This window comes from Paenibacillus violae, assembly GCF_032461945.1.
Classification (GTDB): Bacteria; Bacillota; Bacilli; order Paenibacillales; family NBRC-103111; genus Paenibacillus_E; species Paenibacillus_E violae.
The window spans coordinates 288,357-346,027 of the sequence record NZ_JAWCUD010000005.1; the positions used below are offsets into that span (position 1 = coordinate 288,357).

Here is a 57,671-nt window from a genome sequence, read left to right on the forward strand (position 1 = left end):
CAAGGCCAGGAGCTGCTCGGACATGAGCTAACGCATGTTATTCAACAGCGAGGCGGCAAATAAAAGGGTCTCGTATAAGCAACAGGGATAACGATGTAGCCTGTTGCTTTTTCGCGTGTGGGAGCGAGTGTATCCCCTTCATGTTTGCACAGAAGCTATGGGAAGAAGTATATTTGCACTTGAGAAAGTTAAGAATGAGCAGATTATAGGGTAAGCAGATGAATGAATTTGAATGCATTTGAATGGATTAAGCAGCCTAGTTAAAGCATTGGGCATAAGAAAGTAGGAGGGCGGACACATATGCTGCCAGATCATGTACACGCGCGTCATTTCGCGCAGTTAGGGCTTTTAAAAGAGATTTTGGATGAGACAGGCCTTGCCACCAATTTGTTGGAGAAATCAGACGCGATTCCGCTTCACGTGCTGATGGCTGGTTTTCAAGAGGATAAAAAAGGGCGGGAACGTTTTCTGCATTTTAGCTATTTACCTTTGAACGACGAAGAGATCGCTGCGATCCAGCTGCTGCAAATATACAGTACGCTTCCTTTTCACCTTGAAGAAGGGAAGCGCGATGAGGTTGCCGCCGTGCTGCTCGAGATTAACACGCGGTTGCCGATTGGCCATTTTGGCATTAATGAGCATAATGAGCTGCATTACCGCTATGTGTACAGCATCTCGGCTGCGCGTTCTTTTGACAGTGAGGAAGTGCTGGAGATTTTAAGCTTGTTCGTTTATATGTGTGATATGTTTGCCGATCACGTGGAGCTGGTGGCCGGCGGTGAAGCGGATGCCGAGCAGGTTGTTCAGGCACTCAGAGGTTAAACATCAACGCTGAAAAGGGCTGTCCCGGATGTAGAGAAATCTACCGACGGGAAGCCCTTTTTTCGTTCGGGTTAACCTTACTTTCGATAAATTAACGGGCTATACAAGCCCAAATAACGTCATTTTCTTTGCGGTTTCCAATGTTGCTGCCACGATGGCTATGGCCTGACTGAGCAAGCAGCCTGCTTACGCGCTAACGGACTCAGGTGCCGCTATTCGATGAAATAGAGCCCTTTTCAAAATCTAACGGACACAGCAGCCGTTATTTACCTCTGTGGCAGTGTTTTTCGCTGCTTTGAGGTGCAATAACGCTTCTGGGGTCCGTTAGCTCAAAAATCAGGCTATTTTATTGGAAATAGCGTGGGGTCCGTTACAATTGACTGTTGGCAGCACTAGGCAAAGTCCAGCTCATTATTCGCGTACACGAACAGACTGTCCGCGCTATACACCAAATTCCGCAGCCTGAAGTTCCTCTAAAGATGAGATCCCTGCTTTATTTCACTCTCTCCTGCAAAAGCTCCACAAGCTGTTTGCCCGGATCCTTCATCATTTGCCCGCCATTGCCTCCGGCAGGACGATTGCCGCCTGTTTTGCCGCCGTTCTCGCGAGGCTGTTTCCCAGCGTCCGTGCCGTTTGAACCGGCTGCTGCATTCGGTGAAGACGAAGAGGAAGGTGCGCCTGAGGCATCCGGTTTCGAGCCTTTTTGCCCATTGAAGTTGCCACGCGTGCCATCACCTTGGTTCCCGCCGCCATTCCCGCGATTGGCCATCTTGCTCGCTGCGTCATCGATGAATTTCTTCTGCGCGTCCGTCAGCTTCTCGAGCAGCTTCGTTTTGTTCTCGTCGCTGAGCTCAGCTTTGGTTTCAATGTCCTGCGCAACGGGCAGCATGACTTGGGCCTGCTCCTTCGTGATGGCAAGTCCTTCCGCTTTGTCCATCATGAGAAGCGTTTGGAAGGTGCTGAACAATTGTCTCTGCGCCTGACTCATAACGGGACGATTCTGCCCCTGCTGCTTCGCATCTGGCGAAGCTTGCGCACTCGCTTGAGGCTGTGCTGTGCTTGCCGCTGCTTGCTGAGGGGAAGCTTGGTTACCGCAACCGCTGAGCAAAGCGGGAATAAGAATGCATAAGCCGGCTATTTGTTTCATTTTAATTTTCATATGTCTATGTACCACTCCTATCATTGATCTTCCATTTCAGTTTCATTGTACGGCGTAATTATGAAAAAAAAGAGAAGGGAAGCTGAATAGGAGATAAATGTTAGCTTAAAAATGGCTGAGCGTGTAAAAGAGCATGCAAAAAAGAAGCTGCACAGGCAGCTCCTCCATTAAACTTGTTTGGCTCGATTCACAGTTAGATTAGGTCTATCGCTTTTCAGAGCGTATTTTCTATTCAATAGAAAACCAAATAATGACGCCAGCGATTGCTGGAACAGCATCCCGAGCACAACTGGAATGGCCACCGGAGGCGGAAAGTACGCTACAGCAAGCACGGCGCCGGCGCTAATATTCCGCATCCCGCTGTTAAACGTAAGCGCCACAACGACGTCCTGCTCCCACTTCATCAGCTTGGCGACGATCCATCCCAGGATGTAGCCGAGAGAAGCGAGGGCTAGTACAAAACCGGCCAAACCAAGCAGTTTGGCATTAAAATCACGCAAGTATGGCGCAATAACGGAGCTGTTAATCGCGACAACGATGCCCATGCATATTTTCGAAAAAGGACCTAGACGGCCGCTCCATTGCTCTTTGATTTTGCCTTTCGTCCATTGATTAAGCAGCATGCCCAGTAAGGACGGGACGACGATCATGAAGAATAGACCTTGCATCATGGCAAAAGTGTCCATCTGGACTTTCGTACCGACCAGTGCAGAGAGTGTATAAGGAACAACAAACGGTGAAAGAACGGTATCCATGAGAATAATGGATAGGGTCAGCACGATGTTCCCACGATAAATGGCGACCCACACGAAGCTTGTAATTCCTGTTGGAATGGCTGCGGCCAGAATGAGTCCAGTGATGGTTAACGGCTCAGAGCTGTAAACTGCGTGACCGAGTCCAAGCGCGAGCAGCGGCATACCGACATGTAGAATCAGCAGCGTAGCGATAAGAGGGAAGGGCTGGACGATAACTTTAATAAATTCCTTGAAGCTGGAGCTGATGCTGCCCGAGAACGTCATAAAGGCAAACAGCCAAGGCGATAAGAAGGTAAAGCCGGATAAATGACTGCCGAGCAGAACGCCGATAAGCACGCTGACAGGGGTGATGAGCGGCAAAATTTTTTCCAGTTGGCGATTCAATTGAGATAGCATCTGGGTGTTCATCCTTCCTGACAATGGATAATAAAGGCCGAGGGTTGCGTTCTCCCTATTATAAGAGCATTAGCTTCGGGTGACTAGGATAAGATGGGTTGGAAATTTTTATTTCCATCGACTGGATACCGTGTTATGATAATGAACAAATGAATACGAATGTATCCCTAGGGGCGCCGCAAGGCTGAGACAGAGCAATCTGAACCCTTTGAACCTGAACTGGGTCATACCAGCGGAGGAAAGTGGAAACCGGACTTTGGCGCCTCATTTTTGCATGTTTATTATGCGGGCAACCTACAACCACTTTTCTTAGGAAAAGTGGTTTTTTTGCGTCTTGATTGCCGCTCCAGGCTGCATTGCCTATCGATACATCGGTTCAAAAAGTGAGGAGGCGGACTTCCATGTCCGAGCGCGAGCTGCATGTGATATCGAATGGCAAGTTGGCATGGAAGGAGATGGCTGCCATTGCAATCCAGATCCATCCTTATGTCACAGCCATTCATATCCGCGAGAAAAATAAGCCGATGGATGAAGTTTTTATGGGCGTACAGTATTTGTTGGAACAAGGTATACCTGCGCAAACCCTCTGCATCAACGGCTACCCCTGGATGGCAACTGCTGCAGGGCTTGGCGGTTTGCACCTTCCCGAAAGCTTTCCGCAGCTGCTGACGATAAAGGAGAGCTACCAAAGTGCGCATCGCACAGGAGTCTCCGTACATAGCACGGAGGAAGCTGTAAAACGTGAGAGCGAAGGGGCGGATTATGTCTTGTATGGGCATATTTTTGCAACGGGTTCAAAGCTGGGGGTTGAGCCAAGAGGGCTAGAACAACTGGGGAATGTTTCCCGGCAGGTCACGATTCCAGTCATCGCTATCGGTGGCATAACACCTGCAAGAGTAAGGTCTGTGCTGGTTGCAGGAGCTTCCGGCATCGCAGTGATGAGCGGCATCTGGGAGGCGGATGACCCCGTGGAAAGCGTAAAAGCGTACATCCGAGAGTTGCAGCAAGAAAAAACAAGAGGTGAGAGACTTGAAGCATACGAGTGACGTTATCATCGTTGGCGGAGGCGTGATAGGCGCATCGATCGCCTATCACTTGGCGAAGCGAGGCCAGTCCGTCACGCTGCTGGAGCGCAGCAGGCTTGGGACGGAGGCCTCGGCGGCCGCAGCCGGCATGCTCGGAGCGCAGTCCGAGATGGAGGACACCGGGCCCCTGTTCCAGTGGGCCCGGCAAAGCAGAGCAATGTTCCCCGAACTGAGCGGGGAACTGAGGAGCCTCACGGGCATCGACATCGGTCTCGTCCGTGAAGGGCTCTTGAACGTCGCGCTCAGCGACGCTCAAGAACAAGAACTGCGCGCGAGGGAGAAGCTCCAGCGCGCAGCGGGTGAAAGAGCGGAGTGGCTGAGCGCAGCCGCAGCCGCAGCACTCGAACCCGCGCTGAGCAAGGCGACGCGCGGAGCTCTGTACCTGCCCGAGGATGGGCAGGTCGAGGCGCCGCAGCTAGCGGCGGCATTCGCGCAGGCGGCGCGGGTGCTCGGGGCGAAGCTGCAGGAATTCGCCCACGTGCAAGGGCTGCTGACGGAGCGCGATCGCGTCGTCGGCGTAATGACGAGCGAGGGGCCGCTGTATAGCGAGCACGTTGTTGTGGCGGCCGGGACGTGGAGCGGCCAGTTCCTCGCCGGCAGCGGGATCGACCTGCCGGTGTATCCCGTGAAGGGGGAGTGCTTCTCAGTACTCACGGAGAAGCGCGAGCTGCAGAAGACCCTGTTCACGCCAGGGTGCTATATTGTCCCCAAAGCGGGAGGACGGCTGCTCGTCGGCGCGACGGTTGTGCCGAACAGCTATGACCGCAAGGTGTCACTGACAGGGCTCGCAGAGCTGATGGAGAGAGCGAAGCAATTAATGCCCGCAATCGGCGATGCCGAGTGGGAAAAAGCGTGGTCAGGCCTGCGTCCGCAGACGCTAGACGGCATGCCGTACATCGGCAAAGTCCCGATGTATGAGGGCTTATTTGCGGCCTGCGGGCATTACCGCAACGGGATTTTACTCAGCCCGATCACAGGGAAGATCATCGCTCAGCTCGTATCAGGCGAGGACGCGGGCAGTTTGCAGCTCAATTTGGACGCATTCTGCCCTGATCTGTCGGGAACGTCCAAGCGGATGGAAGGCGGGCGACAACAAGGAGAGGAGCTGCAAAGCATTGAAGCTGCACATTAACGGCCAAAGCGTCGAGGTTCCGGATGCGATTCGTACGATTGAAGAGCTGCTAGCCCATTTTGAGCTGCAGGAGAAAATGCTCGTTGTCGAGCATAATCAGAACATTTTACAAAAAGAAGATCATGTGAAAACGGAGTTATCGGAAGGACATAAAATCGAAATCGTTCATTTTGTTGGAGGGGGATAATTAACCATGTTAAAAATCGGTCCATATGAATTTCGTTCAAGATTATTGTTAGGCACAGGCAAATTCCCGAATTTCGATATTCAAAAGCAGGCTGTGGATGTGAGCGAATCGCAGATTTTGACGTTTGCGGTGCGGCGGATGAACATTTTTGAGGCGAGCCAGCCGAATTTCTTATCCATGCTGGATGTGTCGAACTTCACGCTGCTCCCGAACACGGCAGGGGCCAAAACAGCGGAAGAAGCGGTGCGCATCGCCAAATTGGCGAAGGCGTCCGGTCTTTGCGACATGATTAAGGTAGAAGTGATTGGCGATGAGATGACGCTGCTGCCAGACCCCGTCGAAACATTAAAGGCGTCGGAGATGCTGCTGGAAGAGGGCTTCATCGTACTGCCGTATACGTCGGATGACGTGTTGTTGGCTAAACGCCTTCAAGCGCTTGGGGTGCATGCCATCATGCCGGGAGCTTCACCAATTGGCACAGGGCAAGGCATTATCAATCCCCTCAACCTGAGCTTCATTATTGAGCAAGCAACGGTGCCGGTCATCGTCGATGCCGGTATAGGCGCTCCTTCGGACGCAGCGCTGGCGATGGAGATGGGCGCAGATGGTGTGCTGCTGAACACAGCGGTTTCGGGTGCCAAGGATCCGGTCAAAATGGCGTATGCCATGAAGCTCGCTATTGAAGCGGGACGCGCCGGCTTCGAAGCAGGTCGAATTCCGAAGAAACGTTATGCTTCGGCGAGCAGCCCGATGGATGGTTTTAGCCGGGTTTAGGAGGGGCTGATTGTAACTAATTCTGAAAGGGGGAGCCCAGATGGCCATATATAAAGCTCTGACAATCGCCGGTTCCGATAGCGGAGGGGGAGCAGGAATCCAGGCCGATTTAAAGACGTTCCAAGAGCTGGGCGTCTACGGTATGTCGGTGATTACGGCCGTGACCGCGCAGAACACGTTAGGCGTTCAAGGCGTGTTTCCAATGAGCGCTCAGGCAGTGGAACAGCAGCTAGCGTCCATCGGAGCCGATTTGCGACCGGATGCACTCAAAACCGGGATGTTATTCTCGTCTGAAATCATCCAAATCGTAGCTGCAGCGATAAAAAGCTACAAATGGGAGCGGGTTGTCGTCGATCCTGTCATGATCGCCAAAGGTGGCGCTTCTTTGCTTCAACAAGAGGCGATAGACGCCATGATTAAATACTTGCTGCCGCTGGCTGACGTGGTCACACCAAACATTCCGGAAGCGGAGGCGCTTAGCGGGATATCGATCACGGATAGCGAGTCGCGTCAGCAAGCAGCAAGAAAAATTCACGCATACGGCTGTCAGCATGTGATGATCAAAGGCGGTCATGAAGCGGACTCCGTTTATGCTACGGATCTGCTCTATGATGGGAAGTCGTTTACAGAGTATTCGTCCCGACGTTTACATACACCGCATACACACGGTACTGGCTGCACATTTGCTGCGGCTATCACTTCCGGACTTGCGCAGGGTCTGCCAGCTGCTGAATCTTTGCATTTGGCCAAAAACTTCATCCAAGCCGCTATTGCTGAACCGCTATATATCGGAAGCGGCCATGGACCAACGAACCATTGGGCGTACCAACGGGGGCAAAAGCAGGAGAGCACTGCATCCTCCAACGCGATTATTGTGAGTCATGATGTTTACGCTGGAGGTACCCGATGACTAGTGAAGAACTGCGCAAAGCGCTTCGGTTGTATTTGGTGATGGGCAGCCCGAACTGTGGAGGGGCTGATCCTTATGCGGTGCTGGAGGCGGCGATTGCCGGCGGCATCACGATGTTTCAGCTCCGCGAGAAAGGCGCCGGGGCCCTGGAAGGGCCGGCGCTGCTCGAGCTGGGCGCCCGGCTGCGCCGTTTATGCGCGCAGCACCGGATCCCTTTCATCGTCAACGACGATGAAAGGCTTGCTCTAGAGCTGGAGGCCGATGGGCTTCACATCGGCCAAGAGGACGCCCCAGCCGCCGCCGTGCGGCAGCGGCTGAAGCATATGATCGTGGGCGTGTCGGCCCACGATCTGGGGGAGGCGCAGTCGGCGCTGGCCGAAGGCGCCGACTACCTGGGCGTAGGCCCCCAATACGCCACGCGCACGAAGCTCGATGCGCGTGAGGTCCGGGGGCCTGCCATGATTGCCCGGATGCGCGAAGGCGGCATCCGGCTGCCTTTGGTTGGCATCGGGGGCATCGATGCCACGAATGCCTTGCCCGTCATCCGCGCAGGGGCGGATGGCGTGGCGGTTGTGAGCGCGATCGCCGGCGCGCGCTCCCCGCAGGAAGCGGCGTCGGAGCTGGATCACATTTTAAAGATGCCGAGTTCATTTATACAATAACCCATTAAAAGGAGGTCATGATGTGACAACAAGCAATAACAGCAGCCCCGTGAAAAACGTTCAAGTGTCTACATTTCCTGGCAGCAAAAAGGTGTATCTACAAGGGTCCAGACCGGATATCCAAGTACCCGTGAGGGAAATTTCGCTCGGGACTTCCACGAATATTCACGGCGACGAAGTAGCGAATGAGCCTGTACATGTTTATGATACAAGCGGTATTTATACGGATACGGAAAGAAATACCGATATTCGACAAGGGCTGCCGGCTAATCGCTTGCCATGGATAGAAGAACGCGGGGACGTAGAAGCTTATGAGGGACGTGAAGTAAAGCCGGAAGACAACGGACTTTCCTCGCCGGATGCAAGAGGAGCTGCGGAGGTATTCCCGGGATTAAATCGAAGGCCCCTTCGAGCTAAGCCGGGCTGTAACGTAACCCAGATGCACTATGCCCGCAAAGGCATCATAACGCCCGAGATGGAGTACATTGCGATTCGGGAGAATCTGGATAGCGAGTTTGTGCGGAAAGAAGTCGCGCTGGGCCGGGCCATTATTCCTTCTAATATTAATCACCCGGAAAGCGAGCCAATGATCATCGGACGCAACTTTCTGGTGAAAATCAATGCGAACATCGGAAACTCCGCGGTCGCTTCTTCCATTGAGGAAGAGGTGGAGAAAATGACGTGGGCCACCCGTTGGGGCGCAGATACGATCATGGATTTGTCGACAGGCAAAAACATACATACAACACGCGAGTGGATCATTCGCAATTCACCGGTTCCAGTAGGTACGGTGCCTTTGTACCAAGCGCTTGAGAAAGTAAACGGCAAGGCCGAAGACCTCTCATGGGAAGTGTATCGGGATACGCTGATTGAGCAGGCGGAGCAAGGGGTCAGCTACTTCACGATTCATGCAGGCGTGCTGCTGCGTTACATTCCTATGACCGCTCAGCGCGTAACGGGGATCGTGTCTCGCGGGGGATCCATTATGGCCGCATGGTGCTTGGCGCATCACCAAGAGAACTTTCTATATACGCATTTTGAAGAGATATGCGAAATTATGAAAGCCTACGATGTCGCGTTCTCGCTCGGCGACGGGCTGCGTCCCGGTTCGATCGCGGATGCGAACGACGAAGCGCAATTCGCCGAGTTGGATACGCTCGGCGAACTGACCAAAATCGCTTGGCGCCACGACGTCCAAGTGATGATTGAAGGGCCGGGTCATGTGCCGATGCACATGATCAAGGAAAACATGGACCGTCAGCTGGAAGTCTGCGATGAAGCGCCATTCTACACGCTAGGACCGCTGACGACGGACATTGCGCCGGGTTACGACCACATCACCTCCGCGATTGGTGCGGCGATGATCGGTTGGTTCGGCACGGCGATGCTGTGTTATGTGACGCCGAAGGAGCATCTCGGCCTCCCGAACAAAGAGGACGTCCGCGTTGGGGTCGTCACCTACAAGATCGCTGCGCATGCCGCCGATCTTGCCAAAGGGCACCCGGGCGCGCAAATTCGCGATAACGCCCTGTCGAAGGCGCGCTTTGAGTTCCGTTGGCGCGATCAGTTCAATCTCTCGCTCGATCCGGAGCGAGCGATCGAGTATCACGATGAGACGCTGCCGGCTGAGGGCGCCAAAACAGCACACTTTTGCTCCATGTGTGGACCGAAGTTCTGCTCCATGAGAATCACGCAGGATATCAGGCAGTACGCGCATGCGCGGGGGCTGGATGAAGCGTCTGCGGTGAGCAGTGGGATGCTGGAAAAGTCTAATGAGTTCCGTAAAGCGGGAAACCAAATTTATAGTTAAAAATTATGGGACGTTTTGCGCCTTTCTTGGTGACAGAAACGTCCCTTTTTGCTACCATAGAGAATAAAGCTTAACTTCGGTAATTCGTTAACGCGTTGAAACATTTAAGTGAGGGGGATGTCGATGAACATTGCAGAAACGGCAATTGACATGATTTCCTTTTCGCATTATGATACGGTTAAAAAGATTTGACCGTCGTTTAATTAATCTCGTAAGAGATTAAGAGTTGACCAACAGACGCTTGTTTACACGGCAAAATTGGTACAGGAGAGGGAGGTCGAATCCAGGATGAAGCTGCAACCGGTCTATATTATTGAAGAGTTAGAACAATTAAAAACGATAAGTGATCCACTGCGCGCCAAGGTGCTGCTTTATCTCATCGAGAAAGCGTATACCGGCCAACAATTGGCTAAACTATTAGGAATGGCGCGTGCCAAAGTACATTATCATTTGAATGAGCTCGAAAAGCATGGATTGATTTCGGTGATACGTACGGAACTTAAAAATGGTATCGTTCAGAAGTTTTACCGAGCCGTCGCGCGTGGCTTCGTGCCTAGTGAAGCGCTGCTCCCCTATGTTTCCGAGGTAGAGAACTACTACCGTGAGAGAACCTTGAGCGTGCTTGCGCGTGCCAGACGCAGAGCGATTAATGCCCCTGAAGAGGCGTTCCAAATTCCATCTGCTGACCGTGCGCATTGGCCAATCATTATGACGCAGGTCGAAGTCAAAATGAGCAAAGAAAAATATGCGGAATGGCTTAGAAAGTTTCGCGCTCTTATTTTTGAACTCGATTCTCAGCAAGAAGAGAACGGGGAATGGTTTTACTTGACGACAGTCGGCTTTCAGACGAATGAGCCGTCTTTTGACCCAGTGGATGAAGTAGAGAAGTAGAGGAGAGAGATAGACATGTTAGATCCAAGATTAACGAAACTGGCTGATGTGCTTGTGAATTACTCGGTTAAAGCGCAGCCTGGCGAAAATATTTTGATCGAAGCTTATGGTATCGATAACGCGCTTGTCAAAGAACTCGTGAAAAAGGTTCACGCAGCCGGCGCTCATCCTTATGTTAACGTGCGGGACCATGCGGTCATTCGCCAGCTTGTTATGGAAGGAACAGAAGCTCAAATGCAAACTTGGGCGGATGTGGATGCTTTCCAAATGAAAAAAATGCAAGGCTACATTGGCGTACGCGGCGGGGCTAACATTTACGAGCTATCGGATATCCCTGCGGACCGGATGAAGCTTTACAATTCCATTTACTATCAACAAGTTCACTTTGATGTTCGTATAAAGGATACAAGATGGGTCGTTCTTCGTTACCCGACATCTTCCATGGCGCAGCTGGCCAGCATGAGCACTGATGCTTTTGAAGAGTTCTACTTCAACGTTTGTACGATGGATTACGGCAAAATGTCCAAAGCGATGGACGCGCTGAAAGATCTGATGGATCGCACGGATAAAGTGCGTCTGGTGGGTCCTGGAACGGATTTGACGTTCTCGATCAAAGGAATTGGCGGCGTGAAATGCGACGGCGAATTGAACATTCCGGATGGCGAAGTTTATTCCGCACCGGTTCGTGATTCCGTGAACGGCGTTATTTCCTTCAATACGCCTACCCCGCATGATGGCTTTATTTTCGAGAACATCGTGCTTGAGTTTGAAAATGGGAAAATCATTAAAGCTACGGCGAACGATACGGATCGCATTAATGAGATTTTCGATATGGATGAAGGTGCCCGCTATGTTGGGGAATTCGCGATCGGCGTGAACCCGTACATCCAGCATCCAATGAAGGATACGTTGTTCGATGAGAAAATCGACGGCAGCTTCCACTTCACGCCAGGCAACTGCTACGACGATGCTTACAATGGCAACAAGTCTTCGCTGCACTGGGATATCGTGAACATCCAACGTCCGGAATACGGCGGCGGCGAGATTTGGTTCGACGATGTGCTGATTCGCAAGGACGGCATTTTCGTTCTGCCTGAGCTTTTGCAGTTGAACCCGGAAAATTTGAAATAAGTTGAGTGATGAGCTCCTCTAGATCCTGCACGATGTGCGGGGATGGGGGGCTTTTTGTTTTGTTTGGTGGCGGCAATGGATGCGTGCGAAGGTACTGTGGATGGTTAGCGCCGAATACTCCTGTTATTTTTCGTGCGTTAGCTGCCACTTTTGTGCAATTAACTGGAATTACTACCACTCATTTCAGCTAATATGGTGATTTTGAGTTGCTACAGACAATTTAGCGATAGTTCCTACAGTTATTTCGTTCCCTGCCACAGAATAGCGCGAAATAAGGGTATACTTTCCATGTAATTCAGCAGAGGCACCTGATTGGAGCAAATTTCGTGGAATATGGCGAAGAAACTAGCTGCTGTAAGGATGTTTTCAACGTTAAAGTGGCAAATGCGTGTGGAGCGGATGTGTGCGGAAGAGTTAACGTTGTTAAACAACGTTAACGCAGGCATGCTGAAGAAACTAGCTACTGTAAGGATGTTTTTCAACGTTAAAGTGGCAGAGGTGCGTGAAGTGGTTGTGAGTTGAGGAGTTAACGTTGTTAAACAACGTTAACGCAGGCATGCTGAAGAAACTAGCTACTGTAAGAGTGTTTTTCAGCGTTAAAGCGGCAGATACGCGTGAAACGGAAGTGTACAGAAGAGTTAACGTTGTTAAACAACGTTAACGCAGGCATGCTGAGGAAACTAGCTACTGTAAGGATGTTTTTCAGCGTTAAAGCGGCAGATGCGCGTGGAACGGAAGTGTACGTCGGAATTAACGTTGTTAAACAACGTTAACGCAGGCATGCTGAAGAAACTAGCTACTGTAAGAGTGTTTTTCAGCGTTAAAGTGGCAGATGCGCGTGAAATGGTTGTGAGTTGAGAAGTTAACGTTGTTAAACAACGTTAACGCAGATATGACGAGGAAACTAGCTACTATAAGAGTGTTTTTCAGCGTTAAAGCAGCAGATACGCGTGGAACGAACATGAGCAAAAGTGCATAAAAACAGCGCCCGTCTATGACGGGCGCTGCGTGCGCAATCAGCCCCGGCGCTGCTGCGCCTGGTACTGGCGCGGGGGAAGGCCGACCGCTTTTTTGAAGGTGCGGATGAAGTTGGAGTAGTCGTTGAAGCCGGCCAACTGGCACGTATCCGTGACCGTAGAGCCTTCGCGGAGCAGCTGCTTCGCTTTGTTAATGCGCTTAAATAGAATATGCTCATGAATGGTGCTGCCCGTATGTTTTTTAAATAATCGGCAAAGATAGGAGCGATTCATAAACACCACATGCTCCAGCACTTCGAGCGACAGATCCTGATCCAGATTTTCGTCAATATACGTAAAAAGGGAGGACAGCTTGTCAGGGATCATGACCTGATCATCTTGTTTGCCTTGATTGAGGAAAATCCGGTTGATAAACACAAGCAGCTCGGTAAAAGCGGCCACAAATAAAATGTCCGATCCAGGCAACGCCTGAGGGCGCGTGTACAGCTCCATGCGCTCGAATATTTTCAAGAAGTCATCAATTTGCTGGGGATTCAGACGCATCCGGTTTTGTTCGCCGAACTTGCGGTTATTGAAGCAGTGCAGCAAATCAAACTGCGAAGAATTCAGGTTTGCGAGCAGCGCAGGGTTAAAGTGGATGACGCAGTTCTCATAACGCTGTTTTTTCGATTGGAAATTAGGCCTGTGAAGCTCGTTGCTGTGCATGATTAACAGATCGCCATACTGCAAATGATAGACCTGTTTTTCGATAAAATAGTGGACATCCCCGGTTAGAAAAAAATAGATTTCATATTGATCCTGATGCTGATGAAAATCCATCGGCCGCGGCTCATTCGTCAAGGTATGGCGGAAATTGATCAACTGATGAAGATTTTGGTATAGATCCTGCATGAGAGGTTCTCCTCTATTAAACTGGAGTCAATATTAGCAAACTTTTGCCCAATTAATGCAATGAATACGTTTTTATTATACTGCAAAATAAAGAAGAGTTAAACAAACAAGCTATTCTACTTACAACGATGATCGATACTCTAAGGAGGATTCAATATGAAATTGTCTATTTTTACAGTAGCAACACCTGACTTAACACCTGAGGAGCTGGCCAAGGCGGCAACAGCAGCAGGTATTGAAGGGATTGAATGGCGTTTTAAAGATACTCCAGCGGAGTTGGCCAACGAGAAGCCATCTTTCTGGCGTAACAATCTTTGCTCCATTGATCCAAGTGCTTCCGATGAAGAATTGGAGCGTTTCAGACTTATTGCTGTTAACAATAACCTGGTAAATTTAAGTGTTACCCCTTATTTGAATGACTGCAATGTGGATGAAACTGAGCGTGTATTTAAAGCCGCGAAAAAAGTAGGAGCTTCTTTCATCCGTTGCGGAGTTCCTAATTATGATAAAAGTGTAAACTATAACGACCTGTTTGCAAAAGCTACGGACTATTTGCACCACGTGCAAGAGTTTTCGCAGCAATATGGCATCAAGGCGTTGGCTGAAATCCACCATAATACGATTACTCCAAGCGCAGGGCTGTCTCACCGCCTGGTTTCGCAGTTCAATCCAGACCACATCGGCGTGCTGCATGATGCAGGCAACATGGTGCACGAAGGTTTCGAGAACTACCGCATGGGTCTTGAGCTGCTAGGGCCATACCTGGCACATGTGCATGTGAAAAATGCGCAATGGGTACCTACAGGTGAAATGCAAGACGGCATTAAGCTTTGGAAAAGCGAGTGGGCACCGATTGACGCGGGTATCGTGAACTGGAAACAGCTGCTGGTCGATTTGAAAGCAGTTGGGTACGACGGCTACCTTGGAATCGAAGATTTCAGCGGTCAATACGGCTCGCAAGAAATGCTAAACAATTTCTCTTCCAAAGTGAAAGAATGGTTAGGTTAAGTCCAGCATTTGGGCAATAAGCCATATTGACAGTCTGCGAACCCCCGTGTGACAATAAGGTAAGGTATAACAAAACAATTCAAAAAGTGAGTGAGCGCGATGAGGGATCGGCTGGAGCAGGATACCGGACAATCGCATAAAACCCTCTTTTTTAAAAAAAGGGACCGTATGGAAGAGAACATCTTCCGTACGGTCCCTTTCTTTTGTTAAAGCGAGAAAGGAGTCTGAATAGATATGGCGATGATATATAAAGAAAAGCAACAGCAGGATGACGGAGGAGGTAAACCTCCAGTGAAATTAGATGGTGAGCAATTAACGCCGGCATTAGTGGCAGCGGTTGCTTATGACGAAGTGCCTGTGGCACTGGAGGATGAAGCGATGAAGCGCGTGGTGAAGTGCCGCGCTATGGTGGAGGAGCTTGTTGCGACAGGCCAAGTGGTATATGGTGTCACGACTGGCTTCGGGAAATTCAGCGATGTACGCATTTCCCCGCAGGATGCTGTGCAGCTGCAGCTTAATCTGATCCGCAGCCATGCTTGCGCGGTGGGCAGGCCGCTGCCGGAACCAACCGTGCGGGCGCTGATGCTGCTGCGCGCAAACGCGCTGGCCAAAGGGCACTCCGGCATCCGGCCGGAAACGCTGCAGCTGCTGGTCGATTGCATCAATGGCGGCGTGCATCCGATTGTGCCGGAGCAAGGCTCGCTTGGCGCAAGCGGAGACTTGGCGCCGCTGTCTCATCTGGCGCTCGTGCTGATGGGCGAAGGCGAGGCCATCTACCAAGGGCAGCGTCTGCCGGGCGCTCTAGCGCTTGCCAAAGCAGGGCTGAAGCCGATTACGCTTCAGGCGAAAGAAGGGCTTGCCTTGATCAACGGCACGCAGATTATGGCCTCGATCGGCACGTTAGCGTTCGTCAAGGCAGAGCACCTCGCACGGATCGCGGATGTCATCGCTGCGATGACGGTGGAGTGCTTGCGCGGTATCCCGGACGCTTATGCTGACGAAGTGCAGCGCGTTCGTCCTTATCCGGAGCAGATCGGGGTAGCGGTCAATCTGCGCACGCTACTGCAAGGCAGCAAGCTGACGACGCGCCAAGGCGAGATCCGCGTGCAAGACGCCTATTCCTTGCGCTGCTTGCCGCAGGTTCATGGTGCGACGCGCCAAGTTCTTGGTTATGCGGGAGATAAGATCGCCATAGAGATTAATTCAGCGACAGATAATCCTTTATTATTCGTGGATAAAGGACTTGTGATCTCTGGAGGCAATTTCCACGGGCAGCCGATTGCTTTTGCAATGGATTTTCTGAAAATCGGCATGAGCGAGCTTGCGAACATTTCCGAGCGCCGCACGGAGCGGCTGGTGAATCCGGCGTTATCCGGCGGACTGCCTGCTTTTCTCAGTCATAACCCCGGTGTCGGCTCCGGCATGATGATTACACAGTATGTCAGCGCATCGCTCGTTTCAGAGAATAAAGTGCTGGCTCACCCTTCCAGCGTTGATTCCATCCCGTCTTCGGCAAACCAGGAGGACCATGTGTCGATGGGGACAACGGCAGCGCGTCATGCGGCCCAAGTGATCGACAATGTGTCGAAGGTGCTGGCGATCGAGCTTATCTGTGCAGCTGAAGCCGCTGAATTCATCGGGGCGGAGGGTCTTGCCCCAGCCACTCGCGTGCTTTACGACAAACTGCGAGCGGTCGTCCCGCCCGTGATTGAGGATCGCTCAACCTCTCGTGAGATTGAGGAAGTCGCTGCTGCGCTGCTGGAAGGCGAATGGCTGCGAGCCGTTGAGGCTGTTACCGGTTCGTTATTTTAAAATCAAAGGAGATGCTGATATGACGAATATGAACCATGGAAAAAGAGTCATCCGCGCCCCTCGAGGCACAGACTTATCATGCAAAGGCTGGGTGCAGGAAGCGGCGATGCGTATGCTGATGAACAATCTGGACCCTGAGGTCGCAGAGCGCCCGGAGGATCTTGTGGTTTATGGTGGTATCGGCAAAGCAGCACGAAATTGGCCGGCGTTTGACGCCATTGTTCGTGAGCTCCAGCGTTTGGACAACGATGAAACTTTGCTCATTCAGTCGGGTAAGCCGGTAGGTGTTTTCAAAACGCATGAACGGGCTCCCCGTGTCCTGCTGTCCAACTCGGTGCTCGTGCCCAAATGGGCCAATTGGGAGCATTTCCGCGAGCTGGAAGCAAAGGGACTGATGATGTACGGCCAAATGACAGCGGGTAGTTGGATTTACATCGGTACGCAGGGTATTCTGCAAGGCACCTACGAAACGTTCGCTGAAGCGGCCAGACAGCATGCAGGAGGTACGCTGCAAGGCACGCTGACCCTGACAGCCGGTCTTGGCGGTATGGGCGGTGCACAGCCCCTAGCGGTCACGATGAATGAGGGCGTCGTCATCGCCGTTGAAGTCGATCGCAGCCGGATCGAGCGTCGCATTCAAACCCGCTATTGCGATGTGTTCGCTGAAACATTGGATGAAGCGCTTCTCCTCGCCGAGAAAGCAATGGCAGCCGGGAAGCCGCTCGCCATCGGACTTCTGGGCAATGCGTCAGAGGTGTATCCGGAATTTGTGCGGCGTGGGATTAAGCCGCATTTTGTAACGGATCAGACTTCGGCGCATGACCCGCTAATCGGATATATCCCGGCCGGGATGACGCTGGAGGAAGCGGCGGAACTCCGGCAGCGCGACCCGGAAACGTACGTACAGCTTTCCAAAAGCAGTATGGCCGTGCATGTGCAAGCGATGCTTGATCTACAAAAGAAGGGAGCCATTGTATTCGACTATGGCAACAACATTCGTCAGGTTGCGTTCGATCAAGGTGTCGTAAATGCGTTTGATTTCCCAGGTTTTGTTCCTGCGTATATCCGACCGCTGTTCTGTGAGGGCAAAGGGCCGTTCCGTTGGGCCGCGCTTTCCGGCGATCCGGAGGACATTCGCAAAACCGATGAGCTCGTGCTGCGCCTCTTCCCGGACAATGCCCACCTGCATCGTTGGATTAAAATGGCGGACGAACGCGTCGCCTTCCAAGGGCTGCCGGCGCGGATCTGCTGGCTGGGTTATGGCGAGCGCGAGAAATTCGGGCTCGCGCTTAACGAGATGGTCCGCAGCGGAGAGCTGAAGGCGCCGATTGTTATCGGCCGCGATCATCTGGATTGCGGCTCTGTCGCCTCGCCGAATCGGGAAACGGAAGCGATGAAGGACGGCTCTGATGCCGTTGGCGATTGGGCGATATTGAATGCTTTAATCAATACGTCAGCAGGCGCCTCATGGGTTTCTATTCACCATGGCGGCGGCGTAGGCATGGGTTATTCGCTTCACGCAGGCATGGTCGTGGTGGCGGATGGAACGGATGCAGCGGCGGAGAGGCTGCGCAGTGTGCTGACCTCAGACCCTGGCATGGGCGTTATCCGCCATGTGGATGCCGGGTATGACGAAGCGGTCGAAACGGCGGAGAAACACGGCATTCGCATCCCGATGCGTGAGCAGGATTAGGAGGAGTGAAGATGGAACGAATCGATTTGCTCCTCACCGGTATAGGCCGTTTGGTGACCCCGGAGGGAAATAGACCGCGCTGCGGGGAGTCTATGAAAGAGGTTTGTGAGATCAAGGATGCGGTAATCGCTATTAGGCAGGGGAGAATTGCTTGGTTCGGGTCGGTGAATGAGCTACAGGATCAGCTTGCACGCAGCGAAATCGCGGTGACGATAGATGTCGGCGGACGGCTGATCACGCCAGGTCTCGTTGATCCGCATACCCATCTTGTGCATGGGGGTTCACGTGAGCATGAGCTGGCGCTGAAGCGGTCGGGTGTCTCGTATTTGGACATTTTGGCGCAAGGAGGAGGTATTCTTCATACGGTTAGATCGACACGCGCAGCAAGTGAGCAGGAGCTGTATGAGAAGGCGCACCGCAGTCTCAACGAAATGCTGCTGAATGGTGTTACAACCATTGAAGCGAAGAGCGGCTACGGTCTCTCGTTAGAAGCGGAAGTAAAGCAGCTGCGCGTTGCCAAACGTTTGGATGCGACACACGTTGTTGATGTGGTATCGACCTTTATGGGGGCGCATGCCGTGCCTGAGGAGTATAAGGGTCGCAGCGAAGTATTCGTCGATGCGATTGTTAACGACATGCTGCCTAAAGTGGCGGAAGAGGGCCTTGCGGAGTTTTGCGACGTGTTTTGCGAAGATGGCGTTTTCTCTGTCGAGGAGTCGCGTCGTATCTTAACGGAAGCGCAGCGTCAGGGACTCCGTGCGAAGATACACGCGGACGAAATCGTTTCGCTTGGCGGTGCCGAGCTGGCGGGAGAGGTGGGCGCGATATCCGCCGAGCATTTGCTGGCGGCAACGGATACGGGGCTCGCGGCTCTTGCCGAGAACGGCGTGATCCCGGTTCTGCTGCCGGGCACATCGTTCAATCTCGGTCTAGCCACGCATGCGCGTGCCCGTGACATGATCGACAGGTATGACCTGCCGGTAGCCCTGTCCACGGACTATAACCCCGGCTCCTGTCCGACGGAGTCGATTCAGCTTATCATGATGCTGGCGTCGCTCCATCTGAAAATGACGCCGGAGGAAATTCTGACCGCCTGCACGATCAACGCGGCGAATGCGCTGGGACGCGGGGATGATATTGGATCGATCGAGGTGGGCAAACGTGCGGATCTGGCGATTTTTGATGCGCCTAATATCGCCTATCTCTTGTATCATTTTGGGATCAACCACACGTACGGTGTGATAAAAAACGGGAAACCGGCCGTTTGGAACCGCCTGCTTGTAACGGCGACAGAGGAGGAGGAAGCGCGATGAGTCATGAGATTCCTTTTTTAAAATCGCCTGATCAAGCCGCCTTTCGTGATCATATGGAAACCAAAGTAGCCCAGTGGATTCGCCCTTGGGACGGTCATGAGGAGCTTCTTGCAGGGATTGTCGGCGTACCTTTATCGAAGTCCTCGATCTCGCATTCGGGCGCTTCGACGACCCCTGCTGCAGTTCGTGCGGCGTTCAAGTCATTTACGACCTATTCGATGGAATATGGCGTCGATTTGCAGGATTTGGCTGTCCGTGACCTTGGCGATATCCAGATGCATGTGACCGACATCGCGGAATGTCATCGACGTATCGAGGAGAGTCTTCGGGCTCTATACAAGGAGCAGCCTAACTTGATCCCGATTATTGTTGGCGGCGATCATTCGACGAGCTGTCCGTCGCTCAAAGCCTTTGCTGACCGCCATCCGGGCCAGAAGGTGGGCATCATCCATTTTGATGCGCATCATGATGTTCGCAACTTCGAGGATGGCGGGGTGACGAACGGTACGCCGTTTCGCGGTATCCTGGAGTCGGGTGTGGTTCACGGACCTAACATCGTGCAAATCGGAATCCGGGGGTTCATGAACTCTAAGCCCTATCATGACTATGTGAAGAGCAAAGGTGTGCATGTGTATACCTCAAAGGATGTACGACGTATGGGAATTGACGTCGTGCTGGATGAAGCGATTGGGCTTGCCGGGAAAGATACGGATGTGCTGTATGTGAGTTTTGATGTTGACGTGATCGACCAAGCCTATGCTCCGGGCTGCCCAGCCATCGGCACCGGCGGGATGCACCCATGGGACGCTATGGATGCCCTTCATCGCTTGGGAGCGCTTCCAAAGGTGCAAGGGCTGGATTTTGTCTGCATTGATCCGACTGTCGATCTCCGCAATGTGACCTCGCGTTTGGCGGTTCAGTTCATGCTCAGCTTCCTGGCGGGAGTGGCTGCACGTCCGGTTTAACTGGGTTAGTAAGGTTTTGCAAGGCACTTGCCGATAAATTGGTAAGTGCCTTTTTTATGGCTAATTCGTTAACTTTTATGGAAACTAGTGGGAAACTCTATCGCAAACGGCTGATAAATTGTACAATGGTAGGATGTCATTAAAAGTTGAAGTTGTTTTTCTTTTCGGAAAGGATGAAGAAAATGGACAAGCGCAAGAGCGCCAAAAAACAGAATGAGGCTTATGTAGGGGAGGAGTTTGGACCCGAGCTTACAATTCCGCTTTCACTCGCTGACTGTCTTGTTCGATTAACGAAAGGCGATCTTACGGAAATTCGGACTAATTTGGAGATTAAAGGGGTAAGCACTTTAAAGAAACAGGATTTAGCTATGGCATTGGTGGAGCATATTCCAAACTCTCTATCAAGTTTATTTTTTAAATTCGATGATACACGCTATCAAATTATGAAGCAAATTGCTGGGCGCGGCGGCGTTGCCCCTAGTACGATGATTGATGTAGAGCAGATTTCTTATTATGTGGAGCGAGGGCTGCTTTTCACTGGCATGCACAATGGGAAACCTGTCATAGCCATGCCGATGGAAGTGCGTGAAAGCTTTCAAAAGCTGGACTACAAATACTTCCGCGAGAAGTTCCAAAGAAATGCGGAATGGATTAAGCTCACGAACGGCCTTTTGTATTATTATGGTCATCTCAGTATCGAAGAGCTGCATAATCTCGTTGAGAGCTATATGGGGACGAAAGTGTATTGGCATGAATACTCAGCTGTTATAGAGGATTCACTTGTGTTTTATATGCAAATTAGCCCGGACTCCAGGGGCTATCATAATATCCTATTGAACAACCCTAAACAAGTGCAGCAGGAGCAGGAGTCCCGATTGAGTGTCTCCCTGTATCCTTTCACCAAAGAGCAGCTTCTGGCTGCTGGGGAGCGAGGATTTGTGGATCGGACTCCGGCGCACAAAGCGTTTGTGGACTTCATTCGCAAAAACTATACGATTTCGTATGAAGATGCAGACTTTATCGTAGAAGATTGTGTTGATCATATCCGCAATGGGGCAACACCGGGTATTCTGCTTCAATCGATCCAACAAGATCTTGAAATCAATGACTTAGAGCTGACAAGGAGCTTCATGAATCACATTGCAGCTTTGAATAATACGACAAGGCAATGGATTCTTAAGGGTTATTCACCGAATGAGTTATCTCCTGCCAGACCACTTGCTGTACTCCAGCAACCTCCTGCCGTGGCAGATGTTATTGACATGAAAACGCGCACGAAAGTAGGCAGGAACGATCCTTGCCCGTGCGGTAGCGGTAAGAAATTTAAGAAGTGCTGTGCGGGTTAATCATTTGGGTCAGTAAGTTGGCTCAAAAACGAGAAAACCGTCGAGACCATTTGTCTCGGCGGTTTTTTTTGCTGGGGCGTTCGGATGGGTAAACGGATTTACCTAATTTCTTCTACACATATCCACTCTTCACATACCACTGCTACTTTAACGCTGAAAAACATCCTTAAAGTAGCCAGTTCCTTCACCAAGCCAGCGTTAACGTTGTTTAACAACGCTAACTCCTCTGCACACATCCGATCCACGCACCACTGCTACTTTAACGCTGAAAAACATCCTTAAATTGGCCAGTTCCTTCATCACGCCAGCGTTAAAGTTGCTTAACAACACTAACTCCTCTGCACACAACCGATCCTCGCACCACTGCCTCTCTAACGCTGAAAAACATCACTTAATGTAGTTAATTTCCTCCCCCTGTTGGAAAGGCGATCCATTTCACCGCCTTATCTGAAATAGACGGATAAACTACCGTTAGTCTGCGCAGCAACAGTGTCTGGGGATGAATTAACGGTAGAAATCTAGTTAATCACCCAAAGTTGGATAAATGTATAAAATTAACAGGAGAATCGGCGTTAATTCCAAGTAGCTTCTTAGCCCCACGCTGCGGAGCCCTGTAACCTCCCATTCATTCCCGCATAACCCCCTCATTCAATAAACAATAGCGCCAAATTGTTGATATTGCCTCTTCTGTTTTGTAAGATGGAAATCAAATAAGACTGTGCCCGGAAGGAGGCAGCCCATGGCGCGTTCAAAGTCGCTTTGGTTATTAGTGGGATGGTTTCTGGCAGCTGGAGCGGGCTTGCTCGTTCTGCAATGGACCGGAGCATGGGCTCGCATGGACTTAAGTCGAGTGACGGAATGGCTGCGGCATTCGGGTCCTCTTGGCGGGATTTTGTACATTATTGTCTACACGCTGCGTCCTTTGGTGCTGTTTCCAGCAACGCCGTTGACATTGTATGGGGGCTATGTGTTTGGCGCTTTTTGGGGGACGATCTACGATATTATTGGAGCCGGTGCCGGTGCGATGCTTTCTTTTTATATAACACGAAAATGGGGCAGAAATGGCTTTCAACGGATTTTACGCAATAAGAAGCTGCAATCTTTTGATCAGAAAGCCGAAGAGAAAGGGTTCATGGTCGTGCTGTACATGCGCTTGATGCCCTTTTTTCCGTTTGACGGTGTCAGTTACGGGGCCGGGCTTTCCAAAATTCGTTTTTGGGACTACACATGGGGGACGCTCATTGGTATAATTCCAGGAGCAGTGGTCTATAACGTGTTTGGCGCATCACTGCAAGATATTGGATCCGGCAAATTTTATGCAGCCGTTGGGATGTACATCCTATTTGCATTAATTCCGCTGCTGCTCAAAAAAAGACAGTCGATACGGGCTCGCAAACGGGCCTGACGAATAAGGAAATCTAGCCGATCATCAGAGGGGAAATCAGCATGCAGGGGAAACCATTATACAAAGATTTAGTCTGGGGGTTAGGGGCGGCATGCGTGCTGCTAATTGGCTTTGTTATCTTATGGCAGAGCCTATCGTCCAGTTGGTTACAAACATTTGATAGAGGGATTAGCAGCGCTATTCAGTCACTTCGAAGTGACGGGCTGACGCCAGTTGTTATTTTTATTACTACGCTCGGAAAAGCAAAAGCAGAAAGTATCGTCTTCGTAGTGGTTGCTGCAATCTTGTTGTTTAAAATGAAACAGAGATGGGAGACACTTGTCCTGTTCATCGGTGTTCTGGCTACCTGGGGGCTTAACATTCTGATTAAAGGATTAATTGAACGCGAACGCCCTGCAGGACCGTGGCTCGTTGAGGAAACAGGTTTCAGTTTTCCCAGTGGCCATGCGATGGTGTCTATTTTATTTTACGGATTGATAGGCTATTTGATATGGATCAATGTACGCAGATGGAAGGCAGCGTGGTTGGTACCGGTTGTGACAGTACTATTTGTATTGTGTATTGGAGCAAGTCGGATTTATTTAGGGGTGCATTACCCTAGCGATGTGCTGGCTGGATTCACAGCAGGCGGCGCGGCTCTGACGGGATGCATCATGGCCATTCATCGTATCACAGGTCGCAAGGCCCGCATACAGCAAGGAATGAACCGGTCAAATCGGCCGGGCTACAACCATCCTGCATAGACGAGATAAGGTTTATTTACAAAAAAGTAAGGCATAAAGTGATGCCAAATTCATACACTTTTAGTAAGTAAGAGGATCACTAAAGACATAGCTCACATCGGGGACAACGCCTTCCAGGGGTTCGTCCTTTTTCTTTTGCTTCCAGGACGTTGTATAATTAATCCATCGGCAGATGACTCAGAAAGAAGGGATGACTATGCTGAAATTAAGTATTCTTGATCAATCACCGGTTTCTTCCGGTTTTACGCATAGCGATGCGCTGCAGCAGACGATCCAGCTGGCGCAGTTGGCTGACCGCCTAGGCTACACGAGATTCTGGGTGTCGGAGCATCATAACTCGCAGGGTCTCGCAGGCTCGTCTCCAGAGGTGCTGCTATCGACATTAGCGGCGCGCACAAGCCGCATTAGGCTCGGCTCTGGCGGCGTGTTGCTGCCGCATTACAGCTCCTACAAGGTCGCGGAGAACTTCCGGATGCTCGAAGCACTATATCCGGGGCGCATCGACCTTGGCATCGGGCGTGCGCCTGGCGGCACGCCGCACACGGCCAAAGCGCTGAGAGGGGTCAGCGCCGATCTGTTCGAAGGACTTGAGCGGTTCCCGGCTCAAGTCACGGATCTGCTCGGGTTCCTCACCGATTCGGTGGAACCCGGTCACGTGTTCGAGGGCATCCGCGCCACCCCGATGGTGGCTGGAGTGCCCCAGGTGTGGCTGCTCGGCTCCACCGGGCAGAGCGGGGTGTACGCCTCGCAGGCAGGCGCAGCTTTCTGCTTCGCGCACTTCATTAACGGCGCGGGCGGACAGCATGCGGTGCGCAGCTACCGCAGCTCGTTCAAACCGTCCGCGCTTAATGTCGTGCCGCAGGCGACGGTATGCATCTATGTGCTCTGCGCCGAAACGCAGGTAGAGGCGGAAGAACTCGCCAGTTCCATCGATTTGCGCATTCTGCAAATGGAAAAAGGCGAGTTCACGGGAGTGAAATCGCCTGAAGAAGCGGCTTCCTATGTCTACTCGGATTGGGATCAAACGCGAGTAAGGGATAATCGGTCCCGGATGATTATCGGTGACCCAGGGCAAGTTCGGGAACAGATGCTGAACTTGGCCGACAGCTACCAAGTGGATGAAGTCATGGTCGTTGCCGGCGGTTACCTGCCTGAGACGAGGCAGCGGACGATTGAACTGCTGGCCGAAGCGTTTGATCTCGCTGCACTTAAGGTCTGATTTCCTTCATGGGGTTAACGAGTTCGTTTATTCCTTTTATCGATCTCCTGTGTCACGATGAAAGCAAGTTCTTCGTTGCCAAAGAGAGACAGCACGCCTAATACCGTATGATCAGCCACCTCGCCGGCTTCCTCTTTGGGAACGGTTAGATCAAGAGCTTGTTTAAGAGAGGCATTATCCTCTTGATCCGGATAAGCAGCACGATAAAGTGCGGCAGGGTCCAAATCATGATTGATACACCACTGGGCAAAAACGAGAATCATCATATGCTCCTCGCGTTTATAGTTTTCGATCATCTGTTCTTCTAATTGTTTTTTATTCATGCTAGGGTAAACATCTCCTTCAACTATCTATTCGACTTTATGGGACGGATGGGTTCATTATAGCGAAAGATCAGGTGTAATCACAATGATTAAGAATGACTTCGCTGCACGTTAGCATTGTATGACATTTATAGTGGTACCACGAGCGCATTCGTCCCGTCGAATGCGCTCTTTTTGCATTTATTTAGGTCTTCCAGAAACCGAGGAGTCATCCTGTTGGAATTACACGAAATCTCTTGTAATTTTTTGTCAGAACATGTCGAATTAAGTTGAAACTGCCGCAGCCTATGACATCATCTCCGGCTACAGCGACAGCTCTTTTGGGCCGGATGATCAAATCACCCGTGAACAAATGGCGGTGATGATCGTACGTGCAGCCAAGCTGCCTGCAGCAGCGGCAGGCAACACATTCACGGATCGCACAGCGATCTCCGAATGGGCGCAAAGTGCCGTTGCTTCTGCATCGGCTAGCCATGTGATCGACGGCTATAGCGACGGTTCCTTCAAGGCGCAAGCGAACGCTACGCGTGCTGAAGCTGTTACTGTGATCATGAAAGCACTCAAAAAGTAATAGCAAGCTGAATAAAGTCTCGGATCGCGAGCCTGAAGTTCCTATATGGAGCGGCAGGACGCGGTCCGGGACTTTTTTTCGTTAACCAATATGGTATAGTTTATGAGAAAAAGGTTGTACGTATAGGAGGTTATATGGGACATGATTATGAATGAGAAAATCAAGGCATCCGAGGTGCAGCTGATTGGCGTTGATGGCGAAGATCTGGGCTTCGTCCCGACGGTAGAGGCGCTGGCGCTGGCGAAGAAGCTGAAAGTAGACCTCGTTTGTGAATCGCTCATGAGCAGCCCGCCGCCGTGCAAATTAATTGGAGCGGGCAAGGCCAAGCAGGAAGCGATGCAGGAGAGACAGCAAGCCCGCAAGCGGGAGCAAGCGCCAAAGACGAAAGAACTGCGCTTAACGCCGCACATCGAGGATCACGATTTGGAAACGAAGCGCCAACAGGCAGGACGAATTCTGCAAGGCGGAGATGCCGTGCAGTTGGTCGTGAAGATTTCGGGCAAAGAAGGCGCTCAGGCCAAAGCTTTGCTTGAAGATCTGGTGAAGGACTTAAGCGCTTATGGCCGCAAGCAAACAGGCATTCAGCTAAGCGGGAAGCAAGCTTCCGTACAGTTGGATCCTTTATAAGAAAAGCATGAACGCTCCTTCGTTCTGAAAGGGAAGGGATGTTCATGCTTTTTTCCGTCATAGAGAAAGTGGTTTAGTTCAAGGTAATGGCCTGCGAGCCCATAAGCTCCCATACTTGCTTGAAGTCGCTTAGTGCATAAGCTTCCTGCTGTCCGGTCATTGGGTCGTTCATATAGGCGTAATCATCGTCCCAACCTGTTAATAGTAAGGCATGTTCCGGTTGATACCATTCCACGAGCCGATCCTCTTCATCTTGCCATTCCAGATCCAGATAGGGGGTATCCATATGCTCCGTAGCCCAAATCATGGCGGGCTTGCCTGCTTCTATGACGCCCAGCAACGTATCAAAAGAAGCGCCTGTGATATCTTTGAAGCGCCCAGGCAATAGCTGGTTCATAGTGGCATACATCGGTTTATGGTAAATGCCATATCCCGCCTTATAGGGGTTGCCGACAAATACGTCTTCTGGATTGCCGCCTACAAAAGCCCCATCGGCATTCTCAGCAGGCATCTCGCCTCTAGGGAGCGCGTCAGCCACTTCCTCTTTGGTGACTGGAAGCCCGGCCCAATTCAGCAGCATGGTGGCCGCCACGGCTTCGCACCCATTGGGCAGCTCCGGCAGTTGTGATAAAGCAGGGGCATTAGGCACCTGATAATGGTGCTCTGCAGGTGGAGTGGCATCAGCAGACGGCAGCGGTACAGGCACAGGCGCAGGTGAAGATCCAGATCCAGATGCAGATGCAGATGCAGCCAGAAGAAGCGGCTCACTAAGCTCACTAGCAGCCGGACTTGGAGCGACTGGTCGGAGAGCTTGTACAAATGCAGGCGCAGTAGGCTTGGGCAACGCTAGGCACATTACTGACCATATAACGATTAGACAGCATGTCAACTTTTTTATGTGAAATCACTTCCGTTCTAGCACGATCTTTTCATTACATCATGAAGAATCTGGAAATGCAAGATGAAGTCAGTAAGACATATAAGAATGGTCAAGCGGCATAGTTTAGGAAAGCGGACAGCATCTTGAGAATATTTTATGGCATGAAAAAAAGGACTAGGGATGACCATATGAGGCAATAGCTCATACAATAGGGTAAAATGGTGAAAAATACCCGTTTCATGGATAAGAGGGAAGTATATGAATAAGTATGAAGAGGAGAAAAAGGCGTTAGAGCAAGCCGCTATCGATATTTTTCTTGAACTATATAACGTAAATAACCCGATTGCGCTGCGAATGGTTCGCCAACAGGAGAAGCCGGACGCGCTGCTGGAGGATGCCAATAACGAGCAAATAGGACTCGAAGTGACTCATTTGTTCTATGATATGGAGGAAGCCAGACGTATGATGTCACGATCTGAGCTCACGAAGCCTGGTGCGGAAGTACTGGATAATTTTATTAAGGTCATTAATAATCGGATTGCAAGTAAAGAACAGAAGTTACAGGATTATTCCCATGACTATCCTTGTATGCTGCTCATACGCAACGTATCTCTGCTGTTCGGGATGTCCGATGTGCTCAGTTTCAAGCATAAGCTCGTTCCGCCAAGTGGATGGTTTACACAAGTATGGCTGTTGTCGAGAGATTTTACACCGGATTGGCTGTTAATTAACTTATATGACGTTGGCGGTGGAGGGATGAAATGAAGCGTCTGTACATAGGGCTTGGCGCAGCTTTTGGCGTGTATGCGGTCGTCATGATTGTGTATTTACTACAAGGAGATTTATTTCCCATACCTCAAGATCTGGTTGGCACCAGCGCGGACCCGCACACGTTCATGACGGCACAGGAAATAGACAAAGCTGAATCCTTATCACGCATTCGGTCATTAGCTTATTTCCTGAGTTCTCCGCTGCAAATCGGATTGATCCTACTGTTCTTAGGTGTGGCTGTCCGTATTCGAAGCTTTGCTGAAAAGCTGTTCAAGGCTTCCTTCCTGCAAATGGTCGTTTTTGTGCTTCTGTTTACTCTGCTGATGGACGTGCTGTTCTTGCCGGTGGATTATTTTTTGTTCAAAATCGATCTTGCCTACGGGATATCGACAGAGACGCTTGCGATCTTTCTAGGGGACCATGCGAAGGATTTTCTGTTAAATGCCGTAGGAACAATTGTCATGGTTTGGCTATTCAGACTGGTGCTAAAATGGAGTCCCAACCGGTGGTGGTTCTGGTTCTGGCTTTTGTCTGTTCCATTGATTGTGTTCGTTACGTTCATTCAACCCGTTGTGCTTGATCCTCTGTACAATGATTTCAAGCCGCTTCAGGATCAAGAACTTAAGGCGCAAATTCTTCAATTGGCGGCGGAATCGCACATTCCGGCTAAGCAGGTCTACGAGGTCAATATGTCTGAGAGGACAAATGCGATTAATGCTTATGTCAATGGAATAGGCGGCAACGCCAGAATTGTACTGTGGGATACGACGCTGAAAAAATTGCAGCCCGATGAGATTTTAACCGTAATGGCGCATGAAATGGGACACTATGTAGAAAAGCATATCTATATCGGCCTTGCTTACGGCATCGCGCTTAGCTTGGTGGGGTTATGGCTCGCTTTTCACGCTTATCGTTTCTTCCTTAAACACTGGGCCCATAGATGGGGCATTCGGGGAGAAAATGATCTAGCGGCGCTGCCTATTCTGCTGTTGCTTGTTACGTTCATGAGCTTTGTCTCCGCGCCCGCTCAAAATGCCTTCTCCCGAGTGATTGAGCATCGAGCAGATGTATATGCGATGCAACTGATAGGAGACGGCAGCGCCGCCATTCGCGCTTTTCAGCAAATTGCCAAAGAGAACTTGAGCCCTGTCACACAGCCGAGGCTGGTTCATTGGTTTCGTGGCTCGCATCCGGAGATTATGGATCGGATTATGTATTTTAAGCAGTTTGAAAAATAAAAGGCTAGTGAGGAGCGGGTAACCGCTTCTTCACTAGCCTTTTATGTTACTGTTCGTTCCTGCGCGTCATTTGCTGCCAGACCGAGCCTTCAGCTGCATGCCCGCCTTCGATGCGTTCCAGCGCGATTTTCACTTGCATGCGCACTTCGAACTCGGGGTCGTCCGCCGCTTCCTGCAGATCCTTCAGCACGGAGTTGTCGCCAACCTCGTACAAAAAGCGCGCCGCGCGCCAACGGACCAGCTTATTGCGGTCCTTGAGCGCCTTCGCCATAGCCGGCATGGCGGCGGGGTCGCCGAGGTCGGACAGCGTATCGCCAGCCGTTCGACGAACAGATGGGGTATCGTCCTCAAGGGCACGATACAGGAAGGGCAGTACCTCGGGTTCCTTGATATCCCCGAGGTAAACCGTTGCCAGTCGCCGAATCGACGTGTTCTCGTCCTGCAGGGCATGGACGAGAAGCGGCAGCGTCTCCAGCGACGGCTGGATCTTTTGAAGCGCGGCGTAGCGCAGCTTCCAGTCACTGTGGCGCAGCTGTTCCAGCGTTGCGCCAGTCTGATCTTCTTCGGAGGCTTCTGAAGAAGGAGAGACGTCGGTCTCCAGCATCGCGCTGGAGACCAGAGCTTCGACGCGGGCGTCGTCGTAAGAAGCGTCCAGTTCCTGGACGACTTCGCCCGCGATGTCCTTCAGCTCGCCGTAGCGCACGCCGAGCTCCTCAAGCTTGCGCTCCTTGATCAGGTTCGGCGATGCCGTACCTGCGCGGACCGCGGCTTGCGTGAAGCGCTCGGGCATAGCCACACGCGCTTCTTCATTGCCGGCGCGCACCCGCACCTGGAGCGGGATGCCGCGGAACATCTGCACGAGGACTTGCGCCTCTCCGAAGGCTGCTTCAGCTTGAGTTTGTTCCAGCGGCAAGTCATTGCTGCTGGTAGAGCCTTCGGCTTCACCGAAAATCTCACGGGCTTTGGCTAAAATGAACTGCCAGTCCCCCTTGGAGGTACGATCCAGCGCAATGAAATCCGCTGCGTGGAATATGCTGATCACACCCTGAACAGCGAGCAATTGCTGAACGTTGTCCGGGGCTTCCGTGCTGTTATTCTTTGTGTAGGTTTTGCGCACACCGGCCGGCAGCGCTTCGTCCATGTTAAGTTTCATGGAATTTGGGCTTGGTGTAGGTTCTATGGAAATAATTTTCATTAATGACACTCCTTCCAGTCGGATGTTACATGAAAAGACCCGGACGTAGGTACGTCCAGGCCTGTTTATAGGCAATTCAAATTAATCTAAATCAACGAGGTTGCGGTTAAGGTATTTATCGAGCGTTTTGGTGAGATCAAACACGGTATGGGCTAAGTCCACGTTCTCGAAAACGTGATCGCATTGATCGCGGAAAGCCAGCTCATCTTCGTAATAAGAGAGATACTTCTGGATGATCTCCTCGGAATCTCCGCTTTCTCTCATCCGCTCTTCGAGAATATCGCGCTGCGCGTAGATGAAAACCAGAATGACATGATCACCATAATGCTTTTTGAGCGTTTCCGCGCCGAAGCGGTTCAAGATTAAATAAATGCTTCCGCTGTGTTCGAACATCTGCTCAATATCGGCACTTTTGATCCCATATAAATGATCATTGACGGTACTAACCTCAATGAATTCACCGTTTGCCTGCGCCTGTACAAATTGAGCAGGGGAGATAAAGTGATAATCTTGACCGTCTTCCTCGGTTGCCCTCGGAGGTCTGGTGGTGTAAGAGATAACCTGCTTCATGCCCAGTGTAGAACCTGACATTTCAGCAACCGTCTTACGACCGGCTCCGTGTGGACCGGTGAATACAAAAATCATTTCCTTGTCCTTTAATGCGTACATGGAACATACCTCCTTATTTGTGAAAAGTGGGGGGTAAATCCTACGTGTGTGCAACGGTATGAAACGATTTTTGTCTGAGTAGGATCATTGTCAGCCGTACTTATATTTTACATGGTTCGGGTTATTCGGTAAAGGTCTAGCAATGGAAACGCTTTTCTGACTAGCGTTTCCCGCCGCGTCCGCCACCACGTGGCGCGCTGCCGCGAGGTGAACCGCTTCTGTCGCCGCCGCGAGGCGCTCCAGCGCGAGAGCCAGCGCCGTCCCCGCGTCCACGCGATGGACCGCTGCGTTCGCCGCCACCCTGGTAGCCGCGTGTTGCGCCAGGACGGTCACTGCGTGCAGCTGCGCCGCCGCGTGCTCCGAAGCTGTCTCCGCGGCCTGCACCGCGCTCGCCGCTGTCGCCACGGCCTTTGCCGCCGCTGCGGATCGCACGTGATGTGCTTGCAGCATCGTCACGGCCAGTGCCGGCGTACTTGTTGTACGGCGAGTAGGATTTATCGCCGTGAGGAGCAGAGCGTTTGCGGTCTGTGCCATCACCACGGCCTGCAGGGCGTGGTGCGCGTTCGTCGGATTCGCCGCGTCCCCAAGAACGGGTGACTCGCGCTTTTGCAGCGCTCATGTTGTCTCCGCGTCCCGGTCCTGCATCTACCGGCTCTTTTCTCTCTGCGCGACCCCATGTGTTCGGGTTGCGCTCCGAATTAACCTTCGCAGGGCGTTGTCCTCTTGGCGCATCGCTGCGCGCACCAAATTTATCGCCGCCTCTGGATGCAGAACGTCCCGTGCCGTATTGCATGCCGGCTCTCTCTTCACGCGCGCCGGATCTTCCACGGCTTATCTGAGCGCGCGGCTCGGATGTCCGGCCGCTGCGGCCGCTGCGAGAAGCTCCGCCGCCACGACGGCCTGATCCTCGGCCTTCTTGCTCGAAGGAATCTTCGGAGCTGGATCGAACGCGGCGCACTTGAGGCTCAGATGCCCCTCTTAAGGACATTTTGATGCCTTTTTCGATCAATTCGATGGTCGGCATATCCCGTTGGGTAGCGAAGGTCACGGCAACACCCGTATCTCCGGCACGACCTGTACGGCCGATGCGGTGGATGTAGCTTTCGGCGTCTTGCGGCACGTCATAATTGAAGACATGCGTGACACCTTCGACATCTAATCCGCGCGCAGCAATATCCGTAGCGACCAATAACTCGATACGACCCTCCCGGAATCGTTTCATAACTTGCTCACGTTTGGCTTGTGACAGATCTCCGTGTAGTTCGTCGGACATAAGTCCGAGTTCCTGTAAAGCTTCATTTAATGCAATGGCTCTTGCCTTCGTCCGGCAGAAAATCATCGCGAGGTAAGGTTTATATTGTTTAATAGCGGCAATCAAAGCATCCTGCTTCTGACGGTCAGTCGTCGGAACGAGAACCTGCTCAATTTCGGTCAACGTTACTTGTTTGCTTTGAATTTTAATTTCTTTGGCGTCCTTCATATAAGCTTTGGACAGGTTCATCACTTGTTCAGGCATGGTGGCCGAGAAAAGAAGGGTCTGGCGATAAGGAGACGTTTGTGCAATGATGTCCTTCACTTCATGAAGGAAACCCATATGCAGCATTTGGTCGGCCTCATCCAATACGAGTATTTTCAATTTATAGAAATTGATAGAACCGCGGCGAAGGTGATCAAGCAGTCTTCCCGGTGTTCCTACTACTATATGTATGTTCCCTTGAAGCTTTCTAAGCTGCTTTTCTACATCTTGCCCGCCATAGGCTGCAAGTACCTTGGCTCCAGTCACAGGGACAAGGCCTTTTAGCTCATTCGTAATTTGAATGGCCAATTCGCGTGTAGGTGTCAGAATCAGCGCTTGAACATCTGCACTCTCCACATCGATCGTTTCTAATATTGGAAGAACAAAGGCAAGGGTTTTACCTGTGCCTGTTTGAGCTTGTGCGATAACATCCGTGCCTTTTAATAAAACAGGTATAGCTTCCCTTTGAATGGGGGTCGGTTCGATAACGCCTGATGCTTGTAAGACTCCAACGAGTCTTTCTCTAATTCCTAATGAGGCAAATCCACTTGACATGGTAATTGGCCAGCTCCCTTTTTCCTACTATTGATAGGGATCTTTGGTTGTAGTCCAAAGTCTCTCCTTGTTAAGACGATTCCCCCATTGTACAGGAATGCCAGACAAATGGAAACAGGGGCCGGCCTACAAGCATTAAATATCTACTTTATATAGAAGAAAATGTTTTTATCTATGGGGCAACACTTGTGCAGTCCCAAAAACATGCTCCACCGTCTTGTTGAAGTCGGTCAGAAGCGGCATAAGCGAATTCCCTTTCCAACTTTCTTGAGCGTAGCTGTTCATTTTGTTGAGGAAATCCCGATTTGCTGAAATATAGACATCCATCACATTGGGTTGGAGCAAACGGATTTTCTCCGCCATAGCTTGTTTAAAACGATGGGATAGCAGGTCATGATGAACGGCCGTTTCATAACTGTTATATCCATTGTTCAAATCATTGGAAGGCAAATAGTCATCGTGAGGAGCACTATCATTGTAAAAGCCTTTGTTCGTTCCCTGGTTGTTCGTCTCCTTCGTTGTTCCTTTGGTACCTGTAGCACTGCTGTCAATCATGAGGGCCACATAGGCGTTTTTGTCCGTCGTCATGACGATGGCCGTATTAACACCATTCATAGCATTGAGTTGATTTGATAGAAACTGATTGTAGGCCAGACTAGTATTATTGTGTGAAACTGGACCAGAGAGCTGTTGGGTTTGGTAGGCTCTTTCGGATTCTGTCGATTTATCGACGGGAGCACCGAAATTGGTATGGTCGGGACTCTTGCCATATTCCCGTCCGCCCTCCGCGCAGCCTGATAAAGTCAGCATGAGGAATAGCAATCCAGAAATCGGAAAACCTAACTTACTGAACATCAATAATGACCTCCCAATCTAGAGTGTAATGTCTATAGGATGGGATGTTTCTCTCCTTTTATTCGTGTTCACAAATATACGCTTTTGTGCATAAAGAGGTGGGTGTATGGAAATAACCATGAAGGGAAAATATATCGCTACAGAGCGGTTTAAGAACAATTTGTGAACTCTCCTCCAGCGATTGACAAAAACTTTTCACGAATTTATAGTTAATAAAGTGAATTGACATGGGCATGGCCATCGTGGTAAAAATAATGTTTTAAAAGTGGGGTTGATACAATGAGTCGATTGAAAAAGTTATGGCGTCTGCTACCCCTTTTAGCGGTAATGACGTTCTTGCTAACCGGGTGTGGAGACCCAACTCTGTCTGCTTTACAGCCAAAAGGTCCTGTTGCATCAGAGCAATTGTTTTTGATGAAATTAAGTCTCTTTATCATGGTTTTTGTCGTAATTGTCGTATTTGCGATTTATGTGTATGTTTTAATTCGCTTTAGAAAGCGCAAAGGCGACAACAGCATTCCGAAACAAGTGGAAGGAAGCCACGTGCTTGAGATTATCTGGACCGTTGTTCCGATTCTCTTACTGTTAGTACTTGCGGTGCCAACAGTATCTTACACTTTCAAGCATTCAACGAACTACAATAAGGACAAAGCCGCCGTTCACGTCAAAGTCACTGCGCATCAGTTCTGGTGGCAGTTTGAATATCCAGATCTAGGCATCGCGACAGCTCAACAGCTTGTTGTGCCTAAGGATAAAATTATTGCTTTTGAACTTGTTTCCGCGGACGTTTCTCACGCATTCTGGGTACCATCCCTAGGCGGTAAAGTTGATACAAACCCTGGAATCACGAATACGCTTTACCTTCAAGCGGATGAAATCGCTACTTTCCAAGGTAGATGTACAGAGCTTTGCGGAGCTTCTCACGCTTTGATGAACTTCACGGTTGAGTCGAAGAGTCAAACGGATTTCGATGCATGGGTAGCGAAAATGAAAGCGCCTGTAACTGTGCCGGCAACAGCACAGAAGGGTGAAGAGCTTTTCAAAGAAAATTGCATGTCTTGTCACGCAGTTACAGCCAATGGTCCTGGTGTTGCTCCGAACCTCAAAGGTTTCGCTGATCGCGATACACTTGCTGGTATTCTGGAACATACTCCTGAGAAAATGGCGCTGTGGATACATAATCCGCAAGATCAGAAACCAGGAAACAAAATGCCGGCGTTCGGTAAAGCAGCAGGCGGTAAGCTTGATGACGCCCAAATTAACGATATCGTTCAGTACTTACAGACTTTGAAATAAACTTCTCAGGTAAAGGAGGTTAATACGTTGGCTCACTCTCATCCAGTAAAAAAACATACCGGTCTAATGGATTGGCTTACAACAGTCGATCATAAGAAAATCGGTATCCTGTACTTACTTGCGGGCGGGCTTTTCTTCCTCGTAGGAGGACTTGAAGCCATTCTGATTCGGATTCAGCTCGCTTATCCCGATCAACATATTTTCATCGGTGATTCATTTAACCAATTAACAACGATGCACGGAACAACGATGATTTTCTTTGCAGCGATGCCGATCATCTTCGCATTCATGAATGCCATCGTTCCTCTTCAAATTGGTGCAAGGGACGTTGCGTTCCCATTCGTGAACTCACTTGGTTTCTGGTTGTTCTTCGCCGGCGGCGTATTGATGAACACAAGTTGGTTCTTGGGTGGCGCACCGGATGCTGGTTGGACGGGGTATGCTCCATTGTCCTCGATTACCGACAACAGCTGGGGGCAGACACTTGAAGGTAACATTCAAGGTACAGATTTCTATGTTCTAGGTTTGCAAATTGCCGGTATTGGTACACTTATCGGGGGGATTAACTTCCTTGTTACCATTATCAACATGCGTGCACCTGGTCTTACGTATATGCGTATGCCAATGTTTACATGGGCAGCTTTCATCACTTCAGGTTTGATCGTTCTTGCGTTCCCAGCCATTACGGTAGCGCTAGTTGAACTAATGTTTGACCGTGTCTTTGGTGGAGCATTCTTCGATGCTGCCAGAGGCGGTAACAACGTATTATGGGAGCATCTGTTCTGGATTTTCGGGCACCCCGAAGTTTACATCTTGATTCTTCCTGCGTTTGGTATTATTTCTGAGATCGTATCGACGTTCTCCAAAAAGCGTCTTTTCGGATACAGCTCCATGGTCTTCGCAACTGTATTAATCGGTTTCTTGGGCTTCATGGTTTGGGTTCACCATATGTTTACATCAGGCTTGGGTCCAGTTGCTAACTCGATCTTCTCGATCGCAACGATGGCCATTGCAGTTCCTACAGGTGTTAAAATCTTTAACTGGTTGTTCACCCTTTGGGGCGGGCAAATTCGCTTCACTACAGCTAATATTTTTGCAACAGCTTTCATCCCGACGTTCGTTATGGGTGGAACAACAGGGGTTATGCTTGCGATTCCTGCAGCAGACTTCCAATACCACGATACGTATTTCGTAGTAGCTCACTTTCACTATGTTATCGTTGGTGGTCTAATCCTTGGTTTGTTCGCGGGTCTGTACTACTGGTGGCCGAAAATGTTTGGCCGTATGTTGAACGAAGGACTGGGTAAATTACATTTCTGGTTGTTCTTCATCGGTTTCCATTTAACATTCTTCCCGCAGCATTTCTTGGGTCTAATGGGGATGCCGCGTCGTGTATTTACGTATCAACCAGGGTATGATCTTGAAGTAGGTAACTTGGTTTCAACAATTGGTGCCTTCTTCATGGGTATCGGTACAATCGTGTTCATTATCAACATCATTGCAACATCCAGGAAACCAGTTACGGCTCTATCTGATCCATGGGATGGTCGTACGTTGGAATGGTCGATTCCTTCACCAGCACCTGAATATAACTTTAAACAAACTCCGCTTGTTCGCGGCTATGATGCACTTTGGAAAGAAAAAATGGCAGGTAATAAACAAATGACTCCGGCTGAACCGGTTGGTTCGATCCACATGCCGTCAGCATCCATATTGCCGCTAGTTATGTCCGTTGGTTTGTTCATTGCTGGTTTTGGTTTTATGTACAGAAACTACTATGTAGCAGGCGCGGGTATGGTTGTTACATTAATTGCAATGTTCTGCCGCTCCGTATACGACGATCATGGTTGGCATATTGAACCGGAAGAACTTGAAGATGACAAGGGGGTAAAGGCATGAGTACTCATCACACGGGCGCACTGCCTGCTAATCCGGAAACGGCTACCCTCGAAGGGAAAAATAAGGTTCTTGGATTCTGGTTATTCCTTGGTGCCGAGGTCGTATTGTTTGGTTGCTTATTCGCAACTTACATTGCACTTCGGAACTCTGTTCCAGACGGTCCAACTGCCGACGAAATTTTCAAGCTCAAAACAGTGGGCTGGTCCACGTTTATTCTCTTAACAAGTAGTTTAACAAGCGTGTTCGCGATCATCGCGATGCACAAACAGAAGTTAGGCCAATTGTTATTCTGGCTTCTGATTACGGTATTGTTTGGTCTTTCGTTCTTGGGTCTTGAGATTTATGAGTTCGTTGAATATGTTCACGAGGGTCATAAATTTACAACAAGTGCCTTCTCAACTTCGTTCTATACGCTGGTTGGTTTCCACGGAGCGCACGTTGCATTCGGTATTTGCTGGATTACACTGTTGATTTTACAAGGACTTAAGAAAGGTCTTACCGTTGTTACAGCTCCTAAGTTCTACGTAGCAGCGTTGTACTGGCACTTTATTGACTTAGTCTGGGTATTTATCTTCACAGTCGTTTATCTGATGGGGAAGGTGGGTCACTAAGATGAGCAGCAATTCTCATGATACACACGCACCTAGCAAACGGGTAAAACATGAATCTCCTTTGAACCACTACTTGTCTTACATTATATCGATCTTGCTGACAATGCTTGCATTTGCAGTCGTACTCTACGGAGACCTGGATCGTTCGTTTATTCTGATCTTCATCGTCACTTTGGCGCTTGTGCAAGCGATTATCCAGTTATTCTTCTGGATGCACGCCAAAGAGAGAGGACACTTATTCCCGTTAATTTTTCTTGCGGGAGGAGCTTTTGTAGCTCTTACAGGTGTTATTACAGCCGTATACTGGATGTGGTGGTAAACCACTGGAAGAGGCAACTTTGTCTAGGCAAAGTGCCTCCTCTTTTTTTAGCATGAAGGTCTAGCATGAAGTTGAAAGGAGAAAGAGATCAGCTATGAGCCAAATTGGTGGATTTTTCGAGTTGTGGAATCCGGTATTACTGTTGGTGATCGTCGTTGTCGGATATATGTATCGTCACTTTGTCGCTAAGGGGAAAGGGAATTCCGCTGAGAATGAAACAGTTTCGGCTTCGCAGCAGATTTCTTTCTATATTGGATTGGCTCTTTTCTATATTGGCCAAGGAAGTCCGATTAATTATATTGGGCATCACTTCTTGTTCAGTATGCATATGCTGCAGCAAACTATTTTGTACTTAATTGTTCCGATCTGCATATGGCTGGGAACACCAGCGTGGATGATGCGTTCGCTGATGAAAATAACGATTATTCGTGGAATTTTTTCATTTTTCACACGTCCATTGATTGCACTATTCCTATTTAACATGCTCTTCTCCATATACCATATGCCTTTGGTTATGGATTACTTAATGATACATGATCTATCGCTATTCGGTTACCACACGGTGCTGTTATTCACCGCTTTCATGATGTGGTTCCCTGTTTTTTGTCCACTGCCTGAGATGAATCGCTTAAATGATTTGAAGAAGATGGCTTACATCTTTGGTAATGGTATTCTGCTGACACCAGCCTGTGCGCTCATTATTTTCGCGGATACGATTATTTATGACATGTACGCGAATGTAACCGTACCCTTCGCCCATTTATCGCCTCTGGATGATCAGCAATTGGGTGGCGTTCTAATGAAGATTGTTCAGGAAGTTGTCTATGGAGCAACACTTGCCTATATTTTCTTCCGGTGGTACCGCAGAGAGCGGAAGGAAGAGGACGATATGGATCTTATAGAGTCTCAAGAGGGTCTGAATAATCAGGGCGGTAATTGGAATCGCGCTTAGGGGAAAGGATTTAGGGAGATGCACATTTTACCAACGATTTCTACGATGTTTATCGTGATCAGTGCCATTTTTGTCGGTTTCGGCTGGTATCATATTGTGAAAGGGAACCGGGAAACCCATCAAAAACTGATGGTTCTTGGTGCCATTTTCGCACTAGCGTTCTTTATTATATATATGTCGCGCACATTGTTTGAGGGGAACACATCATTCGGTGGACCTGAGAGCTTGAAGCTGCCGTATCACTTATTCTTGTTTTTCCATATTGCCTTAGCTACGGTAGGCGGTGTTCTTGGGCTAATAACACTTTGGTTTGCCTACAAAAACAAATTTCTCAAGCATAAGAAAATTGGCCGCATTGCGGCAATTGTATGGCTTTTAACAGCACCAACGGGTGTATTGGTTTATGTTTTGCTCTACTTGATGTATCCCGGCGGAACAACGAAGCCGGTTATTGATGCGATTTTTGGACTATAATCAAAAAGTTGAACCTGTGAAGCATTCACGGTGTTCAGCTTTTTTTTATTGCGAGGATTCCTTGTTGGATTTCTTTTATTTTCCAATCTCATGTAAACTGGTACATAGTAGAATGAAAACAATTCACCACGGAAAGGCAGGTTCAATCCATGACATACCCGCTTACGGTAGAAAACGTTTCGAAGCAGTACGGTGAGAAAACTGCTGTGAACGCTATCCATCTTCGTGTGCAGGAAGGAGAAATTTATGGACTGCTAGGCGCTAATGGTGCAGGGAAAACGACAACGATGCGAATGGTTCTCGGCCTCATCTATCCCGATCAAGGACATATTTTGTGGAAAGGGAAGGGCTATCGTGAAGAGTTGAAAAGGCTTATGGGCTACTTGCCAGAAGAGCGCGGCCTATATCCTAAAATTAAGGTGAGCGAACAAATCCTTTATTTAGCGGAGCTGCGAGGCCTATCCCGTAAGCAAGGGGAGGCAGAGCTGAAAGCTTGGCTCGATCGGTTCGACGTCCCAGAGTACTACAATAAGAGGGTTGAAGAACTATCCAAAGGGAATCAGCAGAAGATCCAATTTATTGCTGCCGTCATACATAATCCGGATATTTTGATCCTGGATGAGGCTTTTAGCGGACTGGATCCCGTGAATGTGGAGTTGTTGAAGAAGACAGTGAAAAGCCTGCGCGACGAGGGAAAAACGATCCTATTCTCGAGCCATCGCATGGAACATGTGGAGGAGCTCTGTGAACATATTTGCATATTGCATCGTTCGAATACGATACTGCAGGGGAGCTTGAAGGAGATTAAATCAGCATTTCCAAAAGAGAAAATCGCCTTGCAAACCGAGCGACCGGTTGAGGGCTTGGAGCAGCTCCAAGGTGTTACATTTGTGGAAAGGCAGCAGAACGGCTATCAGATTCGGATAGATTCCACGGCCGATCCCCAGAGGATTTTGCAGCATGCGATAGAGCAGTCTAGTATACAACGGTTTCAAATCATGGAGCCTACACTGAATGAAATTTTTATTCAAAAGGTGGGAAACGCGCATGAATAGAACCTGGACTGTTATAAAATTTACCTACTTATCTCGTTTCCGCTCTAAATCCTTTCGCGTGATGAGTCTAATTCTAATTGTACTCTTATCCGTTCTCATACATCTACCAACAATCATGGAAAAGCTATCTTCACATGAAGCGACGAAAATCGGCGTATTCCCGGGAAAACAAGAGCAGGTTGCAGGGAAACTGGCCGCTTTTTACAATACTCAGCAGAAACCGGATATCGTAATCGTGCCTCTACAAGACGCAGGAAGTGCCGCAGCGAATGAGGCGCTCGCTAAGAAGCAGATTGCGGATAAAGCGATAAAAGGTTATCTCGAATTTACAGATACAACCGTAGCCGGATTCCCCAAAACGGTTTATAAATCCGAAGGAACGATGGAGTTTTCGCTCAAAAACAAGCTTCAGACCGCTCTACAGCTGGTTAAAACAGATGTGGTCCTGCAAGGCGCAGGAATTGCCCCCGAGCAAAAAGCGAACATGCAAGCCCCCGTCTCTTTAGAGACTGTGCAGCTTCTTATGAACAATGAAGGGGCTGCAGGCAAGACGGAGTCGCAAATGGTGATGTCCTATGCACTCGTATATGTCATGTTATTCATGCTGTATATGGGCGTCATTGGCTTCGGCAATATGGTAGCGATGGAAATAACTGCCGAGAAGAGCTCGCGGGTGATGGAACTGCTCATCACGAGTGTTTCACCACTTAAGCAGATGTTCGGTAAAATCATTGGTATTTGCTTGCTGGCCTTAACGCAGATAGCCCTCTCCATTGCTGTAGGCGTTGCAAATTTAAGCGTATCCAGCAGCAGTCAGCTCGTCTCACAGTTTAATCTGAAGTGGGAAAACTTGCAGGTTTCGCTTATTGTATTCTTCTTGATTTTCTATCTCTTAGGCTTCTTCATTTACGCTACTGTCTTCGCGGCGGTTGGCTCATTGGTAAGCCGCACGGAAGATGTTGGGCAGGCGATTATGCCAGTGACGATGCTGGTCGTAGCGGCGTTTATGATCGCGATCTTCGGATTAAATAATCCGAATGCGGGGTTCGTTGTCACGATGTCCTTCGTCCCGTTTTTTTCACCATTGATTATGTTCCTGCGAATAGGGATGAGCTCGCCGGCTTTGTGGGAAATAGGGCTGTCAATCATCATCCAATTGGTCTCGATCGGAGCAATGGCTTGGGTGGCAGCTAAAATCTACCGCACAGGCGTGCTCATGTATGGTAAAAGGCCTACATGGCGAGAGCTGCGCAAAGCGATGCGGGCTTATAAGGTTTAAAATGTGAAAACGTAGGCATTTATTGCCTACGTTTTTTTATATGTTTTGAGGGTCGCGAGAAGCGATGCTTGCCGGTTAACCCTAACGGACACCACGGCCGTTAAGCTCGTGAAAATCGCCCCGTTTCAAATCTAACGGACACGGGAGCCCTTATTTGCCGATTTCGAGGCGAAATCAGGGTCGAAACAAGTAAATAGCTGCGCTGGTGTTCGTTAGATTTTCATATCGCGTATAATTCGCCGAATAAGTGCCGCTGTGTCCGTTAGACAGCCGGTTCCTCCGGCTTTATTTTAGTCAGCCAACAAAATTTATCAATTGAAAGCACAAAAATTATCATGTGAAAGCGCGTCCATTCTCTCTAAAATTAGGCTTACAAAAAGATGATCTAAGGGGTATGCACCTGCACCGCTGTCATTACAAACATCATTGATGAAGGAATGAGGGAAGTACATGAATAACATGATGCAAAAAAGAGTGCTTATTTTTTCTTTTCTTGCGTTGCCGATTGGATTAATGCTGTTATTTCTAATCTACCCTACGGTGAAGCTGTTTCAATACAGTTTGACTGACTGGAATGGGATTAGCAGAGATTTGCACTTTGTAGGGTTTGAAAATTATTTGAAAGCGCTCAAAATGTCGCAAGTATGGCAATCGCTCTCGAATAACTGGCTTTATTTTATTATCCATGCGCTGTTGATTCCCATTGAGATTTTATTGGCAGTTATGTTGAATGCCAAAATGCGAGCTAGCGAGTTCTTCCGTTCTATCGTTTTACTTCCTTACATCATTAATGGTGTAGCAGTCGCTTATATTTTCGGATATTTGTACAACCCAGTGAACGGTCCGATCAACGAGGTGTTGATGGCCGTCGGTCTGGAGAGTTGGATTCATAACTGGCTCAGTGACGTGAAAATCGTTAACTATTCGCTTGTCGCGATCTCCTTATGGCGATTTGCAGGTTTTCATATCATTTTATTTCTAGCAGGCGTGCAATCCATCCCTAATGATCTGTATGAAGCTGCAACGATTGATGGCGCTAACAAAATGCAGCAGATCCGCTATATCGTTTTACCAGGCATTCGCCGCGTTATTGAAATTATTTTGTTCTTAAATATTCGGGGAGCACTTCAAGTCTTCGATATTCCTTTTCTTGTCACACAAGGTGGTCCAGGTACTTCAAGTAGTACGTTTACGATTTTCACGATCAATACGGCCTTTAAATTCAATAGCTATGGCTTAGCTTCGGCCTTGGCGATTATTCTAATGGTTATGATCATTGCATTCAGTTTCATTCAGAACCTATTGATTCGTGAGAAAGGGGAAAAATCATCATGAGCATGCCTCAAGCCGAGCTTGCAGCCAAACCTCGCAGAGTGGAAAAGGCAAATTTGTCTTCCTTTCTTGGCAAGTCACTCTATTACGTCATTTTATCGATCATCACGATCATTATCTTTGTTCCGCTGCTAGTGGTTGTTTTCGCCGCATTCAAGACATCTCCGGAACTCGCGGCTACATCGCCGTTTGCGCTGCCTAAGAGCTGGTCGTTCCATAACTTTGCCGTTGCCTTCGAGAAGGCAAATATGCTTGTAGGATTAATTAACTCACTAAGTGTTACGGTTACTAGTGTTGTCATTAATGCTATTCTCGGAGCCATGACAGCTTTCGTACTCAATCGGTTTAATTTCCGCTTCAAGAAAACGATCTTTCTGCTATTTATCATCGCGTCCGTCGTACCGGCCTATACCACGGAAGTAGCACGTTTTCAGACGATTAAGTCGTTAGGCCTCTACAACACGATTTTTGCACCGTTAATCATTTATGCCGGAACAGATTTGATGCAAATTTTCATTTATCTGCAATTTATTGAGAAAATATCGAAGCAGCTGGACGAAAGCGCGCTTTTGGATGGTGCATCGTATTTCCGGATTTTCCGCTCGATTTTATTTCCGCTCTTGCTCCCGGCAACGGCAACACTGGCGATCATCAAAGCCGTTGATATTATGAACGATATGTACATTCCTTATTTGTATATGCCTTCGAAGAAACTAAGTACGCTATCAACCGCGTTGATGACGTTTGTAGGCGAGCGCGCGACCTATTGGAATGAGTTGTCAGCCGCGATTATTTTGGTGATGTTACCAACCATCTTGATTTATTTGGTTCTGCGTAAATTTATTTTTGCGGGATTAATGGACGGAGCGATTAAAGAATAGCGTTTTTCGACGATTGAACTTTGGGGGGATAACCAATGATTAATGACAAACTGCCATCCATCTATTATGGCGGTGATTACAATCCGGACCAATGGCCAGAGGAAGTTTGGCAAGAAGACATGCGACTGTTTAAATTGGCGGGCATCAATATCGTTACACTGCCGGTGTTTAGCTGGGCGAAGCTGCAGCCATCGGAAGATACATACGATTTTGAATGGCTGGATAAAATTATTGCTACAGTCGCAAAGGAAGGCATTTTCCTTTGCTTGGCTACTTCAACAGCGGCGCAGCCTGCCTGGATGTCGCGCTTGTATCCGGAAGTGCTTCCCGTCGATATTGACGGCAGGAAGCGCACGCACGGCTCCCGCGTTAATTTCTGCCCTAACAGCCGCGTGTACCGAATGTTTTCGCAGCGTTTGGCAACCAAGATGGCAGAGCGTTATGGACAGCATCCATCCTTGCTAGTTTGGCACATTGGGAATGAGTATGCGCCGCATTGCTACTGCGATACGTGTGCGTCTGCTTTCCGTACTTGGCTTCAGAAGAAATACGGTACGCTAGAGGTTGTAAATCGCGTATGGAATATGAGTTTCTGGTCTCACACGGTATATGAGTGGGAAGAGATTGTTCCTCCTACGAATTTGAATGGAAATAACAGATGCTTCCAAGGGATCGCGTTGGATTATAAGAGATTTATGTCGGATTCGATCCTAGAGTGTTATCAAGGCGAGTACGATATCATTAAACGGATTACACCGGACATTAAAATCACGTCGAATATATGGGGATTTTTTAACGGACTGGATTTGAAGAAATGGGCTGACCATATGGATGTTGTTTCATGGGACAGTTATCCCCAAATGAATGAACCAATGAGCAACGTCGCGATGAGGCATGATTACATGAGAGGGCTAAAGGACGGACAACCTTTCATGTTGATGGAGCAGACGCCAAGCCAGCAAAACTGGCAGCCTTACAATAGTCTCAAACGGCCCGGTGTTATGCGGCTTTGGAGCTATCAAGCGATAGCGCACGGGGCAGATACGGTTATGTTCTTCCAATTGCGTCGTTCTGTTGGTGCGTGCGAGAAGTATCATGGTGCTTTGATTGCTCACGCAGGACATGAGCATACAAGAGTATTTAGAGAGTGCACACAATTAGGAAAGGAGCTGCAGATGTTAGGGGGTACGCTTCTAGATTCCGTAACGGAGTCCAAAGTAGCGCTGTTGTTCGATATTGATACTTGGAATGCAGTAGAAATGACCAGCGGTCCGAGCGTGGATCTGGATTATCTCAAGCAAGCTCAGAAGTACTACAAAGCTTTTTATGATTTAAATGTTAGTATGGATGTCGTTAGCCCGCTTAGTGACTTCTCCAAATATGAATTAATTATCGCACCAGTGATGTATATGTTGAAACCTGGCGTGAGCGACCGGCTGAAGTCGTTTGTGAAACAGGGTGGAACGTTCGTTACTTCGTTTTTCAGCGGGATTGTGAACGAAAATGATCTTGTAACGTTAGGCGGCTATCCAGGTGAATTACGCGATTTGCTCGGCCTATGGGTAGAGGAAATTGATGCGCTCCAACCGGAAATGACGAATAAAATTATGATGCATTCGACGTTTGGGGAACTTCATGGCGAATACGAATGTGGACTTTTGTGCGATTTGCTGCACCTTGAGGGAGCGGAGGCGCTTGGCGTCTATGGACGTGACTTTTATGCCGGCATGCCAGCAATCACCCGAAATACATACGGGCAAGGGGAAGCTTATTATGTAGCAACTGACCCTGAACAGAGATTTTTGGAAGAGTTCAGCAAAACTATCTGTGAACGATTGAATTTGACGATGGCTCATCATGCTCCAGAAGGTGTAGAGATCAGAAGCAGACAGAAAGATGATAAAACGTATACCTTTGTTTTGAATCATAATGCTTACGAAACAGCGATTCTATTAAATGCTGGATCCTATAAGGATTTATTGTCACATCGAGTCTATGAGCGGACGTTAGTGGTTGAACCGTACGGAGTAGCTATTTTAGAAGTTTGTTCCTGATTAATTCCATAGGGAAGACAGCAATGTCTTCTCTATCTTTTGTTGTAATTAATTGGATTTAATAGGGGGTTGACGTTTTTCACAATAAAATTTATGATGACGGTAGATCATGTCGAAAATTGGTGAATACGCGATCAAGGATAAATGAAAGCGTAGCAACTTTTACACAAATTACCTGGTACCCAGTTTTCCCGTCATTTTGCCGGAATGTGTAATCTCACAGCATAGTTGTAACTTGAGAAAACGGGGGGAAGGCCAGTGCGTATTTTTAAAAAGAGATGGCCAATCACATCGATTCTGTACGTCATGTTCTTTTTTGTGATCGTTATGCCTATTGTTTTAGTTGCGTTTCTGTCATTAAGAGCCTATACAGATATTTTGTTGTCTAATATCACTTCACGCACTATGCAAACATTGGAACAAGTCTCTTACTCCATCGATCAGGAAAAAAGTAGATATATCAGGACGGTTGCCGCAATTGCCTCGGATAATAATCTAATTTCACTTGCTACGTCTTACCATCGCAGCACACAATCCAAAGACCTATTCAACTCTTCCATCCAATTAGAAAATCAATTGAAAAATTATTTGCACGATATGCCCGATGTTGTTTCCGCGATGTTCGTTTATCGCGACGGAGGCGCCTATTACTTTGAAGGCACCCATTTTCATAATATTAATACGCGGATTAACGAAAATCTCTTAAAGAGTACGGATCTTTATCAGAAAACGCTTCAAAACCAAGGGCGAGTTTTGTTATTCGGAACTGAAGAGAATGTATTGATTGAATCAAATGACAAATACATTTTATCCGCAGCAATAGCTCCCCAGTACGAAAGATCATTTAGTGATGTAGAAATGATCTATTTTGTGATACAAGCCAAAACATTTGAGAATCTGGCAGAATCTACGTCTAACCAGGATGGTAGTTTTATTATCCTCGACGGTAGTGGGAATATCATGCTGGATACAAGTAAAGATAAAAGTAAAAACATTGAAAAACAAACGATTGAACAAGCGCGGAACAAGAAAAGCGGCAATTTTGAAACGATGGTTTACGATGAAAAGATGTTTGTCACTTTTCTAACCATGGAGCGGACGGAATGGAAAATCATCTACATTACGCCATATGAGCAGATGACGGCCCAAGTCAGAGAGATCTATAAACTAGTGATGAATGTTTCCGCGGCAGGACTCATCATATTTTTGATCGTTTCGTTTTTCCTTGTCCGGAGTATCGTCGGCCCAATCAAATCGCTCATTTTCCAAATGAATAAAATGAAAAGCGGATCCTTTCATGTGGATTTGGAGCTTGCGGGTCCATTGGAAATTTATTCATTAGGTAAAACATTTCAAAATATGACCGTCCGTATACAGGAGCTTATCATTGAAAGGCAAGAACAAGAAAAGCTGAAAACACGGGCGGAAATCGATGCACTTCAATCTCAAATTAACCCTCATTTTCTGGTAAATACACTTAATGCCATTAAAATTATGGCGATGTTGTCCAAGGCTACCAATCTGGTGGAAATGACGGATTCTCTTATTAAATTGTTATCTTCAACCTTTCATCGCGGCGGCTCTTACATTCAAGTAATGGATGAAATGCAAAGCTTGGAGAAATATATCCATATTATGAAGGTGCGTTATGGTGACCGGTTTAAGGTCGAATACGACATCGATGATGGTGTGACAAACACCTATGTACTGAAGTTGCTGCTGCAGCCTATTTTGGAGAATGCCATTATTCACGGATTTTACGGCAAAGAAGCTATGGGAATCGTCAAAATTACAAGTAGAAAAAATAATGATCAACTCATCATCACAATCACGGATAACGGAAAAGGGATGGAACAACGGACAATGGAAGCCTTGCTGCATGAGAAGAAGGTAGAGTCCTTATGCGGGATAGGTATTGCCAATGTTAATGATCGGATTCGATTAAATTACGGCGAGCCATACGGTTTGAAAATTAACAGTGAGTTAGGGGTTGGAACAGAAGTCATTGTCATACTGCCGCTCTTATCGAATGATCCGGATCATTCGCAGGCATCATAGACCGATGTTTATAAACTGTAAGTAACTGCTGCTGTCCGTGATGCATAGAGAAAACGGATAAAGGGGGGCGTGTCTTTCCTATGAAATTTTGCTTATATGATACCAAATATGATCGAGTCATCCTCATTGAAAAAAGCTTTCTTTCAGCCTTGTCGTTGAAGGAGAAATTCGGGCTATCCGTTGATATAGCTGTTCTGCCTATTCTATCCAAGCAAGAGTACATGTCCTTTCCCAGCTCCTTTCGCGGAGAAGTGGGCGGTCGGTCTTATTTACTATACGAAGTTCCAGGAATCATAGATCAAAAGTACGATCAAGTCATTGTTCAGGATTAAGGCAGCAATATCGGCTTTATTTAGAATGGGGGAAAAGAATGTTTAGAGTCATGATCGTCGATGACGAGCCGCTAGTAAGACTAGCCATGGGGGCGATTATTCCGTGGGGCGATTTGGACTGTGAGGTAGTGGCAGAAGCTGCGGATGGTTATGAAGCATGGCAGCGCATATCGGTACATCAGGACGTTGATTTGATGATTGTCGATATGAGTATGCCAGTTATGGATGCCCTTACTCTACTATCTAAATTGCAGGAAGCCAATTTGACTAATCCACCGCTTAGTATTGTGCTTAGTGCGTATTCAGATTTTGATTTTGTGCGGAAAGCATTCCTGCTTGGAGCAGTCGATTACATTATGAAGGCGGATCTCGATCCCGAACATATCATTCCTGTGATCAAAAAGGCGATTAGCCAGATCGAAGAGAAATCGATCACTACGGCGAATTTGATAAAAAGCAACAGTGAATCCGACTTGAAGCAGCGAGAAACCTGGCTGCGAGGCCTGTTATGCGATAAAGATTATATGTACAGCCATAATTTAACGCAGGACGATTCCTTTCAAAAGTGGATGACGCAATTTGTGAATTTTCAGCATGTTATCGTATCTGTTTTGCCGGATATACCATCGCCCGCTGCGAATTTGCCGGGGCACGCCGGTATGGATCATCAGGATCATTTAGTTAAGATCATTAAACAAGGGATGGAAATCGTTAAACACCCTTATGAATTATTGCAGGTTCAAGAGGATGAGTATGCCCTTCTGCTATGTTTTGAGTCATCGACTAGCTTTTTAAATTTACGTGGATACGTAATGGAACTTCTGGATTCTTTGCGCAATACGGTCAAAAACTTTTTAAATGTCTCACTATCCGTGGGAGTAGCAGAATCATGCACAGACTGGAAAAACTGGCATCTCAGATATAGTCAGGCGAAGGGATTGGCCAGCTTGCGATTTTCAGAAGGTCCTGGGCGTGTATACTATCCCGAAACGGTGAGCGTGAACGAGAAAGTGCTGCCTACGCCCTATGATTACACGGTGATGATGTATCTTATGGAGAAGGGAGATAGCAAGTGGCAGCAGCAATTGTACACGGGGTTAAGTCAATTAAGCGAGATGCCGAATGTAACATTGGAAAGCTCTCTCCCGATTTATGAAGAATTGATTTGGAATATAGGGGCATTACTGCATGCCAAAGGGATGAACTGGACGCATGTCATTGAAACGCGACGAAGGCCTTATGAGATTGTTGAGCAATTCACGTTCCGTGATGATTTACACGAGTGGATTGAGAAGTTGGTGTTTCTCCTGGCGGATTTATTGCATCCTGATAAAATTCGTGAAGAAAACCCGCAGCGGTTGGTGGAGAGGGTCAAACGCTATGTAGAGAAAAACTACTGTACGGCTATTACGTTGGGGCAAGTCAGTGATTGGGCGCAGGTGACCGAGAGCCATTTGAGCAAACAGTTTGTGAAAGAAACAGGCGAACATTTTATTGAATATGTGACAAAACTACGGATTAATGAGGCGACAAGGCTCATAGAAACGGAAATGAAAATGTATGAAATTGCCGTTAAGGTGGGATATGAGAACCCGGAACATTTCAGCCGTGTGTTTAAGAAATATCGGGGAATGAGCCCTCAAAAGTATCGGGATAATTATTCAAGGAAAAAAGAATGAGCACAAAATATATCAAGTTAATCACCAAATATATCAATGAAAGCGTATTCTGTATTTCTGTAATATATAGATGTAAATAGGTTACGTTATCTTAAGGGGGTTAAGAAATATTATGAAAAAGAAATTAGTTACATCCGTACTTTCCATTGCCCTAACGTTTGGATTAACAGGTTGCGGCGCGAATACAGCGCCTGCGAACAACAGCTCTTCAGCTGCTCCTACAGCAGCAGACAGTACCAAAGAGAATGCGGTTACATTGAAACTTGCCATGTGGGATAGCGACAGCGAGTTCCTGGATAGCTGGACCAAAAAGGTAAAAGAGTTCTCAACCGTTATGCCGAACGTGAAGATGGAAGTTGAAACTTTCAAAAGTGACGGCGACTACCTGCAAGCGATGAAAGTTAGATTAGCCGCTAACGAATTGCCGGATATTATCGAGTTGAAGCCTAACTTCATCAACGATTTCAAAGCGGAACTTCTGCCGCTGGATGGTTTGAGCGTTACGGCTAAAAATACAAAAGCGAAACAATTTGCTGTTGATGGTAAAGTGCTGGCACTACCGGTTATTTCTTTCCCTGAACTTGTTTACTATCATCCGAGTGTCTTTAAAGAGTTAGGTTTAAGTGTTCCGACAACGTGGGATCAGTTTGTAAGCGTATTAACGGACATTAAGAAGAGCGGTAAATATCAGCCTTATGCGATGGGCGGTAAGGACTCCTGGCCGAACTATCCTTTCAATGAATTTATGCCGCTGTTAGCATCCGGTGACGAAAATTATTACGACAAAATCGCCGGCATGGACAAACCTTTTGAAAAGGGTACGGCTTTCTACAAATCTTACAGCGATATCCAAGCTTTGTATGATGCCAAGGTGATGGGAGCAGATCCGCTAGGATTAAGCAATGACCAAGCAACAGGATTGTTTGAAGCGAAGAAGGCAGCTGTCATTGCCGCAGGACTATGGTACTTGCCGCAATACAAATCGAAAGTAGGAAATATCGATGACCTTGCAGCATTCCCACTTCCTACTCGTCATTCTGAAAGCGAACCGCTGAAAGTAATGACGTTCACGGATAACTTCTTCGGGATTAACAACAAATCCAAAAACGTAGAAGCAGCGAAGAAATTCCAAGAGTGGATGTTTGGCTCGGATGCATATTCCTTCTATGTGAACAAGAAGCAAGCCAACTCCGTCATGGAGGGTGTCAAGGCAGATGTTCCGTTCTTGAATGACTTCTACAAAGCCAACAAAGTGGAAGAATTCAACTATCGTCCAGGCGGCGAAAACTTCAATAAATATGTAAACTCCATCCAATTGGATTGGAAAAATCTGGGCCAAGAGATGATGGGCGGAACACCACTAGATAAGATTGCTAACGATCTGAATGACAAATGGACGAAAGCAAGAGCCAGCAAGTAAGGTTTGGCATGTAAGCGGGAGAGGGATGGCTTGTCATCTTCTCTCCTCATTTAAAGGAAATTGATGCAAATCGATTTCCATTTTTTCAAACTACTATGGTAAGCGTTTCCAAATTATGGTTTTGGTGGTTATGCCATCTTAGAAGGAGGTTGTCTTGATGACAACAAAAGTTGGACGAAAAATATTTGCTTCCTGCCTTGCTGCTTCGTTAGTTACACCTGCGTTTTATGGTCTAACAGCTCAGCAGGCAAGTGCCGCTACAACATCAATCAATTTAGATCCGAGCAACATGCAGCAATCATGGGACGGATGGGGAACGGCGCTAGCTTGGTTCGGAAATGTTACAGGCGGTTGGAATGATGCGACTAAAAACGCACTGGCCGATGCGCTCTATTCGCCGCAAGGATTGAATTTCAATATTGCCAGATACAACATTGGCGGTGGTGAAAATCCTGCGTACGATACAATGCGCCAAGGCGGTGAAGTGCCTGGTTTCTCCCCTTCTCCTGGTGTATACGATTGGACACAGGATGCGAATCAACGTTGGTGGCTGGGAGCTGCCATAGCAAGAGGGGCTAATAAATTGGAGGCATTCTCCAATTCCGCTCCGTATTACATGACGGTAAGTGGAAGTACGACGGGGAATTCGGATGCTTGGAAAGATAACTTGAAATCGACGGAGTATGATAATTTCGCAGACTATTTGGCGACGGTTGTCCAACATTTCGACGCTGAGGGGATTAAGTTCAACACACTGTCGCCGATCAATGAACCGAATACGAATTATTGGGGATTTGGCGGGGGGCAAGAGGGTTCTCACTGGGATACGGCCTCGCAAGCGAAAATGATTAATGCGGCTCGTGCCAAACTCGATTCCAAAGGACTTCAATCTGTCGCAATCTCTGCGATGGATGAGACTAGTGTGGACACGTTCATGACGGATTGGAACTCCTATGATTCAACAACCAAAGCGAACATAGGACAAATGAATACCCACTCGTACAGCGGGTCGAACCGAACTGCGGTCAGAGATGCAGCTAAAAATGCCGGCAAACCGCTATGGATGTCTGAAGTGGATCTTGGTCCATCGGGAATTGCTCACAATCACGATGATTTTGAACCGGCATTGGCGTTGGCAGAAAGAATTATGACGGATATTACTTGGCTTGAACCTAAGGCTTGGGTACTTTGGCAAGCGATTGAAAGCGAGAAAAACATGCAGAAGGAAAACATGAACTGGGGTCTCCTTCACGCAGATTTTGATACACAAGATTGGTGGTACGGTAAAAAGTATTACGCAATGGCGCAATTCAGCAAATTTATCCCGCAGGGATCCAGATTCATTGCAGATAACAATGATAACACGTTAGCCGCGTATGATCCTTCCAAGAATAAAATCTATGTTGTATACAGAAATGCTAACACGACTAGCCAAAACATTTCTTTAGACATGTCACAGTTTGATGCTGTCACAGGGATTGCAACGCCATATGTTTCATCTGCTGCCGAGAATGTAGAGCGGCATACAAATGTTCCTATCGTGAATAAAACATTAAATACGACAGTTAGCCCGAAATCAATTACAACGTTTGTGATTGACGGAGCATCCTATACGGGTAATACGGTAATTCCGCAAAGTCAAATGAGTGTAACGGCGAGCAGTGCTCAATCCGGAGAAGGGCCTGAGAAAACACTGGATGGGAATGCTTCAAGCAAATGGCATTCGTCTTGGGATCCTTACGACGGAGGTCCGCATACCCTTACTTATAACCTTGGGCAATCTTATAATGATGTCTACAAGCTGAGCTATTTACCAAGGCAAGATGCCGACTGGAATGGCATTATTACCAAATATACCGTCGAAGCGAGCACAGACGGCACCGTTTTCAATCCTGTTGCGCAAGGCACATGGAATAACGACAAAACCGAGAAAACGGCAACATTCTCGTCTACCGCTGCACAATATGTAAGGCTGAAAGTGGAGCAAACGAATGGTTCGGGAGCACAATATGCATCGGCTGCCGAGATCAACATTTTTAGAAAACCAGGTTTTACCGTAGATAAGGATATGCTGAACCAGACAATTGCCAGCGCAGAGGCATTGATAGCTACTGACGCAAGCTTGACGGCATTGCAAGCTTTAGTTAACGAGGGCAAGGCAGTTCGGGATACCGCTTACGTGACACAAGAAGCTATCACAAACATCGCAGGTAGAATTACCGCTGAATACATTCAGCAATCTAATTCGTTCGGAATGATCCCGCAAAGCCAAATGACGGCAACGGCAGACAGTTCCGCATCCGGTGAAGGACCAGCGAAAACGTTGGACGGTGACATCGGTACGAAATGGCATACGGCGTGGGATGGTTCCTATACACCGCTTCCTCACTCTATCACTTACAAGCTTGGCAAGGCGTATGACGGTGTTTACAAGCTGAGCTATGTGCCGAGGCAGGATGTGGATTGGAACGGGGTTGTGACCAAGTTTGAAATATCCGTGAGCCCTGATGGTATCGCTTTCACTAAAGTTGCCGAAGGAAACTGGGATGCAGACAGACTGGAGAAGTCGGCAACCTTTAATGCACACGGCGCTTCCTATGTGAAGTTTACCGCACTTGCTTCGAAAAGTGATGCAGGCAAGCAGTATGCATCGGCTGCTGAAATCAATATTTTCAACAGAGCTGGGTTTACCCTAGATACGTCCAAACTCAACAATACGATGGCTACAGCGACTACGTTCATTAATAATTTTTCGGGTGATCCTGCCTATTTGGCTGACCTGGAAACATTGCTCACGCAAGGTACGGCGCTGTTGAACAGCAGTACGGCGACCCAGGAAGAGATGGCGAGCCTAGCAAACAAACTCACTGCCGAGATCGCGAAAATCCAAAGCAATGAACAGCAGACTAACGGAATCAGTCTCTTCTACGCTCCGGAAGCTTATGCTTCTAATCCTTCTAGCCTCATGTTGGATACAAACAACGGAACGTTCTATGAATCCAATTGGGCCGCGAACGGAAGAAAATACCGCTCTGGGGATTACATCATTGTAGATCTTGGTCAGAACAAGCCGGACATTGGAAAAGTTATGGTTACGCCAAGGCAGGATAAGGCGAACGGAAGAATTGGGCAATTTAAGATTTACTACAGCGATGCGGATTTAACCAATAAACCGGTAGACGGTACGCAAGCTTATTTGGATCAGAATTTCACTTTTGCCGCGAATGGCGTTTGGGACACATCCAGCTCCAGCGCACAATCGGCAACATTCAAATCGCATAAAGCCAGATATGTAGCGATTCAGGCTATTGCTACAGGCGGCGACGGTGATACACTCACTGCCGCAGAGATTGCTGTCAGCCAGAAGAAATCCACAGGCTTCGATACGTCAAGCTTGGAGAATGCCATTACGCAATTACGCACGGCGTCCAGCATTAGCCCGAAAGTAGCGGAGACGATTGAAAGTAAAGTTTCATCGATCGGAACGCTCAGCGATTTAACTGAGGAAAGCATTCCTTACTACACTAACACTCTGCAGGACTTATACAATTTATATCAGACCGTAGGTAAAACGAATTCCATTAAAAATGGTGAAGTGTGGCTGGATGGAGATGGCGTTCCAATTCAGGTTCATGGCGGAGGCATTCTGTATAACGAGAAAAACAAAACGTACTACTGGTATGGCGAAGACAAAACGGAGAATAATGTTGGCTCAGGTTATGTACCGGTAACAGGCGTTCACGCGTACTCTTCTAAAGATTTGTATAACTGGAAAAATGAAGGGGTTGTATTGCCGGTATTCAACAACCCGCAATTGGGCGAATCGGTATTGCCTAGTGGGAATTTGCCTTTATATTTGGACGAGAATAGCGATACGTATAAGAACAGCGGAGTACCATTCGATCCGAATCGAGTTGTCAATATCACGGATCGTTATGGGGATTATACAGGTTCGATGAAATCGCCGGTTAATTCATTAAGCAAACATAATTCACCTGAACGCATAGCTGAGCTTAATGCATTGTACGTAGATAAAACGAATGCAGAGAAGCAAGCGATGTATAAAGCTTTCAACTGGGATAAAGTTGTTGAACGTCCGAAGGTTGTCTACAACAAGAAAACGGATAAATATGTGATGTGGTGGCATCAAGACGGGCCGATCGCCGGTAAGTATTGGACGGCGGCAGGCGGCGTTGCGATCAGCGATTCGCCAGCGGGTCCATTCAAGTTTCTCGGCATATCCCGATTGCCGAACAATGGATGGGGTGGCGGCGAAGGCGAAGGCATGCTGCGCGACATGACGCTGTATGTAGACGATGACGGCAATGATGCGACGGATGACAAAGTTTATTTGATTTATGCATCCGAAGGGAACGAGAGGACTGTCATCACGATGCTGGATGATGACTACACGGGTCCGGCTACGAATGCGAACGGCCAGTCTGTGGAAGGTACTCATTATGTGAGAGCCTTCCCGTGGTACAGAGAAGCGCCGACGATGTTCAAACAGGATGGTGTCTATTACATGATTACATCCGGACAGTCGGGTTGGAACCCGAACCAAGCGGAATATCATGTATCGACAAATGGCATATTCGGCCCATGGGAACATAAAGGTGATCCGTTTGTGGACGACTGGAAACACACGACACATGATAGCCAAAGCACGTATGTTCTGCCTTACCGGGATGGCAATGGCGATATCGTACCGAATAAATTCATTTTTATGGCCGATCGTTGGTACCCTAATGATCTGAAGGATTCCAGATATGTATGGCTTCCATTCGAGATAAATACCCAGAACCGAACGATTGGCGCAAGCTGGTCCTACGAGTGGAAACTCTCCGTCTTTAAAACAGGCACGACCGTGAGCTTCAACAGCAACGGTGGCAGTGAGGTTCGTTCCGTGTACGGAGCTGTACAAGGTTCCAATATTGCAGCGCCTGAAGCTCCGGTGAAGAATGGGTTTACTTTTGCGGGCTGGTATCAAGATGAAGCCTTGACGGTCGGCTGGGATTTCGGCGTGAACATGATTCCGGCAACGGATATCACGTTGTATGCGAAGTGGGAGCAAGTTGGTGCACCAGTCATTACAGGCGTTCCGCCAGTGACTGTAGCTACAGCTACCTATGTGCCACCAATTCTGCCTGCCAATGTCACAGTCGTTTATAACAATGCCACAACGGGGACAAAATCGGTTCAATGGGACCCAGTGGCTCATTCTAAGTATGCGGTGGCTGGCAGCTTTAACGTGAATGGACTTGTAGACGGCACAGTGATACCGGCTGTTGCGAACGTGACCGTAACTGATAATGTGTACCCTGTTCAATCGATTTCTGTGAGCGGCGCAGGCGGCATTAGTACGATAACGGCACAAGGCGGCACGCTGCAAATGCAAGCCGTAGTACTGCCTTCGAATGCCAACAGTCAAGTCACATGGAGTGTCTGGGAAAACGATGGTCTCACGATGACCAATAAAGCAACGATTAACGCCAGTGGACTGCTTACGGCAAATACGAACGGAATTGTGAAAGTGGTGGCGGCAGCTGCTGACGGCAGCGGTGTTCAAGGTTTCAATTATGTCACGATCAGCGGTCAGACACCGACCGATGTGCCTCATGCTACGCTGACAGGAGCTGCAGCGGTTCAAGCAGGAGCTGAATTCTCGACCAACTTTGGTTTAACAAACGTCACGAATAGTCCATCTTCCACCGTTTATGCGGCAGACATTCAGCTAAGCTATG

General features: G+C 48.5%; 51 protein-coding genes, 1 pseudogene and 1 riboswitch (2 of these 53 cut by a window edge). Of the genes and pseudogenes, 43 read left to right on the forward strand and 9 right to left on the reverse strand.

The genetic code is table 11. The annotated features are described in order from the left end of the window. Positions 1-63, forward strand: partial view of an eCIS core domain-containing protein gene (locus RQP52_RS17190; RefSeq protein ID WP_315953016.1) — the 3' end only. 909 nt of this gene lie to the left of the window's left edge; only the last 63 of its 972 coding nucleotides appear in the window; its start codon lies beyond the left edge, outside the window; its stop codon occupies positions 61-63. Positions 64-300: 237 nt separating this feature from the next. Next, entirely contained in the window at positions 301-822 is a 522-nt protein-coding gene (locus tag RQP52_RS17195; protein WP_315953017.1) for a YbjN domain-containing protein, read from the forward strand. A gap of 493 nt (positions 823-1,315) precedes the next feature. Here the strand turns inward: RQP52_RS17195 and RQP52_RS17200 are convergent, their stop codons facing one another. Together RQP52_RS17200 and RQP52_RS17205 are read right to left on the reverse strand one after the other, a co-directional pair. Then, a complete protein-coding gene (locus RQP52_RS17200; protein WP_315953018.1) occupies positions 1,316-1,981 on the reverse strand; it encodes a hypothetical protein in 666 nt (221 codons plus the stop codon). Positions 1,982-2,148: 167 nt separating this feature from the next. Beyond that, complete coding sequence (locus RQP52_RS17205) at positions 2,149-3,132, reverse strand: bile acid:sodium symporter family protein (protein ID WP_315953019.1); 984 nt, start codon at positions 3,130-3,132, stop codon at positions 2,149-2,151. 159 nt (positions 3,133-3,291) lie between these two features. Then, a riboswitch (TPP riboswitch) is annotated at positions 3,292-3,390 on the forward strand. A gap of 143 nt (positions 3,391-3,533) precedes the next feature. On the opposite strand from RQP52_RS17205, the gene RQP52_RS17210 reads away from it, so the two are divergent. The 11 genes from RQP52_RS17210 (at position 3,534) to RQP52_RS17260 (ending at position 12,375) form a co-directional block, all read left to right on the forward strand. Continuing rightward, on the forward strand, positions 3,534-4,178 hold the full coding sequence (locus RQP52_RS17210; protein WP_315953020.1) for a DUF561 domain-containing protein: 645 nt from the start codon (positions 3,534-3,536) through the stop codon (positions 4,176-4,178). Then, the gene (thiO, locus tag RQP52_RS17215) at positions 4,162-5,349 is read left to right on the forward strand and encodes a glycine oxidase ThiO (RefSeq protein ID WP_315953021.1); all 1,188 of its coding nucleotides are present in this window, start codon (positions 4,162-4,164) and stop codon (positions 5,347-5,349) included. Before RQP52_RS17210 ends, thiO begins: the two co-directional genes overlap by 17 nt. Continuing rightward, a complete protein-coding gene (gene thiS, locus RQP52_RS17220; protein WP_127458742.1) occupies positions 5,333-5,536 on the forward strand; it encodes a sulfur carrier protein ThiS in 204 nt (67 codons plus the stop codon). Before thiO ends, thiS begins: the two co-directional genes overlap by 17 nt. A 6-nt stretch (positions 5,537-5,542) precedes the next feature. After that, entirely contained in the window at positions 5,543-6,310 is a 768-nt protein-coding gene (locus RQP52_RS17225; RefSeq protein ID WP_315953022.1) for a thiazole synthase, read from the forward strand. 40 nt (positions 6,311-6,350) lie between these two features. Then, positions 6,351-7,220, forward strand: coding sequence for a bifunctional hydroxymethylpyrimidine kinase/phosphomethylpyrimidine kinase (gene thiD / locus RQP52_RS17230; RefSeq protein WP_315953023.1), 870 nt, complete (start codon positions 6,351-6,353; stop codon positions 7,218-7,220). Next, positions 7,217-7,882: a thiamine phosphate synthase gene (thiE, locus tag RQP52_RS17235; RefSeq protein ID WP_315953024.1), complete on the forward strand. Its 666-nt coding sequence runs from the start codon at positions 7,217-7,219 to the stop codon at positions 7,880-7,882. The genes thiD and thiE overlap by 4 nt, the downstream gene beginning before the upstream one ends. Positions 7,883-7,904: 22 nt before the next feature. Beyond that, complete coding sequence (thiC, locus tag RQP52_RS17240) at positions 7,905-9,692, forward strand: phosphomethylpyrimidine synthase ThiC (protein ID WP_315953025.1); 1,788 nt, start codon at positions 7,905-7,907, stop codon at positions 9,690-9,692. 288 nt (positions 9,693-9,980) lie between these two features. Further along, entirely contained in the window at positions 9,981-10,583 is a 603-nt protein-coding gene (locus RQP52_RS17245) for an ArsR/SmtB family transcription factor (RefSeq protein ID WP_315953026.1), read from the forward strand. 15 nt (positions 10,584-10,598) lie between these two features. Next, entirely contained in the window at positions 10,599-11,714 is a 1,116-nt protein-coding gene (locus tag RQP52_RS17250; RefSeq protein WP_315953027.1) for an aminopeptidase, read from the forward strand. Positions 11,715-12,026: 312 nt separating this feature from the next. Continuing rightward, positions 12,027-12,236, forward strand: coding sequence for a hypothetical protein (locus tag RQP52_RS17255; protein ID WP_315953028.1), 210 nt, complete (start codon positions 12,027-12,029; stop codon positions 12,234-12,236). A gap of 10 nt (positions 12,237-12,246) precedes the next feature. After that, positions 12,247-12,375 (forward strand): hypothetical protein, encoded by a 129-nt coding sequence (locus tag RQP52_RS17260; protein WP_315953029.1) that lies wholly within the window; start codon positions 12,247-12,249, stop codon positions 12,373-12,375. A gap of 355 nt (positions 12,376-12,730) precedes the next feature. Here the strand turns inward: RQP52_RS17260 and RQP52_RS17265 are convergent, their stop codons facing one another. Continuing rightward, complete coding sequence (locus RQP52_RS17265; RefSeq protein WP_315953030.1) at positions 12,731-13,582, reverse strand: AraC family transcriptional regulator; 852 nt, start codon at positions 13,580-13,582, stop codon at positions 12,731-12,733. 156 nt (positions 13,583-13,738) lie between these two features. Here RQP52_RS17265 and RQP52_RS17270 point away from each other — a divergent pair, with 156 nt between their 5' ends. From RQP52_RS17270 to RQP52_RS17310, 9 genes are all read left to right on the forward strand, one after another. Then, positions 13,739-14,590, forward strand: coding sequence for a sugar phosphate isomerase/epimerase family protein (locus tag RQP52_RS17270; RefSeq protein WP_315953031.1), 852 nt, complete (start codon positions 13,739-13,741; stop codon positions 14,588-14,590). 240 nt (positions 14,591-14,830) lie between these two features. Next, on the forward strand, positions 14,831-16,402 hold the full coding sequence (gene hutH, locus RQP52_RS17275) for a histidine ammonia-lyase (protein WP_315953123.1): 1,572 nt from the start codon (positions 14,831-14,833) through the stop codon (positions 16,400-16,402). 19 nt (positions 16,403-16,421) lie between these two features. Then, positions 16,422-18,095, forward strand: a complete 1,674-nt coding sequence (gene hutU / locus RQP52_RS17280) for a urocanate hydratase (RefSeq protein ID WP_379172918.1) — start codon at positions 16,422-16,424, stop codon at positions 18,093-18,095. A gap of 11 nt (positions 18,096-18,106) precedes the next feature. Then, positions 18,107-19,408, forward strand: a complete 1,302-nt coding sequence (gene hutI, locus RQP52_RS17285) for an imidazolonepropionase (protein ID WP_315953032.1) — start codon at positions 18,107-18,109, stop codon at positions 19,406-19,408. Beyond that, positions 19,405-20,373, forward strand: coding sequence for a formimidoylglutamase (gene hutG / locus RQP52_RS17290; protein WP_315953033.1), 969 nt, complete (start codon positions 19,405-19,407; stop codon positions 20,371-20,373). Before hutI ends, hutG begins: the two co-directional genes overlap by 4 nt. Positions 20,374-20,555: 182 nt before the next feature. Next, positions 20,556-21,719: a YecA family protein gene (locus RQP52_RS17295; protein WP_315953034.1), complete on the forward strand. Its 1,164-nt coding sequence runs from the start codon at positions 20,556-20,558 to the stop codon at positions 21,717-21,719. Between the two features lie 739 nt (positions 21,720-22,458). Continuing rightward, positions 22,459-23,124, forward strand: a complete 666-nt coding sequence (locus RQP52_RS17300; protein WP_315953035.1) for a TVP38/TMEM64 family protein — start codon at positions 22,459-22,461, stop codon at positions 23,122-23,124. A 41-nt stretch (positions 23,125-23,165) separates the two neighbouring features. Next, positions 23,166-23,867, forward strand: a complete 702-nt coding sequence (locus RQP52_RS17305; RefSeq protein WP_315953036.1) for a phosphatase PAP2 family protein — start codon at positions 23,166-23,168, stop codon at positions 23,865-23,867. Positions 23,868-24,063: 196 nt separating this feature from the next. Next, a complete protein-coding gene (locus RQP52_RS17310; RefSeq protein WP_315953037.1) occupies positions 24,064-25,086 on the forward strand; it encodes an LLM class flavin-dependent oxidoreductase in 1,023 nt (340 codons plus the stop codon). Between the two features lie 14 nt (positions 25,087-25,100). On the opposite strand, the gene RQP52_RS17315 is transcribed toward RQP52_RS17310, so the two are convergent. Continuing rightward, positions 25,101-25,409 carry a hypothetical protein gene (locus tag RQP52_RS17315; RefSeq protein WP_315953038.1) on the reverse strand — a complete coding sequence of 103 codons (309 nt, stop codon included), beginning with the start codon at positions 25,407-25,409 and terminating at the stop codon, positions 25,101-25,103. 280 nt (positions 25,410-25,689) lie between these two features. Here RQP52_RS17315 and RQP52_RS36495 point away from each other — a divergent pair. The 3 genes and pseudogenes from RQP52_RS36495 to infC form a co-directional block, all read left to right on the forward strand. After that, positions 25,690-25,755: pseudogene (locus tag RQP52_RS36495) on the forward strand (S-layer homology domain-containing protein); the annotation flags it as partial. A gap of 6 nt (positions 25,756-25,761) precedes the next feature. Beyond that, positions 25,762-25,980, forward strand: coding sequence for an S-layer homology domain-containing protein (locus tag RQP52_RS17320; RefSeq protein WP_315953039.1), 219 nt, complete (start codon positions 25,762-25,764; stop codon positions 25,978-25,980). 141 nt (positions 25,981-26,121) lie between these two features. Continuing rightward, complete coding sequence (infC, locus tag RQP52_RS17325) at positions 26,122-26,607, forward strand: translation initiation factor IF-3 (protein ID WP_315953040.1); 486 nt, start codon at positions 26,122-26,124, stop codon at positions 26,605-26,607. 73 nt (positions 26,608-26,680) lie between these two features. Here infC and RQP52_RS17330 read toward each other — a convergent pair whose 3' ends face one another. Then, a complete protein-coding gene (locus tag RQP52_RS17330; RefSeq protein WP_315953041.1) occupies positions 26,681-27,463 on the reverse strand; it encodes a C39 family peptidase in 783 nt (260 codons plus the stop codon). A gap of 282 nt (positions 27,464-27,745) precedes the next feature. Between RQP52_RS17330 and RQP52_RS17335 the strand changes: the two genes are divergently transcribed. Further along, a complete protein-coding gene (locus RQP52_RS17335; RefSeq protein WP_315953042.1) occupies positions 27,746-28,252 on the forward strand; it encodes a hypothetical protein in 507 nt (168 codons plus the stop codon). Next, positions 28,249-29,496, forward strand: a complete 1,248-nt coding sequence (locus RQP52_RS17340; protein WP_315953043.1) for a M48 family metallopeptidase — start codon at positions 28,249-28,251, stop codon at positions 29,494-29,496. Before RQP52_RS17335 ends, RQP52_RS17340 begins: the two co-directional genes overlap by 4 nt. A gap of 46 nt (positions 29,497-29,542) precedes the next feature. On the opposite strand, the gene RQP52_RS17345 is transcribed toward RQP52_RS17340, so the two are convergent. The 4 genes from RQP52_RS17345 to RQP52_RS17360 form a co-directional block, all read right to left on the reverse strand. Then, a complete protein-coding gene (locus RQP52_RS17345) occupies positions 29,543-30,691 on the reverse strand; it encodes a conserved virulence factor C family protein (protein ID WP_315953044.1) in 1,149 nt (382 codons plus the stop codon). An 81-nt stretch (positions 30,692-30,772) separates the two neighbouring features. Further along, positions 30,773-31,360, reverse strand: a complete 588-nt coding sequence (locus tag RQP52_RS17350) for a guanylate kinase (protein ID WP_127453756.1) — start codon at positions 31,358-31,360, stop codon at positions 30,773-30,775. 160 nt (positions 31,361-31,520) lie between these two features. Continuing rightward, positions 31,521-33,431, reverse strand: coding sequence for a DEAD/DEAH box helicase (locus RQP52_RS17355; protein ID WP_315953045.1), 1,911 nt, complete (start codon positions 33,429-33,431; stop codon positions 31,521-31,523). A gap of 168 nt (positions 33,432-33,599) precedes the next feature. Next, a complete protein-coding gene (locus RQP52_RS17360; protein WP_315953046.1) occupies positions 33,600-34,286 on the reverse strand; it encodes a hypothetical protein in 687 nt (228 codons plus the stop codon). A gap of 279 nt (positions 34,287-34,565) precedes the next feature. Here RQP52_RS17360 and coxB point away from each other — a divergent pair, with 279 nt between their 5' ends. The 16 genes from coxB to RQP52_RS17440 all read left to right on the forward strand — a co-directional run. Further along, positions 34,566-35,582: a cytochrome c oxidase subunit II gene (gene coxB, locus RQP52_RS17365; RefSeq protein WP_315953047.1), complete on the forward strand. Its 1,017-nt coding sequence runs from the start codon at positions 34,566-34,568 to the stop codon at positions 35,580-35,582. A 66-nt stretch (positions 35,583-35,648) separates the two neighbouring features. Beyond that, entirely contained in the window at positions 35,649-37,481 is a 1,833-nt protein-coding gene (gene ctaD / locus RQP52_RS17370) for a cytochrome c oxidase subunit I (RefSeq protein WP_181646644.1), read from the forward strand. Further along, positions 37,478-38,092, forward strand: coding sequence for a cytochrome (ubi)quinol oxidase subunit III (locus RQP52_RS17375; RefSeq protein WP_127453747.1), 615 nt, complete (start codon positions 37,478-37,480; stop codon positions 38,090-38,092). Before ctaD ends, RQP52_RS17375 begins: the two co-directional genes overlap by 4 nt. Before the next feature lies 1 nt (position 38,093). Continuing rightward, on the forward strand, positions 38,094-38,411 hold the full coding sequence (locus RQP52_RS17380; RefSeq protein WP_127453745.1) for a cytochrome C oxidase subunit IV family protein: 318 nt from the start codon (positions 38,094-38,096) through the stop codon (positions 38,409-38,411). A 94-nt stretch (positions 38,412-38,505) separates the two neighbouring features. Next, positions 38,506-39,363 (forward strand): cytochrome c oxidase assembly protein, encoded by an 858-nt coding sequence (locus tag RQP52_RS17385; RefSeq protein ID WP_315953048.1) that lies wholly within the window; start codon positions 38,506-38,508, stop codon positions 39,361-39,363. Between the two features lie 18 nt (positions 39,364-39,381). Next, the gene (locus RQP52_RS17390) at positions 39,382-39,837 is read left to right on the forward strand and encodes a DUF420 domain-containing protein (protein WP_315953049.1); all 456 of its coding nucleotides are present in this window, start codon (positions 39,382-39,384) and stop codon (positions 39,835-39,837) included. A gap of 149 nt (positions 39,838-39,986) precedes the next feature. Continuing rightward, on the forward strand, positions 39,987-40,892 hold the full coding sequence (locus RQP52_RS17395; protein ID WP_315953050.1) for an ABC transporter ATP-binding protein: 906 nt from the start codon (positions 39,987-39,989) through the stop codon (positions 40,890-40,892). Continuing rightward, positions 40,885-42,171, forward strand: coding sequence for an ABC transporter permease (locus RQP52_RS17400; protein WP_315953051.1), 1,287 nt, complete (start codon positions 40,885-40,887; stop codon positions 42,169-42,171). Before RQP52_RS17395 ends, RQP52_RS17400 begins: the two co-directional genes overlap by 8 nt. Before the next feature lie 450 nt (positions 42,172-42,621). Continuing rightward, positions 42,622-43,506, forward strand: coding sequence for a carbohydrate ABC transporter permease (locus RQP52_RS17405; RefSeq protein ID WP_315953052.1), 885 nt, complete (start codon positions 42,622-42,624; stop codon positions 43,504-43,506). After that, positions 43,503-44,384, forward strand: coding sequence for a carbohydrate ABC transporter permease (locus RQP52_RS17410; protein WP_315953053.1), 882 nt, complete (start codon positions 43,503-43,505; stop codon positions 44,382-44,384). The genes RQP52_RS17405 and RQP52_RS17410 overlap by 4 nt, the downstream gene beginning before the upstream one ends. A gap of 35 nt (positions 44,385-44,419) precedes the next feature. Then, positions 44,420-46,438, forward strand: a complete 2,019-nt coding sequence (locus RQP52_RS17415; RefSeq protein ID WP_315953054.1) for a beta-galactosidase — start codon at positions 44,420-44,422, stop codon at positions 46,436-46,438. A 258-nt stretch (positions 46,439-46,696) separates the two neighbouring features. Further along, positions 46,697-48,496 (forward strand): sensor histidine kinase, encoded by a 1,800-nt coding sequence (locus RQP52_RS17420; protein ID WP_315953055.1) that lies wholly within the window; start codon positions 46,697-46,699, stop codon positions 48,494-48,496. Between the two features lie 80 nt (positions 48,497-48,576). Continuing rightward, entirely contained in the window at positions 48,577-48,828 is a 252-nt protein-coding gene (locus RQP52_RS17425; protein WP_315953056.1) for a hypothetical protein, read from the forward strand. A gap of 38 nt (positions 48,829-48,866) precedes the next feature. After that, the gene (locus tag RQP52_RS17430) at positions 48,867-50,507 is read left to right on the forward strand and encodes a response regulator transcription factor (protein WP_315953057.1); all 1,641 of its coding nucleotides are present in this window, start codon (positions 48,867-48,869) and stop codon (positions 50,505-50,507) included. A 112-nt stretch (positions 50,508-50,619) separates the two neighbouring features. Next, entirely contained in the window at positions 50,620-51,927 is a 1,308-nt protein-coding gene (locus RQP52_RS17435) for an ABC transporter substrate-binding protein (protein WP_315953058.1), read from the forward strand. Positions 51,928-52,084: 157 nt separating this feature from the next. Continuing rightward, a protein-coding gene (locus tag RQP52_RS17440) for a discoidin domain-containing protein (protein ID WP_315953059.1) crosses the window boundary here: on the forward strand, positions 52,085-57,671 show its 5' portion. It continues 716 nt past the right edge of the window; the window shows 5,587 of its 6,303 coding nt (coding positions 1-5,587); it begins with the start codon at positions 52,085-52,087; its stop codon lies off the right edge, out of view.

Coding starts and splice junctions, on each gene's coding strand:
- thiD (WP_315953023.1), top strand. CDS start 6,351: ATGGCCATATATAAAGCTCTGACAATCGCCGGTTCCGATAGCGGAGGG.
- RQP52_RS17225 (WP_315953022.1), top strand. CDS start 5,543: ATGTTAAAAATCGGTCCATATGAATTTCGTTCAAGATTATTGTTAGGC.
- RQP52_RS17405 (WP_315953052.1), top strand. CDS start 42,622: ATGAATAACATGATGCAAAAAAGAGTGCTTATTTTTTCTTTTCTTGCG.
- hutU (WP_379172918.1), top strand. CDS start 16,422: ATGACGAATATGAACCATGGAAAAAGAGTCATCCGCGCCCCTCGAGGC.
- hutH (WP_315953123.1), top strand. CDS start 14,831: ATGATATATAAAGAAAAGCAACAGCAGGATGACGGAGGAGGTAAACCT.
- RQP52_RS17200 (WP_315953018.1), bottom strand. CDS start 1,981: ATGAAAATTAAAATGAAACAAATAGCCGGCTTATGCATTCTTATTCCC.
- RQP52_RS17195 (WP_315953017.1), top strand. CDS start 301: ATGCTGCCAGATCATGTACACGCGCGTCATTTCGCGCAGTTAGGGCTT.
- RQP52_RS17390 (WP_315953049.1), top strand. CDS start 39,382: ATGCACATTTTACCAACGATTTCTACGATGTTTATCGTGATCAGTGCC.
- RQP52_RS17265 (WP_315953030.1), bottom strand. CDS start 13,582: ATGCAGGATCTATACCAAAATCTTCATCAGTTGATCAATTTCCGCCAT.
- RQP52_RS17355 (WP_315953045.1), bottom strand. CDS start 33,431: ATGTCAAGTGGATTTGCCTCATTAGGAATTAGAGAAAGACTCGTTGGA.
- RQP52_RS17380 (WP_127453745.1), top strand. CDS start 38,094: ATGAGCAGCAATTCTCATGATACACACGCACCTAGCAAACGGGTAAAA.
- infC (WP_315953040.1), top strand. CDS start 26,122: ATGATTATGAATGAGAAAATCAAGGCATCCGAGGTGCAGCTGATTGGC.
- coxB (WP_315953047.1), top strand. CDS start 34,566: ATGAGTCGATTGAAAAAGTTATGGCGTCTGCTACCCCTTTTAGCGGTA.
- ctaD (WP_181646644.1), top strand. CDS start 35,649: ATGGATTGGCTTACAACAGTCGATCATAAGAAAATCGGTATCCTGTAC.
- RQP52_RS17315 (WP_315953038.1), bottom strand. CDS start 25,409: ATGAATAAAAAACAATTAGAAGAACAGATGATCGAAAACTATAAACGC.
- RQP52_RS17335 (WP_315953042.1), top strand. CDS start 27,746: ATGAATAAGTATGAAGAGGAGAAAAAGGCGTTAGAGCAAGCCGCTATC.
- RQP52_RS17400 (WP_315953051.1), top strand. CDS start 40,885: ATGAATAGAACCTGGACTGTTATAAAATTTACCTACTTATCTCGTTTC.
- RQP52_RS17310 (WP_315953037.1), top strand. CDS start 24,064: ATGCTGAAATTAAGTATTCTTGATCAATCACCGGTTTCTTCCGGTTTT.
- hutG (WP_315953033.1), top strand. CDS start 19,405: ATGAGTCATGAGATTCCTTTTTTAAAATCGCCTGATCAAGCCGCCTTT.
- hutI (WP_315953032.1), top strand. CDS start 18,107: ATGGAACGAATCGATTTGCTCCTCACCGGTATAGGCCGTTTGGTGACC.
- RQP52_RS17415 (WP_315953054.1), top strand. CDS start 44,420: ATGATTAATGACAAACTGCCATCCATCTATTATGGCGGTGATTACAAT.
- RQP52_RS17345 (WP_315953044.1), bottom strand. CDS start 30,691: ATGAAAATTATTTCCATAGAACCTACACCAAGCCCAAATTCCATGAAA.
- thiE (WP_315953024.1), top strand. CDS start 7,217: ATGACTAGTGAAGAACTGCGCAAAGCGCTTCGGTTGTATTTGGTGATG.
- RQP52_RS17435 (WP_315953058.1), top strand. CDS start 50,620: ATGAAAAAGAAATTAGTTACATCCGTACTTTCCATTGCCCTAACGTTT.
- RQP52_RS17250 (WP_315953027.1), top strand. CDS start 10,599: ATGTTAGATCCAAGATTAACGAAACTGGCTGATGTGCTTGTGAATTAC.
- RQP52_RS17395 (WP_315953050.1), top strand. CDS start 39,987: ATGACATACCCGCTTACGGTAGAAAACGTTTCGAAGCAGTACGGTGAG.
- RQP52_RS17360 (WP_315953046.1), bottom strand. CDS start 34,286: ATGTTCAGTAAGTTAGGTTTTCCGATTTCTGGATTGCTATTCCTCATG.
- RQP52_RS17330 (WP_315953041.1), bottom strand. CDS start 27,463: ATGTGCCTAGCGTTGCCCAAGCCTACTGCGCCTGCATTTGTACAAGCT.
- RQP52_RS17305 (WP_315953036.1), top strand. CDS start 23,166: ATGCAGGGGAAACCATTATACAAAGATTTAGTCTGGGGGTTAGGGGCG.
- RQP52_RS17350 (WP_127453756.1), bottom strand. CDS start 31,360: ATGTACGCATTAAAGGACAAGGAAATGATTTTTGTATTCACCGGTCCA.
- RQP52_RS17270 (WP_315953031.1), top strand. CDS start 13,739: ATGAAATTGTCTATTTTTACAGTAGCAACACCTGACTTAACACCTGAG.
- RQP52_RS17295 (WP_315953034.1), top strand. CDS start 20,556: ATGGACAAGCGCAAGAGCGCCAAAAAACAGAATGAGGCTTATGTAGGG.
- RQP52_RS17245 (WP_315953026.1), top strand. CDS start 9,981: ATGAAGCTGCAACCGGTCTATATTATTGAAGAGTTAGAACAATTAAAA.
- RQP52_RS17205 (WP_315953019.1), bottom strand. CDS start 3,132: ATGCTATCTCAATTGAATCGCCAACTGGAAAAAATTTTGCCGCTCATC.
- RQP52_RS17430 (WP_315953057.1), top strand. CDS start 48,867: ATGTTTAGAGTCATGATCGTCGATGACGAGCCGCTAGTAAGACTAGCC.
- RQP52_RS17320 (WP_315953039.1), top strand. CDS start 25,762: ATGGCGGTGATGATCGTACGTGCAGCCAAGCTGCCTGCAGCAGCGGCA.
- RQP52_RS17425 (WP_315953056.1), top strand. CDS start 48,577: ATGAAATTTTGCTTATATGATACCAAATATGATCGAGTCATCCTCATT.
- RQP52_RS17385 (WP_315953048.1), top strand. CDS start 38,506: ATGAGCCAAATTGGTGGATTTTTCGAGTTGTGGAATCCGGTATTACTG.
- RQP52_RS17300 (WP_315953035.1), top strand. CDS start 22,459: ATGGCGCGTTCAAAGTCGCTTTGGTTATTAGTGGGATGGTTTCTGGCA.
- RQP52_RS17340 (WP_315953043.1), top strand. CDS start 28,249: ATGAAGCGTCTGTACATAGGGCTTGGCGCAGCTTTTGGCGTGTATGCG.
- RQP52_RS17410 (WP_315953053.1), top strand. CDS start 43,503: ATGAGCATGCCTCAAGCCGAGCTTGCAGCCAAACCTCGCAGAGTGGAA.
- RQP52_RS17375 (WP_127453747.1), top strand. CDS start 37,478: ATGAGTACTCATCACACGGGCGCACTGCCTGCTAATCCGGAAACGGCT.
- RQP52_RS17210 (WP_315953020.1), top strand. CDS start 3,534: ATGTCCGAGCGCGAGCTGCATGTGATATCGAATGGCAAGTTGGCATGG.